This is a genomic window from Phaeobacter sp. CAU 1743, from assembly GCF_039839315.1.
Taxonomy (GTDB): domain Bacteria; phylum Pseudomonadota; class Alphaproteobacteria; order Rhodobacterales; family Rhodobacteraceae; genus Phycobacter; species Phycobacter gallaeciensis_A.
In genome coordinates this window covers 1-57,055 of the sequence record NZ_JBDOQR010000011.1, presented here as the reverse complement: position 1 = coordinate 57,055, position 57,055 = coordinate 1, and the positions used below count along the sequence as shown (strand labels likewise).

Below are 57,055 nucleotides of genomic sequence, written 5' to 3'. Positions count from 1 at the left end.
ACCTCGATCCCCGGCTGATCCATCGGAGCAAGAAGGAAACTGATGCCCTGCTGTTTCTTCGGCGCATCGGGATCGGTGCGCACCAGCATGAAGATGTGCGTGGCATCATGCGCCATCGTCGTCCAGATCTTCTGGCCGTTAATGACGAAATCGTCGCCGTCAATTTCCGCGCGTGTGCGCAGATTGGCAAGATCGGACCCGGCACCGGGCTCGGAATAGCCCTGGCACCAGATGTCCTCGCAGCTCAGAATACGTGGCAGCCAATAGTCTTTCTGGTCCTGGGTGCCGAATTTGATGATCAGGGGCCCGACCATCTGCACGCCCATGTCGCGACCGCGATTGACGCCCCAGCGCTGCTGCTCTTCATAAAAGATCAGCAGCTTAGCAGCGTTTAGGCCCATACCGCCGAATTCAGCGGGCCAGGCTGGCGCAACCCAGCCCTTGGCGTGAAGCTTGCGGTGCCAATGTTCGATCTCGGCGAACTTCGGTCGGTGCGGCAGGTGGCGCAGCTCTTCGGGATATTCCGCCTCGAAGAACGCGCGCACTTCCTTGCGGAAATCCGCATCGCTCATTGCGTTCCAGTCGGTCATTGTGCGGCTCCTTCCTGTTCTCGCGCCTCGAACCAAAGCCGTCTGTGGTAGGCGTCATCGCCCAGCCAAGCGGACAGAACCAGCGCTCGGTTCAGATAAAGCCCGATGTCGAACTCGTCGGTATAACCGACGGCCCCGTGCAGCTGGATGGCGTCGCGCGTGATCTTCTTGGCGGCGGTGACCGCGCGAGCCTTGGCCCGGCTGGCAAGCCGCGCCCGGACTTTTGGATCGGTTTCGCTGTCCATCTGCGCAAGCGCCTCCCGCACTCCGGCCTGCGCGACCTCGCACATCACGTTGAGGTCGACGGCACGGTGCTGGATGACCTGGAATGATCCGATCGGCTTGTCGAACTGCTCCCGCGTCTTGATGTAGTCGAGCGTGATCTCGAAGGCGCGCTCGCTCACGCCGACAAGCTCGGCCGCGGCAAGCGCCGTTGCATCGGCGACAGCCTCGGCCAGTGCAGTGAGAACCGCACCGCTGCTGGCCAATTCCGCGGCCGGAGTTCCCGAAAACGAAAGCTCGCCCAGAGAGCTGCCATCCGCCTGCGTCCGCTTGTCGATGACAAGCCCCTGCGCGTCTGCCTCAGCCAGAACCAGAACCGGACCATCATCCTGTTCGGCCACGACAAGGAACCCGTGCGAACCGATCGCACCGACGACCCAGGCCTTGCCACCGGTCAGCTTTCCGTCCGCGTATCGGCAGGTCGCATCGGCAGGCGCCCCGTCGGGGCCGCGTTCCTGCCAGGCAACCGCCAATGAAATTTCGCCGCCGATGAGCTGTGCCATCTTCGGATGATCCGGACAAAGGCGGCGCAGAAGGCCGAGGCTCAGACCTATCGTCGACACGACCGGTTCCGGGGCAAACACACGGCCGACTTCCTCGGCGATGACACCCCCGGCGGCTAGGCCCATGCCAAGCCCGCCCTGATCTTCGGGCACCGCCACGCCGAAAACACCGGCCTCGGCCAGTTCCCGGACCATCTCCGGATCGAAACCGCCCCCGGCATCACGGAGTTGTCGGGCTCTGTCACTTCCGCCCGCCCGTTCAAACAACGTGCGCACGCTCTCGCGCAACAGGCGAAGGTCTTCTTGTTCGCTGGAAAGGAACTCAGTTTGTGTCATTTTGTTTTCGCTGGATCATCACAGGGGTGTCGGTCGAAAAAACGACCTCGCCCTCGGGGTTTTTGGCGCTGAGCGTATAGTGCAAAACACCTCTGTCGGGCTTGCTTTTTGACGGTGTGACCGAGTTGACCGTCAGTTCGACATCAAGGGGTTCGTTCGGGTGCACAGGCCGCAGCCAGCGCAAATTGTCAAAGCCCATGCCGCCGATATTGGCAACATCGACCATCATCTCGGTCATGACCGGCTTGAACACCTCAAGCATGGTCTGAAAGCCCGAGGCGATCAGGCTGCCATGTATGGCGGTTGCATAGTCTTCATCGGTGTGCAGCCGCTGCGGATCCCATTCCTTGGCAAAGGCCTTTATCGAATCCGCGCTCATCGGAGCGCTGCGAAAGCGATAGACTTGGCCCGGCGAGAAGTCTTCCAGATACCTCAAGAGGCACCCTCCTTTGCGAAACCGTCATCGTATCCGCTCGCATCCTTGGATATCCGGATGCGGTTGAATTCTTCCAGCTTCGGATAGGTTTCCTTGAACGCCATCAGGAACTCACCCATCGGCGCGTCGAAATAGAGACCACGGTCGTTCACATATTCCATGTGCCGGTGATTCTGTTCGTCGAACTCATGAAAGAGCGCGTCGTGATAGCCGTCGAAGACCAGGGGTTTGACCCCGAATCTTTCACACAGTTCCATGTTGAATGCAGGTGTCACCTTGTAGGCCTCATTCCCCAACCACAGCTGAACATAGCCGTGGTAGATAAAGAGATCGGTCCCCATCAACTCCTGCAACTTGGGTGTATTCAGGTGGTTGCGCACATCCGCGAACCCCAGAGCGGCGGGGATACCCACAGCACGCAAACAAGCCGCCAGAAGAATTGCCTTGGGAACGCAAAACGCCGCTTCCGCGCCAGCGATACGGCTGGCACGGTAAGAGTCCTCATCCAGCGCAAAACAATAGGGATCATAGCGAATATCGTCGCGCACCGCTTCGAACAGGCGGATCGCCTTGTCTCGATTGGTTGCGTCCACAGGAAGATCACGCAAAGCCGATGTCACGAAACCCTGCACTTCCACGCTATCGCTTTCCACAAAGCGCGATGGCATGACATAACGCTCAGCTTCAGTCGGCAGGTCATCGTCAGACTTGTCCATTGGCCCCCCCTTTTTCTAACAAATGTTAGATTACCGATTCAAATCCTGCCCGTCAACGGGATTTACTCTGTTTTCGGTTGGTCCACGCCATAACGCGGATTGTCTTCGCCCAGAGTGGCTGCAACTCCGACCGAATTTCCGGAAGAACGGAACTCCGGGGCAATTGGCAGCGGCAAAGCGGGCGCGTCCCGGCCGGAGATTTTTACGGTCCGCCCGAACACGTCACGCGCTTTGAAATGCGGGTCACGCGCCGCCTCGGCGGGCGTCTTCACGACCGAACAGCAGCAATCTGCCGCAGCCAGCAAAGGCTCCCAATGGGTCGAGGGGTGTTCCCTCAGACGACGTGCAACCTCTGCGGCACAGGCATTTGGATCGGACCAGTCATCGCGAAGGGCCACAGGCAAACCAATGACATCGCAGAACGACTGCCAGAACTTTTCTTCCAACGCGCCGACGGCGATCTGACGCCCGTCCGCAGCCGTATAAAGCCGATACCGGGCCAGGCCACCCGTCAGACGGCTGCCACCGCTTTCGATGTTCTGCCCGGCAATCACACCTTCGGCATGGGCCCAATAGGCAAAGGCGAACGCCCCCTCGGCCATTGCGATATCCAGATGCGTCCCCTGCCCGCTTGCCTGCCGCGCAATCAGGGCCAGCAGGATATTCATCACCGCAGGATAGGTTCCGCCTCCGATATCGGCGACCAGCCCGAACGGGGCTGTTGGCTGGTCATCCGGTCCGCGACTGAGCGACAGGATACCCGCATCACCGACGTAGTTGAGATCGTGGCCGGCGGCGCTGGCCTTTGGTCCGGTCTGGCCATAGCCGGTGATCGAACAATAGATGAGACCGGGATTGATCTTTCGCACCGCTTCATAACCAAGCCCCAGCCGGTCCATCACGCCGGGACGAAACTGCTCTACCAGAACATCGGCCTTCTCGATCAAGGGGCGCAGACGTTCCACTGCGCCCCTTGACTTGAGGTCGATGGCCACCGATCGCTTGCCGTGGTTCAACACAGCAAATCCGATGCTCTCTCCGTCGATCTTTGGCTCCGTGTGGCGCGCGTCCTCGCCGGCTCCGGGCCGTTCGAACTTGATCACTTCGGCGCCAGCCTCGGACAGCATGAGCGTCGCCATCGGACCGGGAAGAAGTGTGCTGAAATCCAGCACCAGGATATCCTTGAGCGGTTGAGCCATCTTCACTGCCTCAGGCAAAGCGCGCCGCGCCGTTGTTCAGAACAACCACGTCGCGTGCAGGAATAGACGCTCGAAACCGGGCCTCGCCGTCCTCTTCCCAGATTTCGAACCGCACGGTTTCGCCGGGATAGACCGGAGCCGAGAACCGAACATCCAGACCGACAAGCCGGGCAGAATCATAGTCCAGCAACGTCTTGAGAATCGCCCGGGCGGCCAGACCATAGGTCGCCAAACCGTGCAGGATCGGGCGGTCGAACCCGACCGACCGCGCGACATCGGGGTCGGCATGCAGCGGGTTCATGTCGCCGCTGAGCCGGTAGATCAGCGCCTGGCGCGGAAGCGTCTCGATATCACATATGTGATCGGGCACCCGGTCCGGCAGCACCGCCGGCGTCGGGCCGGGCCTGTTCTCGCCGCCGAATCCGCCGTCGCCCCGGGCGAAGGCCGACATCGCGACGCGTGCCAGCTTGTCGCCGCTGTCCGCGTCGATGATCTCGCGGCTTTGATAGATCACAGCGCCCTTGCCCTCGCCCTTGTCCGAGATGAAGTCGATCTGGCTGCGGCCGACAATCCGGCCATGTGTCGGCAGCGGCTTGTAGATGTCGAGCCACTGTTCTCCGTGCAGCACTTTTTGCCAGTTTACGCCGGTCTTGGGATCGCGCAGCCAGAAGCCGGGATACCCCAAAATGACCGCCATCGAGGGAACCGCCTTCAGACCGTCCTCATAGACAAAGGCCAGTTCTTTCTTGTCTGTCGGATCTTCGCCGAACCCCAGCCCGAGTGCGTAAAGGATGGTATCCCGCTCGGTCAGAGTCTGCTTGATCTCTTCGAAATCCCAATTCGAAAGTGCTTCGAAATCCAGTGGCATGATCTTTCCTCCCTTAGTTGCCGTCAGAGCGTGTTTTGCGATCCAAGTATGGCCGTGACCTGACTGGACAGCACACCGCCGTTGCCATGCGCCAGCGCCAGATCAATATCCTTCAACTGAATGCCCGGCGCGTCGCCACGGATCTGACGAGCAGCCTCGATCACTGTGAAGATACCGTACATCCCGGGGTGCACACAGGACAGGCCTCCGCCATTCGTGTTCACCGGCAAGGCCCCGCCAGGCGCGATGCGCCCGCCCTGGACAAAGGCCCCGCCATCGCCCTTGGCGCAGAACCCCAGATCTTCAAGAAACAGGATGGTATTGATGGTGAAGGCATCATAGAGCTCGACCGCCTGGATATCCGCAGGGGTCACGCCGGCCGTCGCAAAGGCGCGCGCGCCCGAGTCGCGGGCTGCGGTCACGGTGAAATCCTTCATCTGCGAAATCTGCCGGTGCGAGCTTGCCGCAGCACTGCCCAGCACATAGACAGGCGCCTTCGGGAAATCCCGGGCGCGGTCCGCGCGGACCATTACGATCGCGCCGCCGCCGTCGGTGACAAGACAACAGTCGCGCACGGTCAATGGATCGCCCACCATGCGCGCACCCAACACGTCCTCGCGGGTCAGCGGGCCGCGCTCGAACGCTTCGGGGTTGTGCTGCGCCCAGGCCCGCGCAGCAACGGCCACGTCGGCCAGCTGTTCGCGGGTGGTGCCATATTCATGCATGTGCCGCGCCGCCGCCATCGCATAGGCCGAGATCGGATAGCGCGGATTATACGGCGCCTCGTAGGCCGGCGGACGTGAAGCGGTCACGAGTCTGCCCGACGCGGTGCGCTGGTTGGAGCCATAAACAATCAGCGCGACATCACACAGACCGGCGTCCAGCGCCATGGTCGCGGACGTCAGGTAGTTTACGAAAGACGAACCGCCCGACATCGTGCCATCAATGAAACGGGGCTGGATGCCCAGATACTCCGCCGCCATAAGCGCCGGCATGCTGTCTTCCATCATGGTGCAAAACAGCCCGTCGACGTCGGACAGTTTCAGCCCGGCATCGCCAAGCGCCGCAAGCGCAGATTGCGCCATGACATCATAGGCCGTCAGGCCATGGGCTTCTCCGAAACCGGCATGACCGGTACCTACGATGGCGGATTTCCCCCGAAGTTCAGTGGTCATGGCTTATCCCTCCGACGGCTTGAAAAGCACGGCCGGAACACCCTCGGCCTCGCCCACGAAGGCGGTTACCGGCATGTCGATGGCGACCTCACCCGGAGCAATGCCCTCGACCCGGCTCATCATCCGGACACCCTCATCCAGCTCGACGACGCATACGTTGTAATCGCCGCCCCGTTCGGGCTTTCGGCGCACAACTGTTGTGGTGTGGACCCGTCCCTTGCCGCTAGCCTTCTTCCAAGAAATCGCGCTGCCATGACAATGGGGACACAGGACTCTCGGGAAAAAGTGATATCCCCCGCAGTCGTCGCACTTGGGCAGCAGGATCTCTCCCTCTGCCAGCGCGCGTTGGAAAAACTGGTCTGGTCGTTTGGCGTCCTGCACCGGCGTTCTCCTTCAAGCGATCCAGTCTTTGTCTAATCGTATTGATTATGTTTCTAACAATTGTTAGATTTAGTCAACCTTTCAGGATCAATTGAGAGAAACTCATGCCAGGTTCAGATTTAGCCCCCCTTTCCGGCAAACTCGTCGTTGCGCTGGAACAGGCAGTCGCCGCGCCTTTTTGCTCCTCGCGGCTGGCCGATGCCGGCGCGCGTGTGATCAAGATCGAACGCAAGGGAGCCGGCGATTTCGCCCGCGCCTACGATACCGCCGCCAACGGTGAAAGCGCCTATTTCACATGGCTGAACCGAGGCAAAGAATCGGTCGCCTTGGACATTAAAGCCGACGAAGACCGTGAAATCCTGCTCAGGATGCTGGAAAACGCGGATGTGTTTATTCAGAACCTGCTGCCCGGCGCGCTGGCCAAGCTCGGGCTCGATTCCGCAAGTCTGCGAGAGAGGTTTCCGCGTCTGGTGACCTGCGACATCACCGGCTACGGAGAGGACGGCCCGATGCGCAACGCCAAGGCCTATGATCTTCTGGTGCAATGCGAAAGCGGCCTGGCATCGGTGACCGGCACGCCGGATGGACCGGGGCGGGTCGGCGTGTCGGTCTGCGATATCGCCACCGGCATGACAGCCCATGCCGGGATCTGCGAAGCGCTGGTCGGGCGTGATCGAACCGGCAAGGGCAGCGGCCTCTCGGTGGCCATGTTCGACGTCATGGCGGACTGGATGGCGGTTCCGCTTCTTTTTCACGACTATGCCAATCAGCCCACGCCCAGAACCGGGCTTGGTCACTCTGTCATATGCCCCTACGGCGCATTCCACTGCCGAGGCGGTGAACAGGTCGTCATCTCGGTCCAGAACAGCCGCGAATGGAACCGGTTCTGCGTACAGATTCTCGGCGACCCGGCCTTGGCCGATGATCCGCGATTCCATGATAATTCAGCCAGGATCGCGCACAAATCGGAACTCGAAGAGCTTATCAAGACCGTGTTCGGCGCGCACGAACGTGCCGAATTGTTGAAGCTGCTCGATGGCGCGGGCATTGCATCGGCGGCGGTGAACGACGTTGCCGCGCTGTCGGATCACCCGCAACTTGATCGGGCGACCATCGGCACGCCCTCGGGACCTGTCAGCATCGCAATGCCCCCGATACGACGCGGCAGCACCGAAGCCGCGATCGGACCGTCCCCCGCATTGGACGCCGATGGAGCGGCCATTCGCGCGGAATTCGGTTCTCGTTCCTAGAACAGGAAATCAACCCATGACCAATGCAAAGAACACCGCAATCCTGCAAAGCGTCAGGATCATCGACCTGACGTCGATCATCTTCGGTCCTCTGGCCACGCAGATGCTGGGAGATCTGGGAGCGGATGTGATCAAGGTGGAAGCGCCCGAGGGCGATCTTCTGCGCCAGGTTCAGCCATCGCGGCACAGGTTGATGGGCGCTGCGTTTCTAGGGGCCAACCGCAACAAGCGCAGCGTCGTACTCGACCTGAAAACGCAAGCCGATCGCGACCGTCTGCGCAAGTTGCTGGTCGATGCCGATGTGATGATTTCAAGCATCCGGCCCGCGGCGCTTGCCAGATTGTCTTTGGATCCGGAAACCTTACGGAACGAGAACCCGAGCCTGATCACGGTTTCTGCAACCGGATACGGGCAGGACGGGCCTTACGCTTCGAAACCGGCCTTTGATGACATCGTCCAGGCGGTTTCGGGTTTGGCCAGCCTGCCCACCCTTCGCGATCCAGAGGCAAAACCCGATTATTCCCCGACCATTCTTGCCGACAAGCTTGGCGGTGTTACCACGGCTTATGCCGTCATGGCAGCCCTGTTTCATCGGGAACGCACGGGCCAGGCACAGCATGTCGAGGTGCCGATGTTCGAAACGCTGACGGCGTTTCTGCTGGCCGAACACATGGACGGCGCGACATTCGACGAGGTGCCGAGGAATTTCGGATATGCCCGCATGTTGGTGCCGCACCGCCGCCCGCTCCAGACGGCGGACGGGTTCATCACGATCCTGCCCTATACCAACGCCCAATGGGCGCGGTTTTTCAAGACGGTCGGGCGCGACGACATGATCAACCACGTCTGGGTCACCGACATGGACACCCGCAGCCGTAACATCGGCGCCCTTTACGACATGGTTGCTCGGATTGCGCTGACGCGGACAACCGCCGACTGGCTGGCCCTGATGGAGCAGGCCGACATTCCCGCCATGCCGGTGAACACCCTGTCGGATCTGCCGAACGATCCGCACCTTTCCGTAACCGGTTTCTTTCAGAAGGTCGAACACCCCACCGAAGGTACGATCTGGATGACACGCCCGCCCATTCGATTCTCGGCGACACCGGCGCGGCATGACCTGCGCCCCGCCCCCGGACTGGGCGAACACAACGACGAGATCATCGGTCCGGGGGGCGACTAGTCTCCGACCCGGCACCCGACGGATCAAACATCCAGCGAACGTGCGATCAGTTCCTTCATGATCTCGTTGGTGCCGCCATAGATCATCTGGACCCTGCTGTCGGCATAAAGTCGCGCGATGGGGTATTCCATCATGAAACCGTAACCGCCGTGAAGTTGCAGGCATTCATGCATGACCTCGTTCTGCGTCTGGCTGCCCCACCATTTCGCCATCGAAGCCGTGGCCGCATCAAGTTCGCCCGCTTCAAGACGCGCGATCCCGTCATTTACGAAAGAACGTAGCAATTCGGCCTTGGTTTTGCATTCCGCCAGTTTGAAGCGTGTATTCTGGAAGTCCATGATCCGGCTTCCAAATGCCTTGCGGTCCTGAACATATTTCACCGTTTCATCGATCGCAAAATCAATAAAACCGAGGGCGGTAATGCCGATCATCAGCCGCTCCCAAGGCAGCTGCTTCATCAGCTGGTAGAACCCCTGCCCCTCTTCCGGACCAAGCAGGTTCGCCGTGGGCACGCGCACATCCTCGAAGAACAGCTCAGCAGTATCCGAACCTTTCATACCCAGTTTCTTCAGGTTCCGTCCCCGGCGAAAGCCCTCGGTGCCCTCGGTTTCCAGAACGATCAATGAAACGCCCTTAGCGCCGGCGTTGCGATCGGTCTTTGCCACGATAACAACGAGATCCGCCGTGTGCCCGTTTGTGATAAAGATCTTCGAACCGTTGATCTTGTAGTGGTTGCCATCCTTTTCCGCATAGGTTTGTACGTTCTGGAGGTCAGAGCCCGTTCCAGGCTCGGTCATGGCAATCGCCGCAACGCTGTCGCCGCTGACCAGTTTCGGCAACCACTTTTTCTTCTGTTCCTCACTGCCATATGCGTTGAGATAATGGATTACGATGGACTGAATCCCATAGCCCCAACCCGTATCACCGGTGCGCCCCTGCTCGTAGACGGTAATCGCGTCGAACCCGATGCCGCCACCGAACCCACCATATTCTTCGGCAATCGAGCCACCCATGACACCCTGCTGACCGACTGTTTTCCAGAAGTCGCGGTCAACAATTCCCTGCTCCGCCCATTTTTCAATCTTCGGAGCCATCTCTGCATCGAAAAGCCTGCGTGTACTATCGGCGAACATCTTGTGTTCATCCACTGCCCAGCTAGGGGAGTTCTTGATCAGAGACATGAATTTTTCCTATCGATTCAAGCTTGTGTTGAGCCAAAATCTAACAAGTGTTTTGCTTCTTGACAATGAACCGGAGCCGTTCTGACGAGGCGTCACAAGGCTTAGGACCGCGCGCATCCTAGTCCGTCCGATCCGCTCGCCGCCCATTCGGCTCGTACAAAAAGGCCCGACAAATCAGGCGGGCCTTTTTATAATTTTTGCAATGACTTACAACTTTTCGGTCAGTTCGGGCACGGCTTCGAACAGGTCGGCGACCAGGCCGTAATCGGCGACCTGGAAGATCGGTGCCTCTTCGTCCTTGTTGATGGCGACGATGATCTTGCTGTCCTTCATGCCCGCAAGGTGCTGGATCGCGCCCGAAATGCCGACGGCGATGTAAAGGTCGGGGGCGACCACCTTGCCGGTCTGGCCCACCTGCCAGTCGTTCGGGGCAAAGCCCGAGTCGACGGCGGCGCGGGATGCGCCAACGGCGGCGCCCAGCTTGTCGGCCAGTTTCTCGATCAGCGCGAAATCGTCTTCCGAGCCGACGCCACGGCCACCCGACACGACCACGCCGGCCGAGGTCAGTTCGGGCCGGTCGCTTTCGGCAACCTTGTCCTCGACCCATTGCGACAGGCCCGACGCCTGCGCGCCGTCCACCGTTTCGACCGAGGCCGAGTTGCCGGTGCCCGCCGCGTCGAAATTGGCGGTGCGGAACGAGATCACCTTTTTCGCATCCGACGATTTCACGGTCTGGATCGCGTTGCCTGCATAGATCGGGCGCTCGAACGTGTCGGCGTCGACGACGGCCGAAACATCGGTCAGCATCATCACGTCCAGCAGCGCGGCCACGCGCGGCAGCACGTTCTTGGCGTCGGTGGTGGCGGGCGCGACGATGTGGTCGTAGTCACCGGCCAGGCCCACGATCAGGTCGGCGGTCGATTCCGCCAGGCGATGACCCAGCGCGGGGTCTTCGGCGACCAGCACCTTGGCCACGCCGTCGATGGTGGCGGCCTCTTTCGCGGCATCGGCGGCCGAGGCGCCGGCACACAGCACGGTCACGTCACCCAGGTCCTTGGCAGCGGCCACGGCCTTGGCCGTCGCGTCCATCGACAGTTCGCCATTGTTGACTTCGGCAAGAAGAAGAACAGCCATCACACCGCCCCCTTTTCCTTGAGTTTCGACACGAGCTCGTCGACCGAACCCACCATTTCACCGGCGGCGCGTTCGGCCGGCTCGGACGTCTTGACCACGGTCAGGCGCGGGGTGACGTCGACGCCGTAATCGGCGGCGGTCTTTTCATCCAGCGGCTTTTTCTTGGCCTTCATGATGTTGGGCAGCGAGGCATAGCGCGGCTCGTTCAGGCGCAGGTCGACGGTGACGACCGTGGGCATCTTTACCTTGATGGTCTGCAGGCCGCCATCGACCTCGCGGGTCACCACGGCGTCGTCGCCTTCGATGTTCAGCTCGCTGGCAAAGGTCGCCTGGCTCCAGCCCATCAGCGCCGACAGCATCTGGCCGGTTGCGTTCATGTCGTTGTCGATGGCCTGCTTGCCGCAGATCACCAGGCCGGGCTCTTCCTCTTCGACGACCTTGGCCAGGATCTTGGCCACCGCCAGCGGCTCGATGTCCTGGTGCACGTCATCGGCGGCAACCACCAGGATGGCGCGGTCGGCGCCCATGGCCAGCGCGGTGCGCAGGGTTTCCTGCGCCTGCTTGACGCCGATCGAGACGGCGACGACCTCTTCGGCAGCGCCCTTTTCCTTCAGGCGGATCGCCTCTTCGACGGCGATCTCGTCGAACGGGTTCATCGACATCTTGACGTTGGCGAGATCGACACCGCTGCCATCCGCCTTGACGCGGACCTTCACGTTGTAGTCGATCACGCGTTTCACCGGCACGAGTACCTTCATTGGCGTGGTCTCCTTGAGTTTTGCGATAAGGTTTCAACCGAGCTAACGGTCTTTGAATTCTGGAGCTCTTTTTTCCGAAAACGCTTTCATCGCCTCGGGAAAGTCATGCGCGCACAGCAAAACGCTTTGGGCATCGCGCTCGATATCCAGCGCCTCGAGATAGCTGCACTCGGCTGCGGCGCGCATCACACGCTTGGCGGTCTGAACGCCAAACATCGGGTGCGTTGCAATCTCGCGGGCAATTTCCAACGCCCGTACCTCGACCTGGTTGGCCGGCACGCATTCTTCGACAACGCGCAGGTCCCTAGCGGTGCGCCCGTCGATTTCACGGCCCGTGAGCACCAGCATCCGCGCCACCCCCGCACCGGCACGCTGTTGAAGCAGCCAGCTAGATCCCGTGTCAGGACAGCCGCCGACGCGCGCAAAAACTTCGCACAGCCGGGCATCTTCGGCAGCAACGACAATGTCCGCCGACAAGGCCAGGCTTAGACCCGCGCCAAAAGCCACGCCGCATACCGCGGAAATCAAGGGTTTACAAAACAGATAGGCCGCGCGTCCGCCATCGTGCACGCGGTCCACCATTTCCGATGTCGCCCTTGCGCCTTTCGCGATCTCAGACTGAAACCCGACAAGATCGCCGCCGCTGCTGAAATGATCGCCACCGGTCATAACAACGACACGGATCGTATCGTCCCGTTCGGCTTCGCGCAGGAGCGCCACCAGTTCTTCGACGAACCCGATGCTGTAAGGGTTGCGTTTTGTCGGCTGAAGAAACCGCAGGATTCCGACAGGGCCTTCCCTGTCCAGACGAATAAGTTCAGTCATTCAAGCCTCCATCAGGTCCCAGTCCAGACGGGTGCTCGTTTTTCAGCGAAGGCCTTGGGGCCTTCAATCGCGTCGTTGCTGGCGTAAACCACTTCGTGCAGGCGCTTGCCCTCTTCCAGACCACCGGCACAGCCCAGATCCATGGTTGCGCGAACACTGCCTTTCGCGGCAACAACCGACAGCGGGGCCGCGCTGGCAATGCGTTTGGCAAGGTCGAAGGCCCGTGCGCGGACAGCATCGGGGGTGTCTTCGATATAGTTGGTGAACCCGTATTCGTGCAGGCGCTCGATCGGCATCAGGTCGCCGGTCAGAACGATCTCCATAAGGATGGGCTGTGGCAGCATGGACAATGCCGGCGATGCCCAGGGCGATCCACGACCGATCTTTACTTCGGTGATACCGACCTTGGTCCCCTTGAGACCGACCCGCAGATCGCAATTCAAGGTCAGCATCATGCCGCCCGCCATCAAAGACCCGGTCATCGCCGCGATGATCGGTTTCTTGCAGGCGCGCATGGTTTCGTGAAACGGATCGCGCATCTTGGACAGGATATCGACACCCTCGTCCCGCGCGATCTGGGTGGCTTCCTTCAGATCCAGCCCGGCACAGAACACGCCGCAATCGGCCGAGGTCAGTATTGCCGCGCGAATGCTGTCATCCGCCTCGATCTTCTCCCAGGCATCCGTCAGCCCGTTCGTTGCGGCCACGGAAAGTGCGTTCTTGCGTTCGGGCCGGTTGATACAGACGGTTGCGATGCCGTCTTCGATCTTCACATCAATGGGGCTCATAGCATTAACTTCGTTATTCATGGACTGTATTTGTGCGAAAAATCCCCGCGGCATGGGTGCCGCGGGGATGCTTGTGTTCATTCGACTGAGAACGACTCGGAGCTTTCCTTGATCACTTCCCAAACGATATCGAGGTAATCGGCGCTCCAGTCGGTAAGCGGAACCCAGGTCTCGCCATCCCACTGTTCGACCCGGGTCTTGCCACCGCCGCCATGGTCTTCCGCGGTCACCGTGACCGGCGCCATGAGACCGTTGCCGTCGAAGTTCTCGATCGCTTCATAGCCCGCTTTCATGCTCTCTGGCGTCAACGGCCATCCGTTCTCCTCGATCGCGATACGGGCAGCTTCGAAACCGACCGAATAGATCGCAAGACCGGTGTTGTAGTAGACATCGTGCACCAAGCTCTCGGGGCCGCTGCCTTCGCCATTGGCATAGTAGGTGTCCAGCATCGTCTTGACGAGCGGGACTTCCTGGCCGCCGGCCACGTTGGTCCCGCGCAGGATGCCTTTCGCCTCTTCCGCGCCGATATTGGCGATATCGACTTCGTTCAGCCAGTTCACCGACAGATAGCGGTCGATCGGGAAACGGTTGCGGCGCATTTCCTTCGAGGCGACCACATGTCCGCCCGCCAGTAGCCAGCTGATCACATAGTCGGGCTTGTCGCGGCGGATTTTGCTCCATGCGCCGGCTTGATCCGACCCGGGAAGCGGCACGGGATAAAGCTCCAGTTCGAACCCTTCCTTCTCGGAAAGCGTTTTCAGGATCTCGATCGGTTCCTGGCCAAAGGGGTAGTCCAGATAGATGAACCCGATCTTCGCATCGCTCAGATCACCGCCCATCTGCTCCTTGATGAATGCAACGTCGTTCGCCGCCTGCTGCCAATAGGTCGGGCCGACCGGGAAAACCCATTCGAACACCTCGCCATCCACGGCGTCACCCCGACCGACGAACGATTGCATCAGGATGTTACCGTCTCTCATTGCACGGGGCAGAACCGCATTCGTGACCGGCGTCGAGAGCATGTTGAAAATGAATACACCTTCACGCTTGAGCTGCTCGTAGCATTCCACGCCGCGCTGCGGTTCGTTGCCGTGATCGCGCACGATGATTTCCACCGGATGCCCTTCGATACCACCGTTTTCGTTGGTATACATCGCGAGGTCCTGAGCGGCCTGGGCCACCTGAGGCGAAATGAAGGTGTAGGACTTGCTGAGGTCGAAGCAGAGTCCGAAGCGGATCGGCTCCTTGTCCTGCGCTGAGGCCACAGTCGCGCTTGTTGCCAGCGCAGCAGCAAGGACCACTGCCTTAATTTGCTGTGTGACTTTCATGTTCTCTCTCCCGTTGGTTTGGTTTGGGGCGGTGATACTGTCTTATAAACGCCGCTGCCGCCCCGCGTAGCGTCGCCCTTCCTGCTATTGGTCATTCACTGCTCGTATTTTGAGGAACTTTCTTTCACCACGTCCCACACGACGTCCGTGTACTCAGAGATCCAGTCGGTTTGCGGCACCCAAGTCTCCCCGTCCCACATCTCGATCCGGGTCTTACCGCCGCCGCCATGATCTTCGGCCGTCACCGTAATGGGGGCCATCAGCCCGTTCGCGTCGTATCCCTCAAGAGATTCCAGTCCGGCTTTGTAGGACTCCGCGGTTATCGGAAGGCCTTCCTGTTCTGCCGCCCTGCGCGCGGCTTCGAACATGATTGAATACATCGCCAGACCGGTGTTGTAGAAAACGTCCTGCGTCTTCTCGATCGGGCCGGACCCCTCGCCCTTGTCATAAAGCTCGGCCATGATTTCCTGATACAGGGCAATATCCTGACCGCCCACGACATTGGTACCGCGCTTGATACCCTTGGCGGCCTCTTTACCGATGTTGGCGATATCGACTTCGTTCAACCAGTTGACCGAGATGTACTTGTCCATCGGAATGCGATTGCGCTGCATCTCCTTCGACGCGACCACATGCGCACCGCCCAACATCCAGACGATTACATGATCGGGCTTGTCGCGGCGCACCTTGGACCACACTCCGGCCTGGTCGCTGCCAGGCAGTGGCACAGGGTAAAGCTCAAGCTCGAAACCCTCTTTTTCGGACAAGGTTTCCAGGATCTCGATCGGCTCCTGTCCGAAAGGATAATCGAAATACACAAACCCCACCTTCACGTCCGACAAGTCGCCATCATGCAATTGCTTTATGTAGGCAACATCATTGGCCGCCTGTCCCCAATAGGTCGGTCCGACCGGATAGACCCATTCGAAAACGGTGCCGTCGACGGCATCGCCTCGGCCGACAAGCGACTGCATCAGGATACGCTCGTCTTCCATGGCCCGCGGCAGGATAGCCAGAGAGACCGGAGTGGACAGGGTATCGAAGACAAAGACGCCCTCGCGGCTGAGCTTGGAGTAGCACTCGATTCCGCGCTGCGGTTCGTTCCCGTGGTCACGCACGATGACTTCGACCGGTTCCCCACCGATGCCGCCCTTCATGTTGATGAGCTTGGCAAGGTCCATCGCGGCCTGCGAAACCTGCGGCGTGGCAAAGGTATAGGCTTTGCTGAGATCGTAGCAGATGCCGATCTTGAATGGCTCGGCCAGCGTCTGGGTGCCAAACATTGCTCCGCCGAACATTGATAATACGGCCAACGCTTTGGTAAGTTTCTTCATTTGTTCCTCCCTGAACAACTTCTGATTAGTACCTCAACTCAACCAACGTTTGCGTCGGCTGTAGTGCTTGACGTTGTGAAAGTCGGTCTCTCCGCCGCCTAGATAGAACTCCTGAATGTCGGAGTTAGATTTGAGCGCCTCGGCGGTGCCGTGCATAACAACGCGGCCGTTCTCGATAAGGTACCCTTGCGAAACGATTTCCAGAGCCGCCAGGGCGTTCTGTTCCACCAGCAGGACGGACAGGCCCTCATCCTTATTGATCTTTTGCAAGATGCCGAAGATCTCCTCGACCAGGAACGGAGCAAGCCCGAGACTTGGTTCATCAAGCATCAACAGCTTCGGCTGGGTCACGAGGGCCCGCCCAATGGCAAGCATCTGTTGCTCACCACCCGACAAATAGCCTGCTTGCGAACTTTTGCGTTCGGCAAGCCGCGGAAAATATCCGTAGATCTTGTCCTTTTCCGCATTCAGCGTTGATCGGGACATTCCGCGCGGCGCGGCGGCGGTCAGGTTCTCGTCGGGGGTCAGATGTTCGAAGACCCGCCGCCCTTCGATGACATGACAGATGCCCATCTCGACGCGTTCTTGCGCGAGCGCTTCGGTAATGTCCACTCCCTGGAACGTTATCTCACCTCGGCTGATGCGTCCGCGCTCAGCCTTCAAAAGACCGCTGATCGCTTTCAACGTGGTGCTTTTTCCCGCTCCGTTCGATCCCAAGAGTGCGATCATCTCGCCCTTTGGGACTTGGACCGAAACACCTTTGATCGCCAGTATTACATTGTCGTACAGTACTTCGACGCTGTTCATGGATAGAATGTTCTGGGCTTCAACTTTTTCTTGCATCGGCATTCCCCTATTTCTTGAACTGATCGAAGGGCCAGACCATCAGATAGTCTCTGATGTTGCCGTAGAGTTTTCCCAAACCGAGTGGTTCGATCAGAAGGATAATGACGATCAGTGCGCCATAGACTGCGTTCGGGATGTGAGCGAGTGTTTCAACATCGATCTGCATGCCAAGCCCGTCACTCAGCGTGACGACGAGACCGTTCACGATACCCGGAACAAGAAGGATCAGGGCAACACCGAAATAGGAACCGATAATGCTGCCAAGGCCGCCAACAATCACCATCGCAAGAACCTGGATCGAAACGGCAACCGAAAATTGCTCGGGTGCGGCGAGAAAGAAAAAGGTGGCAACAAGCAACGCACCGCTGACGCCTGCGATGAACGACGAAGTCGCGAACGCGAGGATTTTGTAGTAGAAACTGTTCACACCCAGGATCGCGGCCGCAAAGTCTTTTTCCCGGACAGCGACCAAGGCGCGACCGAGTCCAGTACGCTTGAGATTAAGCATGAAGATCGTCACCAACACACACCAGCCGAAGGCGACATAGTAGAAGCCAGTATCAGTGGTAATCTCTTGCCCGAGCAGAGCCAATGTCGGTGACTGGAGCGACGCGTGTGAACCCCCCGAGATCGCCGGAGAGTGGGTCAGAACCCAGTCCATCACGAATTGCATCGCAAGAGTGGTAAGGGCGAGATACAGTCCCTTGACCCGCAAAGCGGCAAAAGCAAACAGGCTGCCGATCACGGATGACGTCAATCCGCCGATGATCAGGGCGAATTCCCACGGCACCCCGAAACGCGCGGCATGGATCGACGAATACGCTCCGACGGCCATGACCGCAGCATAACCCAAGTGAAGTTGGCCTGCCCAACCTGTCACCAGATTCAATCCAAGCGCGGCGGCCGTCCAGATCAGCCAGGGAAGCATGTAGCTGTTCAGATAAAGCGACGGGATGATGAATGGCGCGGCAAGACCGATCAGAAAGATGAATGCTGTCAGATTTCTGTCGGCAGGCACCTTGAAGATACGGCTGTCCGAAACGTAGTTGGCGTGATGGACGCCGGAAAGTCTGTAAAACATCCCTTACACCCTTTCGATGTCGTGACGACCGAACAGCCCGTGCGGACGGATCATGACGGTAAGAATGAGCACGGCGGCGACGATAAGCTCACGGCTTCCGCCTCCGACAAGCGGATCGAGGAAATCAGAAACAACGTTTTCGACGACGCCCAGGATGATGCCTGCGATCACGGCGCCAAGGATACTGTCGAGACCACCGAGAACGGCAACTGTCAGACCTTTGAGAAGCAACAGCGACAGCGCCTGATCGACACCCTGAATCTCGCCCCAGATAACGCCCGCAGCGACGGCAACAACGGATGCCAGCGCCCAGGACAGGCCAACTCCGCGTTCAACCGAGATACCTACCGACCACGAAGCCATGTAATCATCCGCGATCGCCCGCAACTTGATCCCGGTCCGGGTTCGGAAAAACAGCATGAATGCGACAAACAAGGCGAGCGCAACACCGGCACCAACCAGATGGATGCGGCTGATGAAGATGTCGTCAAAAAACAGTGGATCATAGCTGACGCCCAATTCCATCGAACGTGACGTCCCGCCCCAAATCGCAAGCGTTGTACCCCGCAGGAAAATGTCGAGGCCGAGTGTCAGCATCAAGATCATGACAACCGGCCGACCTGCGAGACGGCGCAGAGCAACACGCTCAATGCCGAACCCAAGGCCGAACATGACAACCGCAGCCAGAGGGATGGCCAGCCACAAGGGTAAACCCACGTCGCGTGCCAGCGCCAGGACCACATAGGCCCCTACCATGGTCAACCCGCCCTGAGCCAGATTGGGCACCGAAGATGCCTTGTAAATCAGCACAAGGCCGATGGCGAATAGCGAGTACAGCAGACCCGTCAAGGCTCCGTTGATCGCAAGCTCTGATAGAAAGACCCAGTCCATTTATACCTCCCTGATGGGAAGGCTTCTTTCGACCTTCCCTACTTCCCCGGTCTCGTAAGTCACCTGCGCGCTTACATGGACCTCTTTTGAACCGTCGTAGAGCGCCGCGATCACGTCGGCATAGCGTTCCTGAACGACCTTCCTCCGCAGTTTTCGGGTTCGCGTGATTTCACCATCGTCCGGGTCGAATTCTTTCGGCAGACTTACAAAGCGTTGCAGGCGCAATGGTTCGGTGACGGCCTTGTTGACCCGTTGGAAGGCCTCGCGAAGCAACGTCGCGACCTCTTCACGCTGAGAAAGATCGGCATAAGACACATAGGGCACGCCGTTCACCTCTGCCCAGTGGCCAACGGCTTCGAAATCCACGCAGACCATAGCCGTCAATTCGTCAAGCCCGGCGCCGATTACGGCAGCATCCTTAATATAAGGGCTGAATTTCAACCGGTTCTCGATGTAGTTTGGCACAAACCGCTCGCCTCCGGCCGTATGCATGACCTCGGAGACGCGCCCCAGAACAACCAGGTGTCCATCTTCCTCCAAATACCCGGCATCACCTGTATGCAGCCACCCGCCCTCAAGGGCTTCGGCGGTCGCTTCGGGTTTGTTGAAGTACCCTTCGAATACGCTGTCCGAGCGTACCAAGATCTCCCCGTCCTCGGCGATGGTCACCTCGACGCCGGGCGCGGGTTTGCCAACCGTATGAAGGCGCACTTCACCCGGAGACTGAATTGCATTGATCGCGCTGTTTTCGGTTTGGCCGTAGAGTTGGCGCAATTTGATTCCCAAGGCTCGGTAGAAAACAAAGGTGTCTTCGCCGATTGCTTCACCGCCGGTGAACGCGTTCTTGAGTCGGCTCATTCCGAACTGGTCCTTGACCGGACCGAAAATGATTGCCTCGCCCAAAAGTCGGCCCAAAGGCTCAAGAACACCGCCGCTTTTGCCATTCAGCTTGCGCGTTTCCGCCGCGATGGCCCGATCCATGAAAAAATGGTACAGCCGTTTCTTTAAAGGGGTCGAATTTTCGATACCCACCTGGATTGTCGTCAGCATCTGGTCCCAGCTTCTCGGAGCCGCCAGATAGAAGGTCGGAGCGATCTCGCGCATGTCGCGCACGACCGTTTCCTGGCGCTCAGGCACATTCACGGTGAAACGCCAAAGGAGTGCCGCGGCAACGGTTATGGCGTAGTCTCCCACCCAGGCCATCGGCAAGTACGCGAGGATCTCCTCATTTTCGTCGAAGGCACCCGCCGCATGTCCATTCCGAGCAGCAGCAAGAACGTTCTTCTGACTCAGTACGATGCCCTTCGGCGCGCCCGTCGTTCCGGAGGAGTGCAGAAAAATGGCCGGATCTTCCGGCTTCGCACGACTAAGCAGTTCCTCACGCAGGCCCGGGGTTTCGTTCAGATCGTGCTGACCAACTTCGATCAGGTGATCCCAGGACAACAACCCTTCAACCTCGTAGAAGCCAAGACCGCGCGCTTCATCATAAATGATGTGGTCGATGCCCTCGGCGCCCGCGTCCTTCAGTTCCAGGATCTTGTCAACCTGTTCCTGATCTTCCGCAATGGCCGCGACGATCTCGACTTCGCCAAGAAAGTGCCTTAGTTCCTCAAGAGTTGCGCCCGGATAAGCGGGCATGGCGTAGGCACCAAGCAACGAAACAGCCAGCATGCCGCCATAGAGCCGCGCACGGTTATCGCCCAGAACAAGCACTGCTTTGCCAGGCTTCACGCCGATTTTTTCAAGCCCAGCCGCACAGGCCACCACCTCTTGGGCGTATTCCGCCCAGGTGGTTTCTTTCCATATCCCACGCTCTTTTTCGCGACGGGCGATATCCTTTCCGTGGAGCGACGCGTTCTTCGCCAGAAGTGCACCAATCGTTTCGCCGCCTGAAGACCGGTTCTTCGTCAAATCAGTCATGCGACCCTCCGATATATGCCTCGATGACCCGCGGGTCCTTCACAACCTCCTTGGGGATGCCACTGGCGATCATTTCACCGTAGTTCAGTGCCAGCATCCGATCACAAATGCCGGTGATGACATCCATATGGTGTTCGATCAGCAGAACGCTGACGCCGCGTTCGGCACGGGCATCCAGAATGAAACGGGACATATACCCTTTCTCTTCCTGGTTCATGCCGGCCATCGGTTCATCGAGAATCAGCATCTGTGGCTCGGCCACCAATGCCCGCGCCAGCTCGACCCGCTTTTTCAACCCGATCGGAAGACCATCGACCAACTCATGCCGAATGCTCTCGAGCTGTAGAAACTCGATCACCTCCTCGACGATTTTACGGTTCTCGATTTCTTCACGCTGTGCTGCCCACCAATATAGCGCCGTACGCAAAACGCCTGGGCTCATGTGGATGTGCCGCCCGAGCAGGATGTTGTCCAGAACGCTCATCCCGTTGAACAGGGCAAGATTTTGGAACGTTCTGGCAACGCCGAGCTTGGCAACCTTGTGAGGCGCCGTACCCGTAATGTCGTTTCCTGCCAGCCGGACCCTGCCCTCGTTTGGCGGGTAAAATCCGGTAATTGCGTTTGTTAGCGTTGTCTTGCCGCTGCCATTCGGACCGACAAGTCCAAAGATTTCCCCTTGTCGAATAACGAGGTCAACACCGGTGACAGCGACGATGCCGCCGAACCGTCGTTCGACCCCGCTGCACTCCAGTATCGCCCCATCATCGGCTCCGATTGCTGTGTTAATCCTTGTCGTCATCTAGATATCATTGTCCCCCTAAGGTTCACGGCCAACATCAGGTAATCCGGAAGTAGTCCGGCCGCCCCGTTGGCCATGGATCCCCCCACAATTGCTGCCCACCGTCGATGTTCAGAACTTCTCCGGTTACGAATTTCCCTGAATTCGCCGCCATATAGACAACCCCTTCAGCGACATCCCATTCGTCCCCGGCGTGCCGCATCGGGTTGGAGTCCTGAAAGGTCGCAGAACCCTCCGGAGGGTAGTTCCCGAAACCGTTGCTTTCGCAGCAACCCGGCGCCACGCAGTTCACTCGGATACCGTGCGGGGCCCACTCCACCGCAACCGACTTGGACAGGTAAACTACCCCTGCCCGGGCCGCACAGGTATGCGCGATGCCGGGCATGCCGCGCCAGATATCGGCCACGATGTTGACGATGGAGCCCGATTGCTTGTTGGCAACCCAGTGGCGCGCCGTGGATTGCATCATCCACCACGTGCCGTTCAGGTTGGTGTCTATGACCGCATTCCAGCCCTTTGGACTAAACTCCAACGCTGCTTGCGGAAACTGACCCCCAGCATTGTTCACCAATACGTCAATCGCCCCGAACTCCTGGTTCGTCTTGGCGACAAAATCCTCGACCTGCTCAGGCTCCCGGATGGTCATAGGCACAGCGAAAACTTCGCCCCCGAAACTTTCAAGAAACTCCTTGGCCAAAGCCAGTTTCTCTTCGTTGCGTCCATTGATCGCCAGATTGGCCCCGAGCCTTGCGAACAAGGTCGCAATTGCCAGCCCCAATCCGCCTCCGGCCCCGGTCACCACAACGACTTTGCCGGTGAATAAACCGCTTGCGTAAACGGTTGCACGTTTTGATAGGTCCTCCCTCGAAGACCCAAACTGCGTCTTATTCATGACGCCTCCTCCCATTCCCCATTAGGGGCAGCTGCCAGTAATCTAACGGGCGTTAGAAAATTGGTCAAGACAACTTTTCCCACCAGCCCCGCCCGTTATCTCCGATCAGTAAGACTTTGGAAGTCCAAGGGCTTTTTCTGCTATGAACGACAGAAGCATCTGCGGTGTCACCGGTACGATGCGGAACAGCAGAGCTTCACGTACCAGTCGCTCCACGTGATATTCCTTAGCATATCCGAATCCGCCAAACGTAATTTGCGCGGCTTCGGTCGCCTCGACCGCGGCGTCGGCGGCCAAAAGCTTGGCGGCGTTCGCCTCGACGCCGCAGGGTTCTCCCGCATCGTAGAGGGCTGCAGCGTGCATCACCATGAGATTGGCAGATTCCACTCGCGCCCAGGCTTTGGCGAGTGGATGCTGAACACCCTGATTTTGGCCGATCGGGCGGTCAAAAATCACACGTTCGTTTGCATAATGCGCCGCTCGCGCCAGTGCGTTGCGCGCAATACCGATGCATTCACCGGCCACCAGGATGCGTTCGGGATTCAACCCGTGCAAAATTTGCCTAAAGCCTTTGCCCTCCTCCCCGATCAGGTCCTCAGCCGGAATCGGCAATCCATCGATGAAGACTTCGTTCGAATCGACAGCCTTTCGACCCATCTTTTCGATCTCTCGCACGTCAACGAAATTTCGGTCGAGATCTGTATAGAACAGGCTCAGCCCTTCGGTCGGGCTGCTCACATCCTCAAGCCGCGTTGTTCTGGCCAGAAGCAACATCTTGTCTGCCACCTGCGCGGTAGAAATCCAGACTTTTTGTCCGTGCACGACATATCTGTCCCCCCGCCGCACCGCCATGGTCTTCAGCTTTGTGGTATCCAGCCCCGTCGTCGGTTCGGTCACGGCGAAACAGGCCTTTTCATCGCCTGCTATTAGAGGGCCAAGCATACGCGCGCGCTGCTCATCGGTCCCAAACTTCACCACCGGGTTGAGCCCGAAAATGTTCATGTGGATGGCCGAGGCTCCGCTTGCGCCGGCCCCCGACTCGGCGATTGCCTGCATCATTATGGTCGCCTCGGTGATCCCCAGACCAGCGCCGCCGACAGCTTCTGGCATGGCGATACCCAGCCAGGCGCCATCGGCCATTGCCCTGTGCAGTTCATGGGGAAAACCACCGTTGCGATCCCGATCCAGCCAATAGTCGTCGTCGAACCTTGCGCAAATCCGCAGAACCTGGTCGCGAATCTCTTGTTGGTCGGCGGTCAATCGAAATGTCATAGCGCGCGCCCTCTTTCCAATCTTACGAGCCCAGCCTCACATAGGGCAGCGATCCGCTCATCGTCAAAACCAAGATCACGCAGAATGCTTTGGCTGTCTGCGCCAGGCGGTCGTCCCAGCCAACGAAGCTGACCGGGCGTCGCGCTGAGATGAGGGACCGGACCAATGACCTGAGTCTGTTCGCCAGCGACCGACACGATATCCCCGCGATGGCGTATCTGCTCGTTCGTCGCGATTTCCTCGACACTCAACACACGCGAGGCAACGGCATCATGGCGGGCGAATACCGCCTCCACTTCCTTAGCCGTGTGCTGCGTGACGAAATCATTGATCGCGTCAAAGACCACCGTCATGTGCTGCGACATCTCGCCGAGTGTCGCAAACCGCGGATCATCGGCAAGGGCGTCCCCGCCGACTGCCCGCAACAGTCGGTGCGCGGTTTCCGCGCTCCCTGCGGAAACGGTCAGCCACACCCCATCGGACGTTCGGAACATCCCCCCCGGAGCAAAGTCCATCGGCTGGCGCAGCCCATTGCGCCGCGGCGAGAGGTTCGCGCCCGTCAATGCGGGAACAGGATAGTCCATCAACCGAAGCAACGCCTCGAACACCGCAAGATCGACGACCTGACCGCGTGCAATGCCCTTTTCGCGAGCAAATAGCGCGATCATGATTCCCAAAGCGCCCATCAGCCCTGTCGTGCTGTCGGCCGCCGGAAAGCCGGGGTGCATCGGCGGCCCGTCGGGAAAACCGGTCAGATGCGCTAATCCACTCATGGCCTCCGCAGCACGCCCAAACGCTGGCACGTCGCGCATCGGACCGTCCTGTCCGTAACCTGAAACCCGCAAGACAACCAAGTCCGGGTTCCAATCGTGCAAGACGTCTGGCCCAACACCGGCACGTTCCAGCACACCCGGTCGGAAATTTTCGATCAGCACGTCGGCATCTTCGACCAACTTTCGCAGGATGTCCCGGCCCTCGTCGGACTTCCAGTCCAGGCCTAGTGTTTTCTTGTTACGGCCCAAAGTCTTCCACCAGACGCCCACCCCATCCTCTGCCTTGGGTCCAAGGTCGCGCATCATATCCGTCCGGTTGGGGGCTTCGATCTTGATGACATCTGCACCAAAATCCGAGAGTAAAGCTGCCGCAAGTGGTCCGGCAATTACGTGACCAAGTTCTATAATCTTCAGTTGATCAAGGGGTCCAGACATCTGCACTTTCGACTTTGCTAATTTTCTAATGGTTGTTCGATTCCTAGCAAAGGCGAAGTCGGACCTCAAGATTCAAAGGTAATCACTTCCCCAAAAACGTAACCGCCCGGTTGTTACCGCGGATCAGTTTATCGGCGTCCAGTTCCATGAAAGCAGTTCGTTGAGCGGGTTGGTCATGTGATTGTGGATGCGGTCGAGGATTTCGGCCAGCCAGGCTTGCCGATCGTGGCCGTTCATCTTGGCTGTCTCGACAAGGGAGATCGCCCGGGACAGCGTTTCGCCACCGCTGTCGGAGCCTGCAAAAAGTCAGTTTTTTCGCCCGATGCTGATCGGGCGCATGACGCGCTCGGCGGTGGTGTCGTCGATGCCGACGCGGCCATCTCCAAGGAAGAGCTCGAATGACGGCCAGCAGCTGAGACCATAGCGGAAGGCCTTCGCGAGACCGTCCTTGCCGGGAATGCGTAGCAGTTGGGCCTCGGTCCATGCCTTGAAGGCCTAGACCATGGAGCGGGAGTGCGCCTGGCGTGCTGCCAGCCGCAGTTTCGCTGTCTTTTTTGCCCACCCGAACTATGGCCTGCCGTGCGTTCTTTCAGGCCTGTGGGACGAAGCGCTCGTCTTTGGCGGCACCGAAGTGGCTCCGACATTCGGCGGTTTTCTCGAAGGCGCGCTTGAGGCGACGGAACATGCCTACACCGTCCTTAAGACGGGTCGAGGGCGCTCAGAGAAACGCTTATAACTGCATCTGCGTTCAGGCTGTCGCTGGGGAACCTGAAGGAGCGTTTTCTTGTTTAGGCGGCTTGATCAAGAAGAACAGCGCATACAATACCGGCACCGCGACCAGTGTCAGGATCGAGGCGAACGCGAGGCCACCCATGATTGTGACAGCCATCGATGCGAAGAAGGCGTCTGATATGAGCGGAGTCATACCGAAAATCGTTGTGCCCGCAGCCAGCACGACGGGCCTCAAACGGCTGACCGAGCCATCGATTACCGCCTGATAGTCCTCGACACCTTCGGCGCGTTGCTGATCGATTTCTTCCACCAGCACAATGGCATTCTTCATCAGCATCCCGGAAAGGGACAAGAAGCCGAGAAGCGCCGTGAACGTGAACGGTAGCCCAGTGAACAGCAGACCAAGAACCATCCCCGTGACCGACATCGGAACCACGAGCCACAGGATCAGTGGCTGGCGCACTTTGTTGAACATCAGGATCGAAATTGTCAGCATTACCAGAAAGCCCAAGGGAAGCTGTTTGCCGAGACTTGCCTGCGCTTCTCCCGCGCTTTCGAACTCGCCACCCCATTCCATCGTGTAGCCTTCGGGAAGCCGAATGGCTTCGATATCAGAGCGGACACTGCGAAAGGCCTCATCTGCTGTCAGGTCGCCGCCTGCACCGCCGAGGACCGTTATCGTACGCTCACGGTCGCGGCGGTGGATAAGGGCCTCGACGAGGCGGGGCTCAAAGCCGGAGACGAGGTTGGCCATCGGCACATAGCCATTTGCACCCGGCGACCAGACGGAGAGATCGCGCAAACGATCCAGCCCGTCGCGCTCGACCTCGGGAAGCCGCAGATACATAGGGATTTCGGCATCGCCTTCGCGCAGGGTGCCGACCCGCAGGCCCGAGGTCCCGTATTGCACGGTGTCGGAAATCGATCCGCGAGTCGCACCGGCCAACCGCATGCGAGCCTCGTCGACGATGGGTTCGACGAGAATTTCGCGCTGTCGCCAGTCTGTGCGCGGGTTTGTGATCGTGCCGGCCTCGTCGAAGATCGCAAGCGCGTTATCCGATAGCTGCCGGAGGACTACCGGATCGGGTCCCGAAAAGCGAACGGCGACATCGGCCCCGGCAGGCGGACCGAAGACGATCTCCTCGACGCGGATAAGAGCATTGGGGAATTGCGCCGGCAGTTCGCGATTGAGACGCGCCGCAACATCGGGGATGAGTGTGGCATCGGTCGCACGCACGATCAGCTGACCGTAGCTCGCATCGGCCTGCTCAGGGTTGTAGGTCAGCATGAAGCGGCTGGCCCCTCGCCCGACAAGCGTTGTAACGTCCGTCACTATCTCCTCGCCTAAGATGATCGCCTCGAGCCGGGCCATTTCTTCATTCGTGGCTCGAATGTCCGTGCCCTGTGGCATCTGGAATTCGACGTAGAATATCGGGGTGTTCGACGCCGGAAAGAAAGCCTGCTTGACTTGGCCGAAGGCCATGACCGACCAGACCGTGATTCCGACGACCGTCAGGACTACGAGCACGCGGGCGCGCAGCGCCATCCAGAGGAAACCGCGATAAGCCGAATAGACTAAGCCGCGATAGGGGTCCTTGGAGGTGTCTCTTGGCGCCTTCAGAAGGAGCTTCCCAAGATAGGGTGTAACGGTTACGGCGAGGATCCAGCTCATCAGCAACGAAATCGCGATAACCGCGAAAAGCGAGAACAGGAATTCTCCGGTGGCGTCTGGCGATAGCCCAATGCCCGAAAACGCCATGATCCCGATCACGGTGGCCCCAAGCAGGGGAAACCCTGTCGCGGTCTCTGTATCGGCGGCGGCGTCTTCGGCGGACTTGCCCCGCGCCATGCCAATCAGCATGCCTTCGGCGATCACGATGGCATTGTCGACCAGCATGCCCATGGCGATGATCAAAGCCCCGAGACTGATCCGTTCCATCTCGATGCCGAAGACAGACATGAAAAACAGTGTGGAAAAAACCGTGAGGCCCAGCGTGGCACCCACGACCAAACCCGCGCGCCAACCCATGGTCAGCATCAGCGCCCCGATGACGATGGCCACGGATTGACCGAGGCCGACGAGGAAGCTCGAGACCGCTTCGTCGACGACCTTATGCTGTTCATAGATCGGTACGATCTCGACGCCGTCCGGCAATTCGGTCTTCAGCTGGTCCAGCCGTGCCTCGACCGATCTGCCGACCTCGACAACGTTGCGGTCCACGAGCGCCGAGACCCCGAGGGTGAAGGCCCGCGTGCCATTGTGACGCACGATCTGGCTCGGCCGCTCTGTCTCCTCTCGGACCACGCGAGCGATGTCGTAGAGCGCAATCTGCCCGACCTCTCCGGGGGCGCCGAGCCGCAGCGCCTCTATGCCCTCGACGCTGACATAACCCGGCGGAACGGACACGCCCAGCCGAGACAGCCCTTCGCTGATCTCGCCGTTGGAGAAAACCTGGTTTTCGTCGGCGATGATACCGAGGATCTGGTCCGGTGGCAGGCCCAGTTCGGTCAGGCGCGCCGAAGGGATCGAAATGATGATCTCCTCTTCAGCCAGCCCCTGAACCTCGATCTTGGCCACCCCGTCGACGGTGACAAGGTCGCGCCGCAGTTTAGTCGCGAGGTCTCGCTGTTCCGAGGCGCTCAACCCATCGGCCGTCACAGCGTAGAACATGCCGTAGACGTCGCCGAAATCGTCATTGATGATCGGAGACTGCGCACCGGAGGGAAGCTCTCCTTCGATGTCGCGGATACGGCGGCGCATCTCGTCCCAGACCTGCGGAATCTCGTCGGGCCCATAGGTCATCTCGATCTCGACCGTGATCTGGGCCATGCCCGGCATGGATTTCGATTCCACCCGGTCGAGCTGCTTCATCTGTTGGAGTGCGCTTTCCACGACATCGGTGACTTCCTCTTCCACCTCCATCGCCGTCGCGCCCGGATAGGGCACGAAAACGAGCGCCGTCTTGAGCGTGAAACTCGGGTCTTCGAGGCGTCCGACCGTGTTCAGCCCCCACAAACCGCCGAGAAGGCAAAAGATAATTGCCAGCCAAACGGCGACCGGACGTCGGATGCTTGCGCGGGAAATACTCATTGTCATGGTTTCGGTTTTCCGGTCCAGGATCGTTCAGAGGCCGCGAACCGCGACTGTTTCGTTTTCCTTCAGGCGCCACCACCCGCCGGACACAACCAGTTCGTCTCCGGAGAGCCCCTCAAGCACGACGATTTCGTCGTCGTTCGGCAGCCCCAGGCGGATCGTCTTACGGGACACCCGGCCGGTCCCCTCGTCATACAGCCAGATGGACGGCTCGCTCCGGCTCGTCGTGTCGATCGCCGAGACCGGGACGACTACCAACCGCGATTGCGCACCCTCCGCGGCGGCGGCTACGCGCACATTCGCCGTCATTCCGGGCAGCAATCTCGGGTCGATGGCGCCCTCGATTGCAAACTCGACGTCATAGGTTTGGGCTGTGGGGTCTGCATCGGTCACGAATTTCCGCAGATACAGAGTTGCGTCATATCCCGGCACGGCGGGGAAAGAGGCGGTTACCCTGAATGCATCGGGCTGGGCCCGTGCCATCGCGGCGAGTTCCTCGGGCAGCGAAATCCGCACCCGCATTTCACTGATGTCCTGCAACCTGGCAATCGGAGCCGCAGGGGTGACGTTCGAAAACTCCTCCAGAAAGATGCGCGCGACAATGGCGTCGAAGGGCGCGGTGATCGTGGCTTGAGCCAAGCGTCGCTCCGCTTCACGCAGGGCGACTTCTGCCTGAGCAAGCTGCGCGCGGTTCGTTTCAAGTCGGGCGTCGGTCGCCACCCCCCTCTCGGTCAGACTCAACGCACGATCGTATTCGGATTTTGCGAGGTCGAAAGAGGCCTGCGCCCGATCCACGGCCAATTCGAAATCGACTGGGTCGAGCGCGGCAATTAAATCGCCTTTCTCGACCCGAGTCCCAGCATCTACCGCGAGGTCGGAAAGCTGACCCGAAACCTGAAAGGCAATATCCACGGTCCGGGCGGGCTCCACGCGGCCTGCCAGGCTGCGCGCCCTATCGCTATCGCGAAGCTCGGCACGCGATACTTCGACCGTGACCGGTTGGGCCATGTCTTGCTCGGCGCTCCCTTGCGCATCGGCACCGGAAACCTCATCCGTAGTCTGCGCGAAGACCTTGGATGCGATGTCCGGGTTGAATTGCACGAGAAGGACAATGGCGAGAAGAAGGGCGACCAATCCAGCGGCACCTCCTCGGAAGTATCTGGTTCTATTCAAGCTCATTTATCATGTCCTTCAATCTGTCGATGGCGGCGTCTTGCTGATCGTCGTCACCATCCGCGAGGCGAAGAAGCCTCTGGAAACGAAGACCCTGGATCGCCAAAAAAAGAACCATCGCCGCAGTGTCGTCCTGCGCGTCCGAACGGATGCGCTCGACATCACGGGACAGCTCTCTTCTCAGCGGGTCCAGAAGATTCGGATCCGACGCCGAAACCGCGAGAATAGCCATCGAAAGGTCATCATCGGTGCTTACGGCTTGCAGAACTGTCTCGAGATGACCGCGCAGGGTGCGGGAACTGTGCCCTTCCGGGACCGACGCCAGACGTTCGCGGTGCTCCGCGAGCATTTCGTCGAGCAGCCCGGCCAGAAGCGCTTTCTTGGTGGGGAAGTTGTACAACACCCCACCCTTGCTGAGGCCGGATTCCCGAGCGACGGCGTCGATCGTGATCTTTCCCGCGCCTTCTCGCAGCGCAATCGCCCGCGCAGCGCCGAGAATCTTCGGCGAGGCGTTCTTCGGTTGCTTTTCCACTTGTGCAGTCACCCTGTACCGTCCGGTCGGTTAAGTCATTGGGCGAGCTAATGCGCTGCCCCGTATTTGGCAAGCGAGCTCAATCTGAAAATTTGTCTCTGTGGCCGCTACCGTAAAGTCGCAGGAATGCAGCGACCGCTTCGCGCGCATGTTGCTCGCGGTGGACAGCTCGTTTCACTGCGAGAAGGCGCGGCATAAGTAGCCCCGAAACGCAAAGGTGTATGAAGTGATCGGACGCGCGCCGGACGTCATCGACATCGAGCGCGCCTTCGCGCGTAAGGCGCTCCAGAATCCGACCGACGAGTTCGCGGGCAGGTTTCGGGCCTGCGCGAAAATAAACCTCACCCACTTCGGGCAGTGCCTCGGAGGCGCCAACGCACGTTCGCAGGAGACGGATGTAGGTGTCGTCCAAGGTGAGGTCGACCATGCGAAGGGCGAGTTCTTCCAACTGGGCGCGCGGCTCCAAAGACGCGATCAAGGGCCGGAGGATTTCGTCCGCAAGCCGACCGCATTCGGATTCAACCACGCTCAGGAACAGTTGCTCCTTGGTCGGGTAATACGAATACATGGTTGCCTTCGACACTTTTCCTTCAGCGGCAATTGCATCGACCGTGGCTCCTTCGTAACCGCATCGGAAGAAAACCTCGCGCGCACCAATCATGACGTCGGCCATTTTTCTCACGGGCATCTCGTTCTCTCTATCCCAGGCAGGACTAGGCGGTTACAAGCTTTACTGTACCGTCTAGTGAGTATAGTAGATAGAAGTTGATTTAGCAGCAAAGCGTAAAGCTGTGCGGATCTACCCCACCAAGCGCCGCTTGGCGGCTTTTTCTAGCGCCGTTTTCAATTCGTCATGAGCTTCGGGTCTGATTCTGCCTGAGTTGTTCTCGGGCGCGGGATTATCCCGCGAACAGGAGGGGTACCGTCATTCTGCCGCGCTTGCGGTCCCGACAAAGGCACCCTCGGCCTCCCAGCGGCGTGCGATCGAGCCAAGCTTGTCCAGCACGCCGCGCAGTTCCGCGCCGCGCTCAGTCAGCCCGTAGGTGACAGCGGGTGGGATGGTCATGGCCTGCTCGCGCCATACAACGCCAGCATGTTCCAGCATTCTCAGCCTCTCGGTCAGGACCCGGGTGGAAATGCCGGGCACCAAACGCTTGAGCGCGCCGAAACGCTGCGGTCCCTGCTCGGACAGAACCCAGAGTATATAGATCGTCCAAGGGCCTGTGATGACACGCAGAAGCGCCTCCATCGGGCATGAGGGGGGCTGGACGCTCTTCATCGTGGATTATCCTCGCGGTTAAAGTAATCTAGTTACTTTTAAGTGCCTACTTTCACGAACGATGCAAGACACCTAAAGGTACTTAGAGCGGAAACTGCGGCTGAACAAGCCCTTGCAAACAGGGAGTGCGGTGATGAGTGACAACGTGGCAAAGTATGTCTACTGGATCGCGACCGGCCTTGTGGCGCTGGTCTATCTGGGTGCGGCGACTTTCTACATCTCATCCCACGATATGGTCGCGGGCATGTATCGCGAGGTGTTGAGCTATCCCACATACATCATCTGGCCGCTCGCGATTTTGAAGATTGTCGGCGCGGTGGTGATTCTCTGGCGCCCTTCGGCGATGCTGGCGGACTGGGCTTACGCGGCGATGTTCTGGCATCTGGTGTTGGCGTTCGGGGCGCATGTGGGCGCGGGCGATCCAGGCTGGCCACCGGCTCTTGCGACCTGGGTGCTCCTGATCGCCTCGTGGATGACAGCCAATCGCGTGCGTGCGGTAAAGTCGGCATATGCGCCGACGTTTCCGACAGAGACGAATTAATCCGATGCGGAGTTGCCACGGCGCTGGCCATCCACCCTCGGGCTTGGGGTTCAAAAGGACGACAGAATGACCGAAAGGCAGCCGACAGTGTTTGTTCCCCATGGAGGCGGCCCTTGCTTCTTCATGGACTGGAACCCGCCTGACACCTGGGACAGGCACCGCAGATTCCTTGAGGCTTTGCCTGCGAGCCTGCCGGCAAAGCCCAAGGCGCTTCTCGTGATCTCAGGCCATTGGGAGGAACGGGTGTTTACCGTGCAGACCAACTCCGCGCCGCCGCTGCTGTTCGACTATCAGGGGTTTCCCCCCCATACTTATCAGCTGACCTGGCCCGCGCTAGGCGATCCTACGCTGGCGGCCCGTGCAAGCGAGCTATTGAATGGCGCGGGTTTTGAAACCCGGGCCGACGCTACGCGTGGCTTCGATCATGGGGTGTTTGTTCCGCTAAAGGTGGCTTTGCCTGAGGCCGACATACCTACCGTCCAACTGAGCCTGCGCGACGATCTCGACGCTGAGGCGCATCTTGCTGCTGGTCGCGCGTTGGCGCCCTTGCGAGACGAAGGTGTTCTGATCATCGGGTCCGGCAACACCTATCACAACATGGGCAAGATGATGCGGGCGATGAGGGGCGGACCCGATGGCCCGGTGAACGGCGGCGACTTCGACCGATGGCTCACGGGTGCGGTGACCCATGAAGACCCCGGGGCGCGCCGCGCCATGCTGGCTGCTTGGGATCGGGCACCCGGCGCACGCGACGCCAATCCGCGCGAGGAACATCTAATTCCATTGCACGTCGTGGCCGGCGCCGCGCTTGCGGATCGGGGGGAAAAGACCCTCGAGGATCACGTATTGGGCGCGGTCGAAAGCGCGTTCAGATTTGGATAGGACCAGATATGTGCTTCGAACTTCCCTTGCGGCAGGGTCCGCGCCCCGAAACCACCGAGTGCGCCCCGCATGAGCAAGTGTCGCAGAACTCCTCGGCCGAGATTCACGCATTGTTCAAGCAGAAGGCCTTCGCCCTGCCCTTCGTCGAGCGTTGCCGATCGGGTATTTCGGTCCCCGGCGCCGAGGCATTAGTCCTGCCGCGGCCGCATGCCTGCGGCCCGCGCGAAGCCTTCATGATCGGACGCGAATTTGCGCATGTGCATCCCGCCTATGACGGTTCGTCGCACATGATGCTGCCGCTGGCGGCGGTTGAGGAACTCATCGCGAAGGGATGGGGCGAACAGCACCCGATGGCCTCGGCCGGATACATCCCGGCCAATGCGATCATGGCCTTTGCTCCACGCGATGAGGCAGAGGTCGATGTGATGATCAAAATCCTGACCACAAGCTGGGGTTTCGCGCGCGGCAAGCTGGCGAATCCCGCCCCCACCCAAATCCACGATTGATCGCAAGCGCGCTTGCAGAAACATCAAGATAAGAGAGATACCATGTCCAACATCCAGAACGGCCCCTTCATCGTGACCGGCGCGTCCGGACAACTTGGCCGGCAGGTGGTCGACCTGCTGGTTCAGGCAGGTGCCGGGCCGGTCATCGCGATCTCGCGCACTCCCGACAAGCTTGCCGATCTGGCGGGAAAAAGAGTCGAGGCGCGCGAGGGCGATTTCAACGACCCGGCTTCTCTTGAAGCAGCCTTCGCGGGCGGCAAGCGTCTCCTCATCATCTCCACCGACGATCTGGAGCCGGGCAAGCGGCTCGCAGCTCATTCCAATGCGATTGCTGCGGCCAAGACGGTAGGTATCGACCACATCGTCTATACCTCCTTCGCAGGCCCAGTCGCGGAAAGTCCAATCGGATTCGCTCAAGACCACGAAGGGACCGAGAAGCTGATCACGGAAAGTGGGGCGGATCATACGATCCTGCGCAACAATATGTACACCGACTTTCTGTTGATGGGCGGCCAGCAGAGCGTCGCCATGGGCACGCATTTCTCCGCCGCAGCAGATGGCAAGACCGGATATGTGACACGCGCGGATTGCGCCCGTGCCGCAGCCGCGGCGCTAATGAAAGCTACGGGAAGGGAGACCCTCGATATCACCGGGCCGGAGACGGTCAGCCAGGCCGAGGTCGCGGCGATCTTGTCCGAAATTGCGGGTAAGGAAATCCCCTATGTCGCCCTGCCCGCCGAGGATCTGGTGCAGGCGATGATCGCAAATGGACTGCCGGAGTTCATGGCGAGGGTCTTTGCCTCCTTCGACGAAGCAATCGCGCAGGGCTATCTCGATGTGGCCAGCGGCGATCTCGAATCGCTCACCGGCAAGCCCGGACAGTCGGTGGCCGATTTCCTGGCCGCTAACCGCGCGGCGCTTCTTCAGGCGCCGCAGGAACAATAATGCTGGAAAATGTCATGAGGCTTTACAACGCGAACTTCTCACCGAATGCGCTGCGTGTACGGGCGGTGGCGCACGAACTGGGCGTGGAACTCGAAATCGTCGAGGTCGACATCCGTGCCGGGGACAACCGCGCGGCGGAATTTCTTGCCCGCAATTCAAATGCAAAGGTGCCTGTTTTGGAGGACGGGAATTTCGTGCTCTGGGAGTCCCGGGCGATCTGTGCCTATCTGGCCGGGATCCGGCCCGAGGCAGGGCTCTATCCTGATGGCCTCAAGACGCGGGCCCTCGTCGATCAGTGGGCCTGGTGGCAAGCCATCCACCTAGGCCCGGCGATGCAGAAGTTGTCCTTTGAGCTGTTCCTCAAAGAGAAATTCGGCATGGGCGATCCTGATCCTACTGTGGTCGAAGCGGAACGGAAAGCCACCGATCAGTTCCTTGCCGTTCTGGAAACCGGACTCGACGATAAGGATTGGATTGCAGGCGCACTCAGCCTTGCCGACTTCTATCTGGCGACCACATTCATGTATCGCGACCAAGCGGGGATTTCGCTGGACGAATTCCCCAGAATCGCGGGCTGGATCGGCCGGCTTGAAGCGCGTGACAGCTGGCAGAAGGCCGTAGCACCGCTTCTTGCGCTCTTCGCCTGACATCGCGCTCGCCGCGATGATTGAACGATCTGCATCACGTCCGGCGATCGGCGCGCTATCAGATTTAGACATGAGCAGGAAGCGTCGCATGACAGAAATTAGCCGCAGACAGCCGCGACAACCAACCTGACAAGAGTTCCTCCGGAAGCAATGCGGCGGTTTTGGGATGTAGATGCTGTGTCTCATCCCGATCTTTAGAGTTTTCGCGCGGAGTGTATTCATCAGGTCCGATAACTCAGCATCCGTCGCGCCAATTGAGCACGTGCCGTTCGTCCAAGACAAAGACTGATCTCACGGCCTCCGCGAGCGGGATGCCGAGCACAGTGTAACCGTGCAGGACAGCTATGCGGGTGTCACTGTTCCCTTAATTCTTGGACGCTGATGTATGTGACCGTTCAGAACCGCGGGGTCATGCTGCCCTGAGCAAGGGTGGTGTAGGACTTATGAAGCTCGCAATGTTGCCCGCAATAGGCTGCTTCGGGGCTTCATATTTCGTTCGTTCACTCAAACCGCTGTCGTTCCCAGGAACAAGAAAAAACCAGACCGCCGGAGCGGTCTGGCCGTTGGCTTAGGCGGCGTCTTTGGGGCCCCAAGGGATGACAGCCTGCAGGGACAGATCTTCCTGGTTCGCGGCCTTGCCGAGGTTCGCGTTGAAGCCGTGGTCGCGGATGGTCAGCGTGTAGTAGTCGGCGCCGGTCTCCTTGTTCTGCTTCTTCCAGATGCCGCCGCACTCGACCAGCTTGCCGCGCGGGGAGCGGCCGAGGACGCGGTGCGTGGGGGCCATCGGGTTGGTGCTCGCGACGGGTTCGACCGTGACGTCGAGGTCGAAGGTCAGGGTCGAGATGGAGCCTGTGCCCTTGGCGGTTTCGATGTCGGCGCTGGTGAATTTGATGCAGTTCGTGGTCATTGCTCTTCTCCTTGTTTGCGTTGCAATGATGGTCACCTTGCAGCTGGCCAAGGCCCGGCCACACCGAAGGCGAAGCGCAGCGGAGAGGGGCAGGCGACGGTCTTTTTGTTTCGCGCGGAATGACCCGCAGGGTCAGGGGAAAAAGATCGGCGGCAACCTTTGTGGACGGGACGACAGCTGCGACCAGCATGTCATGCAGAGCAACACATCGGGAGAAGTGCGGTGGCCGCGAAGGACACCCAGGTGAACAGCCGATGAAACTGCCGGGGGCGGTGTCCTTTCTGCCCTCTCACCCCGAGCCGCAGCCGGACGGGTTCGCGCTTTGCCGAGCCTTGCCTAACGTGGCGCGACCGCTTGCCCGTGGTAAGTTGGTCGAGTGAGGTGCCATCTGGCTGAGCGATTTCAAGCAGACCGCCGTGGCATCTGCACCGGGCGCGGGTCATCCCGATTTCGGACCAACCCTCTTCGGCATCCCAATAGTTTGCGATTTTTTACATCGCGTCCAACACCGACCCTCTGCCAGCTTTGGCCAGAGCGATCCGGCGGTTGTCGAAACTCCTTTGCGGTCAATGATGGCAGAACAGCATGTCCGGCAAAGCGAGGACTAACACCGGCTGACACGGGAAAAACGAGACTATTGAAGCGACCCGCCCCGCCCCAGCGACCGTTACCGAATGGCCGAGATGAAGCGTTGCCACGACCATGCGACGGCTGGTCGGGCTGGCTCCGGAGGAGACGGCACGGCCAGCGGTACGTCGCAGGGAGAGGCAGCGTTTCAGCTCGGGGAGGGCGGCTGCATGCAGCCGACCGAGTAGGGCGCGGTCCTGACCAAAGGGCAGGATGATTTATGGACAACAAGCACCCACGAATTCCGTTCGCCGATTTGATGAAACTAACCCCGACTCGGAATGTAACAGATACGACCTTTGGCCTTCTTCAGCCATCCGAGTTGTCGTGCGCGTAGCTGCCATATCGCGTAGGACGCCCGTAATGCGGGCCAATGAGCCGAAAGGTCTCGATTGGCGACTCGTGATCGATGGTGTTCTCTGGAAGAGGCTATTCCGCACAGGCATCGGGAAGGATTCCTGCAACCGAGAGCAGTAGGAAGCTGCCATGAACCCGCTCATATTGCCACTGACCTACTCTCACCACGTTAATTAAACCCGCTTATCTTAGCCTACCCACTATTTAAGCGAAGCCCGTATTGCTTAAATAAAAGAGGGGCATCATAGTGAGCTATGACCGATTCAGACCCCAACCAACGCCTTGGCCGCTTTGTCGAAACCCCCGTTGCAGGAGAGACGGTCCGCGCCTTCGTACCACCTCCCCTGCCTCCAGTCCCAACAATCGACGTACTGGGGCTTCTCGACCGACTCAGCCTCGCGGAGCGCGCCTTAGGGCGGCTGGATGGCATCACGATGCTTCTGCCGCGCCAGGAACTGTTCCTCTATATGTATGTCCGCAAGGAGGCCGTACTTTCCTCACAGATCGAAGGAACGCAATCGACGCTGACAGACCTGCTGCGTTTCGAGACCGAAGCACAGGCGGGCCAGCCAATCGATGACATCCGCGAGGTCTCGAACTACGTCGATGCCATGATGTACGGGTTGGAGCGCCTCGAAGACTTGCCACTGTCCCTGAGGCTAATCCGCGAGATGCATGCGCGTTTGCTGCAAAGCGGACGTGGCGGCACCAAGGACCCCGGGGAGTTTAGGCGCTCCCAGAACTGGATCGGAGGGACACGTCCCGGTAATGCGCTGTACGTTCCACCCCCCGTCACGGAACTGGACAATTGCCTCGGCGCGTTTGAACGCTTCATGCACGACGACCAGTCCCGCCTTCCTGCTCTCATCAAGGCAGGACTGCTGCACGTCCAGTTTGAAACCATCCACCCTTTTCTCGACGGCAATGGCCGCATCGGCAGGTTGCTGGTAACATTGTACCTCTGCGTCAATGGGGTGCTGCAAAAGCCTCTCCTCTATCTGAGCTTGTTTCTTAAGACGCATCGCGCTGATTACTATCGCCTGCTCCAGGAGGTTCGTGAGCATGGTCAGTGGGAGGCTTGGCTTGACTTCTTCCTCGCTGGCGTGGCGGATACGGCAAACCAGGCATTTGATGCCGCCACGCGGATTGTTGACCTGTTTAAGGAGGATCGCGAGCGCATTTCAGCGCAAAGCGATCGCGCCGGTTCGTCACTGCGTATCCATGAACTGTTCCAGCAGCACCCCTTCCTGACCGCGAACCAACTGGTCGAGTACACCGGTCTGTCGGCTCCGACGGTGAACGCGGCCCTCGCCGACCTCCAACGCTTCGGAATTCTTGAGGAGATTACTGGGAGGAAGCGGGGGCGTGTTTTCAGCTATCGCGCCTATCTGACCATCCTCAGCGAGGGTACCGATCCGCTACCCACCACTGCCTAGAGAAAGGTGCGATGACAATTGCCATTCGACCATGAATGTCAATCGTGGCTGGGTTGCTCCCCTACAAGTTCGGGCAATGGCTCGGCGTGCCCATGACTCTCAAACTCGTTCCAATAGATCATGGCGAACTCTGCCACGGCTGGGCGTGGTCCATCGATGATGAGGACGCACTCGCCGAACAGGTTGCACGTATAGTTCTCGGCCAATATCGCCACGTCGCCAAGATCCTGAGCGGTGCGGGGGTGCCGGGACCTGCTGCCAATGCCGAGCAGGCGACTGCAGCGATCAAACAACTGACGTTGGCGGAGGGTGACGATCCTTGGCACCGTGATGGCTGGCTGTTCCAGGCGATATCGTGGATCGCCGCGCACCAGCAGCCTGCCGCTTCGCTCACCCGGATGCCTCATATTCGCAAGGCCGATGTCGCGTTTCCCTTAAATCTGAGACGAGACGCTTTCGGCATTGAGTTTTGCCTTTAATTGCGAGATTCGGCTGTCATGGGGCCTTTGCTTCTCGCGTGCCTTTGCGCGATGTGATCGACCGCGGCTAGCAATCGATGCTCCTTCTCGAAGGCGCGCAAGAGAGCAACCTTGGCAAAGTCGTCTATGGCGGAGCTGACGATGGCTGCCTTAGCCAAGGATGAGATCGCGCGGCGGCGATTGCGGCAAGGCACAACAGCCTCACTTCCGGTCTGTGGCTCTGAAGAGCGAACAAGGGCTCCCCGTGGCAGCCCTTAAGTGACATGGCAAAGGTGACTGCGCGCATTGCGCGCCGAAGTTGCCTGGGGCCTTGCGATCGCGCGGCGCATTCAAGCATCCCTGCCCCGCGGCGCGCTCGGTATATCAGTTTGTCGGATATTGGTTCGTCACCGGCTTTGCCGAGGGTCTGCACAAGTCTCGTCCCGCAAACCCGACAGTCGAATGCCCAGGCCCGCCTCCAATGCCTGAGCGAAAGGCCCTCTCGGGAGCATTGCAGACAATGCTGGAATGGCATCTGGGCCGTCAGCGATGCTTCTCGTGGCGTCATTGCCGGAAAGGTCAAAGATCGCACGACATCTGGGGCGACCCGTGCGGCATTGGCAATCTTCTCTGCCGCAGCCGCGTCGATGCTGAAGTCCAAGGCGGTGCCATGCGTGGTATCGATTTCGATATGAGCCAGCAGTTCCGCGTCATTACAGTAGTTGGCCGCAGCCAACCGAGACAACCAACCTGACAACAACTCGTCTGGAAGCGGTGCGACAGTCTTTGGCAGCGGTCGCAGCGTCACACGCCGGTCTTCTCGAGCCGCCGATGGGCGTTCGCATGGCGCGACCAAACCGGCGTCCATTTTGCGATTGCGTCATCGGTGATGCATTCCTCACCGGTGACAATGGCCTCGATGGAAAGATCCTTGACTAGGGCGAAAATGCGCGAGGTCACCCCACCGGTCAGTGCAAGTATCTGCTTGAGCGACTTGACCTTCAGATTGGATTTTTTGTTGAGGGGCATTGCCGCGATGAGTGTCTGGATCATATCCGAGAACTCGGCATCATCGCGCCAGTTTGGCAGGTGATGTTCGTCCAGCCGCCTGGCAAGTTGGATATCACCACGGATGGCATCGACAGCCTCGCTGACCCCGAGGCAGACCAGCGACACTTCGAGTTCATTGCTGAGATACCGCAGAACATTGAGAAAGCGTCGCTGTTCGCGGTGGGTCCCGGCCAAAAGGTTGTGAACCTCGTCGATCATGATCATCCGCAGGCCAAGGTCACGCAGTAGCGCGATGACACGGACTTCGAGGGAAGCCACATTTTGAGCGCGGGCGCTCAGTGCCGTCGCCGGGGCGCCAACGGCGGCCAGGATATGCAGGTAAAACCGCCGTTCATCAGGTGCGGGCGGCGCTTGCAACAGCAGAAGCGGTGTGCGGGTGATGCCTGATGCCGGATCGTATTCTGGTGCGTACTTGCGCGACAGGTTTCGGGCAATCATCGTCTTTCCAATCCCGGAGGCGCCATGCACAAGAAGCCCAGGCATACGGGTTTGTCGTGGCGCTTCGATCATGCCCTGCAAGCGGTCCAACACCTGTTCCGCCCGTGGAAAGCCGATCCAGATATCCGATTGAATGAGGGCGATCCGGCCGTCTTCTTCAGTTGTCCCTGCCCTCAATTCACCATCTCTCCACCTTGAACAATGGGCGCGATGTATCACCCGTATCGATCGCGCGCAGCCCTTCGGTTGACGAGACGGCCGAGTTGGCGCTCTCCAATGTCCCTTTTCTTTCACGGGATCGGCGTTCGGCCTTCGTCAGGCCCCGGCTTTCAGTCTCGATCTGGCGTTGCTGGCGGATCAGCTCAGCCAGAACCAGCTCATTGGACCCGGACTTGCCAAGGGCCCGAGCCCTCCTCATGGCTTCGCGATATTCCCAGAGTGGCACGGGCGGAATTTCCAGATTTCTGTACCGCGCCTCAACAAATCGGCCATCGTCCAGTTCGACCCAGATCATTGAGATATCACGAGGATCGTAGCGAACGACCACCTTTCCATCCCCGCGCCCGATGTGGCCTGCAAGGGCATCGGACCAGTACCGTATCTGGAACAGATGGATGCCGTCACGCCTGATCTTGCGCAGTTCGCTCGGCAGGAAACTCACCTGAAAGGCTTCGATATCAAATGGGATATCGCCCGTCATTTGTTCTGAGAGCGCCTCCCATTTGGCAACGGGCGTGCAGCCAAGACTTGAATGAATGCTGTTGTTGTAACGGCAGATTTCCAAAGCAAACCAACGATCGAATTCGCTCAACGTCATCGTGGCCATGCCTTCGGCATCATAGTCGCCCTTGGTCGTGACCGAGGATTGCGTTGTGCCCGGCAGGAGGTGAACCGCCCCCATCATCGTCCCGATCAAACGTTCGATGTGACCTCCGAAGTGAGGACTTCCCGGCGGTCGATAGACCAGATCGATCCCCCATTCCGCACAGGCCGACCGAAAGGCCCGCGACCGGAAATCGCGGCCATTGTCGACATGGACACTCTGCGGTTTGCCTTGTGCGGGCCAAGGAATATTGCACGCCAATTCCGTCAGAAGTTGCGCCTTGGGGGCAACCGCCTGTGTCAGGCAAAGCGCCACAGACAGACGCGAAGGAGCCTCAAGAGAAGTGTAGTATCCGGTTACCATCCGCGTTGCGATGTCGATCGACAGCGTGACCCAAGGCCGGCCAATTGCTTGGCGCTCAAAACTGTCGACAAGAATAATGTCTGCGGGCGTATGGTCGATTTGCACGATTTCCAGAGGATGATTTGCCTTGTTTTCACCCGTGACCGGCGCAAACTTCTGGCGGGCCGCCTTTGCGCCCTCTCGTGCCTTCGCAACTTTGCGGGCATTCATTGCATCCAGACGACGCTGAACCGTCCGCCGCGTCGGTGGCTGCAGGCCCTGTTGCCAGCACGCGCTGCGGATTTCTGTCACGACGCGCGACAGGCTCGAACGCTCCCGGCGCAAAAAATAACGGCGAAGGTGCTCTTCGATCACCGCTTCGACTTTGCTGGATATCAAGATCGTCCCGGTCGGGCGGCCCCGTTTCCGCGGCGTCAGAGCGCTGGTGCGCCCACCCTCTTCCGCCAACCGCTTTACCCAACGCCAGACCGTCGCCCTGCTGACACCAAGCTCCCAAACGGCGTCATTGATGCCACTTTCCAGACTGCCAGTCCCTTTGAGAAAGGCCTGAACAAGGGGACGCAGCACCGCGGCCCTGCGCGCTTCTTCAGCACCAACGGCAACGTAGTCTTCGCCATCATCATCCATCGATATTTGCCGCAAATGTCTGTGAACCCTGTCTCAGGTTTAAGAGCAAAAATATCGGAATTAAAGGCAAAATCTCATATTTAAGGGCAAAGCACAGCTGTTGATTTCGTTGGATTTCTCATCTCACAATTAAGGGCTACGCGACACCACCCTTTGGCGACATCGATTGTCGCAATTGCTTTGCCGTTTCATTAAAAAGTTCTTACAGGATTCCAGCAGGATGAAGCGTAATCCGACGTGGTATTTTACGTTTCGATTTCAATTTTTAGCTCGCGTTTCAATAAGCGAGAACATGGGGCAGAAGATGGGGTTTAGAAACCGTGGAGGGGCGGGTTCATGACGCTGCGCGAAAACGAAGCGTCTGACGAGGCTTGGGCGAAGGCAACGCGTATCGGGCGAGAACTGGATCGCATTCTGGACGGGCAAGAGCCTATGCGCACCGCAGTTGCTCGGGCCGCATCCGAATTGCGTCTCTCGACGCGCCAAGTCTACAACCACCTGCGCCGATATCGTACCGAACGTCGGGTGTCTTCGCTGTTGCCAAAGACAGGTGGAGCTAGGCGCGCAAGGATCAGCCCGGCTGTTGAGGAAATCATTTCGGCAACACTTCGGGAGATCTGGCTTCAGCCCGAGCAACCGGACCTTGCGCCGATTGTCGATGAAATCCGCAGCCGTTGTGTCAGCGATGGTCTTGATCCGCCCGCCTATGTCACCGTTTCCAAGCGTATCCCACGACTGTTCACGCCCGAGGAGATTGCACGACGGCGACATTCAGGAGGGAAAAGCCTGCGGCGTCTGAAACCCCGCCCAGGCTATATTCGGGCCAAACACGCACTCGATGTAGTCCAGATAGACCACACCCCCGCTGACATCCAGTTTGTGGAAGTCATCGATGGTCAGGGCATCTATGTCGGACGCCCCTATCTCACTATCGCAGCCGATGTTGCAACAAGCGCGATTATTGGCTTCTGCCTGACCCTAGAGAAGCCCTCACGCCTGTCGGTCGCCCTCTGTCTTGCACAGGCGATGTGCCGCAAGGAGGACTGGCTGGCAGCGCGCGACATCAATCATTCCTGGCCGATGTTTGGCCGCCCGAAGAAGGTCGTCGTGGATTCCGCCATGGAATTCAGAAGCACCAGTTTCATCCGGGGATGTGCTGATTACGGCATTGCAATTGAAAGCCGGAACAAGGGGACCGTCCATCGTGGCGGGGTTGTCGAACGGCTTCTCGGCAAGGTGAATACGATGTTACGCTCCCTGCCTGGCAAGACCGGGCGTTCCATCGCGGATCGGGGTGAATATCTGTCCGAAGACCGTGCGAGGCTCAGCTTTGCAGACCTCGAACGCTGTATCGCGTTGGCGATCATCGATCACAATCTTAGCCAGAATGAACGCAAGCTGACGGTCCCGACCATTGAATGGAAACGAAAATGCCGTCAGCCGGATGGCCCGGAAGACAGCCCTTTCGACGTATTGCTCAGCTTTCTCCCGAACAAGACACGCAGGATTTCACCTCAAGGTGTCAGCCTGTTTGCCAACGACTATTTCGATCCATGGTTGGGCCCGTTGGTCGCCCGCCGTGATCGATTGGATGCTCTCGATGTTCGTTATGATCCTCGGGACATTAGCCACATCTACATCAAGGATCCCGATACAGGAGTCTGGCGCCCTGTGGCGCGTCGGGATGGACTGCTTGAAGGGGTCACCCTCTGGCAGCACAGGGCCGAGAGAAACCGAGCGCGCGAAACCGGTCGGCGCCCGATCGAGGAGAAGACCGCGATCCGCCGCGAAATCGCGGCGACCGTAGATGCCTCGGCATCGAAGAAGCAAAGGCTGAAGGAAGTCGCTCGGGCCAGGCATGCGGCTCATGCGCCGAAACCCTACCAGAGCCTGACTCCTGCCCCGACACCAATCCGGGAAACGCCCGACCCCGAACGTCCGCGCCGCGTCTATCCGGTGGAGGATTGGTAAAATGACGGATCGCCTCCTGGACTCCGCCGCATCACTTCTCGATGCCGGTGACGCGTGCCGCATCGCCCATATCCGGTCGGCCCGTTGGATCAGCCATCCGGTTGCATGTCGCGCCCATAACGCCATGCGTCTGCTACTCGATCGGCCAGTAACCTTGCGTCCCAGAGGGCTCTTGCTGACAGGCCCCTATCACAATGGCAAGACGATGATCGTCGAACGCTTTGCGATTGAACATTTGCGGCAGTCAGAACGTCAAAGGATCTGGATGATCCAGACCCGAGAAGGTGCCGGACTGTCTCACTTCTATGCCAGCATTCTTGCCGGGCTGCGCGCGCCTCAGGCATCTGGTTGGCGGAGCCTGTCGCGCGCGGGCGAGCAGGTGGATCATTTGCTGGACAGCTTGAAACCCCGCCTGCTCATCTTCGATGAGTTTCACAGCGCCCTTCGAGGGCGCCGACAGGACGTGAAAGCTATCTTTTCGTTCCTGCGCCGTATCGCTCGTGTCCACGACATTTCGCCCGTACTGGTTGGCGAGGTTGCGGTCTATGACGCGGTACACGACACCGAGGAAATGGGATCGCGGTTCGATACGATCCCTATTCCCAGATGGGCGTATGACGAGGATTTCGCGACGCTCCTCGATAGTCTTGAGACCAGCATGCCTCTCGCCCGAGCCTCGGACCTGTCGCGACCATCACTGGCTGAGATCATCCATGAATTGTCAGAGGGCTTGATCGGAGAGGTCGTCGATATCGTGAGCAACGCGGCTATCACGGCGATAAGGAACGGCGAGGAACACATCTCTGAAGCGACCATCGCCTCGCTTGGTTACACGTCCCTGTCAAAACGCCGAAATGCTCCTTTGCGCCGCGAAATGATGTGACCCAGTCTGCGTCCGAGATCACAGTCACACCTGCGCGCGACTACGGCAATGAGGTGGGGCAAGGCTGGCCCGTCGTTGTTGCACCGGCACCCGGAGAGCTTCTGTCGAGCTGGCTGCATCGGCTGGCCATGGCCAATGGAATTCCTCCTCAATATTTTGGGCGGGTTCTGGATGTCGCAGGTGCAGATTGGTCTGCGAAGCTTGACCGAAATCTTCCCGGACGGGTCCTCAATTTGCTGGTCGAGCGAACCCGGTTGCCCGCCGAGGAGATTGATGGCCTGGCTTTGCACCGCGACCCGCTGGCCCGGTTGCGAGTGCGGCTGATCACAGGATCAGGAGATGCCCGCACATCGACCGCTCGGGTCAATCGCCTGCAATATTGCCCGGCATGCCTGAAAGAGGATCGCGCACCGTTCTTCCGGCGCGGCTGGAGCCTGGCGACGCGCGTTTCCTGCTTTCGGCATGGATGCCGCTTGCGCGATCACTGCCCTGCCTGCGGCGGCGGCATTGCGCCTGCTCGACAGAACCGGCTTCTGCCGCAACATTTCTGCGTCTGGTGTGATGCTGATCTCCGAAAACCCACCCTGCCCGCCGAGTATGATGTGCAGCGTCTCGAACGGCTCATCGACGATTTGCTTCGAATGCATGTTGCGGGACATGGACGGCATGGAAAGACATCCCTGCCCGCCATGCTTGGGGCGGCTTGTTTCACGTTCAATGGCCAGCCGACGTCAATTTCGCGCTTGCCGCACCGGGTCCGCTACGTATTGTTCCGCCAGTTGGCCGATGGAATGACGCACCTCCAAAAACATTCCGTGCATCCTGCAATTGATCTCTGGACCCGCATTGCACGGGCTGCGCCCAAGCATTCCGACTTGGTGGCGTCATTGAGTGCAGAGATCACGTCACAGATCACACCGGGAACAAAGACGCGCTCCAGACATCCTGATTCGGCGGACTTACAACAGGTCATCGTTCGCCTTCATTCAAACCGCCGCACATCATTGGCAACGGCTATGACTGCGAATTGATGACCCCTGCATCCTCCATCTGCTCCCGATCGGGCAGGTCCTGCAGCGACTCCAGATCGAACGCGACCAGGAACTGCTCCGTCGTCACATAGGTATAGGGTGCCCCGCGCCGCGGCGACCGTGGCCCGGTGACGATCAATCCACGCGCATGCAATCTTCCGATCAGATCTCGGCTGATCTCTTTGCCGAAGATGTCTTTCAGGCCGTCCCGTGTGATCGGCTGGTGGTAGGCGATGGCGGCCAGGACAGCGACATCGTACTCGCGCAGATCGAGGTCCTGTTCACCTATATCAGCGGCGGTCCGGATCGCCGGGGCGTAGGCGGGCCTCGTCCTCAGCATCCAACCGCCGGCGACCTTCGTCACTTCGAATGATCGGCCGTCAAGGTCAGCGGCCAGGTCCTCTATCAGAAGCTCAACCGAAGCTCCTTGCCCTACCACCCGAGCCAGGTCCTCGCGCGGCACCGGCGATGCGCTGGCGAAGAGAACGGCTTCAATCCGCCGCATCCATTCGCGCCAGCGCAATTCGGCTGGCAGATCGTTCAGTTCCCGATCGAAGTCAGTTTCGGCGTGATCCTTGGCCATCGCTCAGATCCCGTAGAGCCGGAACGTGTCGCGGCCGGTCAGCTCGCGCACCGCGCCGAGATCGACCAACCGGTCACAGAGCCGCCGTGCGGACCGGTCCGGTAGTGGGAGGGCCGCAGGCGCGACGGCATCTTGGGCCAGGAACATCTCGACGGCGGCCTCCGCGCCTTTGGCACGCAGCTTAGGCGCGACCGCTTTGAGATGCGCTGCCCGCCGCGCGAGGTCAGTTGAGAGACGCACGGCATCGACCGCCGATGAGACGAGCGCACGATGACAAGCCGAGCGTAGGTCTTCGCCTCGCTTGCGCATGTCGGAGCGTTTCAGGCCCGCGGCCAGAAGCGGCACGACATGATCCCAACCAAGCGCCTGAGCGAGGGTCGCGTCAGCAAGGACGAGCGCGGGTACCTCGGCACGGGGGGCATCGTTTAGTACCGCCTCCAGCACCATTGCCGCGCGACTGACCGGTGCTCCCTGCCCGGCGTCGAGCCAACTCGCGATCTGATCACCCTGAAGTTCTGGCAGCGCCCGGACCAGAGCTTTCACGGTCACCGGCCTTTCCGTGGCAAGACGCCACGCCAGATATGTTTCGCCTGCCGGGCCGGGAAGGTCGCCGGGGCGCAGCATATGAACCACGTCACGCAGTTCCCCTGCCCGCTCCAGACGACCCGAAAACGCAACACAAGCCTCCGCCGCGCACAGCGCGAGCCTGTCCCGCAGCAAAGGCTGGTGGACAGGCTGGTATCCTAACACAAGATGCAGGTGGCTCAGTGCTGCGCCCGACAAAAACGCCACATCTTCAAGGGTTTCGGCGCGTGCCGAGGTGACCCAGGACGGCATCCGGGGTAAGCTATCAGGGTCGCTGTCGAAGGTTGGGCGGGCATATGTCATGCCACAACACTATCTTGCGGCGGCGCTTTTGGCTACCATATAGTGTAGAAACCGCCCCTCTTTGCTGAACCGTTATATGTCCAATAATCTTGCATTATCGGGCGTAAAAATGATATGCTCGAAAACATGAGCAGTCCTACGAATAACAGCACCAAAATCGAGGATTCCGACGCGTCTGGCGCAGAGATTTCGAGCTCAGCGTCCTATGACTCGTTGAACGGTGACGAACACGACAAGAGAACCTCTCGGGACCGAGCCTCAATCGCCCTGCCCGCCAATGTGGCCGGCTCCGGCGCACTCGACCGGCTGATCGATACCGCCCGTGGCTACGCCGAGGCCTCGACAGCCGGGAACACGAACAAGGCCTATGCGGCCGACTGGAAACACTTCAGCCGCTGGTGCCGGTTGAAAGGCATGGAACCTCTGCCCCCCGCGCCCGAGATGATTGGACTTTATGTGGCTGATCTGGCTGCACCAACCGGGAAGGCCCCTACCCTTTCGGTCTCCACGATCGAGCGCCGTCTCTCGGGGCTTGCCTGGAACTACAGACAGCGCGGGTTCACTCTTGATCGCAAGGACCGGCATATCGCCACCGTTCTGGCCGGGATCAAACGCAAGCATGCGCGCCCGCCGGTCCAGAAGGAAGCGATCCTGCCTGAGGACATCCAGGCCATGGTGGCCACCCTTTCCTACGATCTCCGCGGGCTCCGAGACCGGGCGATCTTGCTTTTGGGCTATGCAGGTGGCCTGCGCCGGTCGGAGGTGGTCTGCCTCGATGTGCATAAGGACGATACACCGGACTCCGGCGGCTGGGTCGAAGTCTTCGACGGCGGCGCCCTGCTCACCCTCAATGCCAAGACCGGATGGCGCGAGGTTGAGGTCGGGCGTGGCTCAAGCGGCCAGACCTGTCCCGTCCACGCGCTTGAGCAATGGCTACACTTTGCGAAGATCGACTTTGGGCCGGTCTTCGTGCGCACCTCGCGGGACGGCAAGCGTGCCCTCGAGTCCCGCCTTTCCGACAAGCACATAGCGCGACTGATCAAGGCAACCGTTATGAAGAGTGGCATCAGATCCGATTTGCCGGAAGCCAAACGGTTGGCAATGTTCTCGGGGCATTCCTTGCGTGCCGGGCTCGCCTCGTCGGCAGAGGTTGATGAGCGCTATGTTCAAAAGCAACTCGGACATGCGTCGGCCGAGATGACCCGGCGCTATCAGCGCAGGCGCGACAGGTTCCGGGTGAACCTGACCAAAGCCGCAGGGCTGTGAAGCTCAGGATTCTTGACCCATTGGTGAAGCGCTAAGGTGAAATTCCAGCGCTTCAGTTTCAGCTTACTGCTTCAATTGAAATCGGGAACTAAACGCGACACTGGCACGCGTGCTCGAACGCGTCCAGAGCGGCGATACGCTGGTCGTTGTGCGGATCGACCGGCTTGCGCGATCTCTGTCGCACTTGCTGGAGGTGATCGAACGTCTAGAGGCCAAGGGAGCTTTCTTCCGCTCCCTGCAGGACCCCATCGACACCGCTTCCCCGCAGGGCAAGTTCACATTGCAGGTTCTGGGCGCCGCGGCCGAGTTCGAGCGCGCGCTGATACGTGAGCGCACAAAGGCCGGGCTTGCCTCTGCGCGCGCCAAAGGGCGCGTTGGCGGCAATCCTGGGCTACGCGCCAAGGATCCCGCTGCGCTGCGCAAGATGCGGCTGGCGCGACAAGACGGCTACATGGAGCGCTTACACGAGACCGCGCAGGATTGGGTGCCCCATGTGCGCCGTTTGCGCCCCGATATGGCTTGGGAAGACGTCCTGCGGATCATCAATGGCCCCTTGCCCCATGATCGGCGCTGGACGCAAAGCCGCCTGCTCCGCGCCGTGAAAGCATATGTGCGGGACGGGTTCCTGCCCGCTGAAGTGTTTGGGCGCGCTCGACGTCGCGAGACCGACGATCGCTTGCCTGCGATTGTCGCCGCAATCAAAGGTGCTGACCCCGAGATCACCTTGCAGGCAATCTGCGACCGACTGGAATCCATGCGTGAGCGCACCCCTCGCGGTCGCACCAGCTGGCAGCCATCTTCCGTAAGGATGCTGTTGGAACGGGCCGAGCGACTCGGGCTCGTCTAATCGGCTATTCGGTGCCAATCGCTTAACCCTTCAGTAGCGACGATTCGTCGGCAGACCCTGCCGCGATACCTAGGGGTAGGCTGCAGTGAAGCCACAACATATTCGACAAGGCGCTAGAGCGAACTGAGATTTATCCTGATCTACTAGATACTTAGACCACCTTCTCACGCCAGAATGCACGCCCAGCTTCAGTTCGCGCCCTCCGCCTTCAAAAAAATTGTTGTCTGGCGATAAGTTGCGTGTCATGAGTGCTGTAGTCGCAAAAAAGCGAAAATCGCGCACTTTAGCGACGAAACACAATCGACCCACCAAGAGGTCACGAGGGCAGCATGAACAGCAAGGCAGATTTCCCCAGCGCAAAATCCATTGCAGCTTCCATTTCTGCCAACGCCGCGCGTCTGTCGGATGCTCTCAACCATCATATGCGCAACAGCTTTCAACCTGAAAGCAGAAAGACGCTGCGGAAGTTTCACCCTGCAGAGGTCTCTGAGCTGACTGGCATCAGCATGTCGAACTTGAGAACGCGCCACCAGGAAGGTGATTTTCCCGAAGTCGAAACCGACTCTCGCGGCAGGCGTCTCTATTCCGCTGAAGAGATCGATCAAATCCGCAGGGTGATGGCGCGGACCGGTCGTAACGGAGAAGCTTACTTGCCAGGCCGACGGGATGGCGATGGACTTCAGATCATATCCATCGTGAATTTCAAAGGTGGGTCCAGCAAGACGACGACAGCAATTCATCTAGCCCAACGCTACGCCCTTAGAGGGTATCGCGTCCTAGCCGTAGACATGGACCCCCAAGCCAGCCTAACGACTATGTTCGGATACCGTCCAGAAATCGAGTTTGCTGAAAGCGGCACGGTGTACGACGCCCTGAAATATGAAGATCCGGTTCCCCTGAGCCAAGTCGTGCGCAAGACTTACTTCCACAATCTCGACCTCGCGCCAGCCGGATTGTTGCTGTCTGAGTATGAAACCGAGACGGCTTACGCGCTTCAACACAAGGTCGATCCTCCGTTCACTCAGAGGTTGGCCATTGCGCTCGATGAGATCGAAGCCAACTACGATCTGGTGATCATCGATTGCCCACCGCAGTTGGGCTTCACGACGATGACGGCATTGCTCGCGTCAACCGGCCTCCTGATTACCGTGGTGCCGAGTATGCTGGACGTCGCCTCCATGGCGCAATTCCTTGAGATGGCGGGAGAAACCGTCAGGACTTTGGAGGAAGCAACAGGACCGATCGACTGGTCGTTCCTCAAGTACCTCGTCGCGAGGTTCGAACCGACCGATGTTCCACAATCGCAGATGGCTGGGTTCCTAAGGTCGATTTTGCTCGACCAGGTTCTCACCACGCCCATGCTGAAATCCACTGCCATTTCGGACGCCGGGATGACGCAGCAGACGATCTACGAACTAGAGCCAAGCCAGGTCGTCAAGAAGACATTGGACAGGATACTCGAAAGCGTAAACGGCGTCGCAGACGAGTTCGAAAAGACGATTCAACAGGCTTGGGGGAGGACGGTCGAGTAATGGCGCGTAGAAACCTTTTCCAGCCCCCTCCCCCACCGGACACCACCGAGGACGTGGCAACGGCTGACCTTAAACCTCGTTTCCCCAACACCGGCGCGATGAGCGGTGTGAAATCGACCCTGAAGGATCTATCCAGCAACGCCGTACGGGAAATTCCGGTCGATCTCATCGAGGAAGACGGGCCGAAAGACCGTCTTTCATTCTCCGATGCCGACGTCGCGTCTCTTGCCGCGAGCATCAAGGAACATGGGCAGCAGGTGCCGATCATGGTCCGTCCGCTTGCGGACAAACCGGGTCGGTACAAGATCGTTTATGGTCGTCGCCGACTGCGGGCCCTGCAATCGATCGGAGTATCGGCCAGAGCCTTGGTCCGCACTCTTTCGGACGAGGAGGCGATCCTTGCCCAAGGCCAGGAAAACTCACACAGACTGGACCCTAGTTTCATTGAAAAGGCCCTGTTCGCCGCGCAGCTGAGCGACAATGGCTACGAACAGCCAGTGATCCTCGACGCACTTGCCATCGACAAGCCTATGTTGTCGCGAATGACCAAGGTCGCGCGCACGATACCAGAGACTGTGATCCAGTTGATCGGCTCAGCGCATGGCGTTGGACGCCGCCGCTGGGAAGACCTAGCAGACAAGGCGAAGGACAGCAATGCTGACCTAGTTCGGATAGCCTCCGATTTGGGCTTGGATCAGATCCCTACTTCGGACGACCGTTTTGCGCGCGTCAGCGACGCCGTTGCGGGACTTCGCAAAACCGCAAAGTCCACTAAGTCCGCAGCGCATATGGTTGTCTCAAGCGACGGCAAGACACTTGCAGAGGTCAAGGATAGCCCGCGCGCTTTGACGGTGAAAATGTCCAAGGTCGATACCCCAGAGTTCGCTCAATGGATGCGAGACAACGCGGAAGTTGAGTTGAAACGTCTCTATGAGGCGTGGAAGTCGGGCCAGCAATCCGGCTGACAGACAAGCGAGCAGAGCAACAAAAAGGAGCACGAAAAACAGCCAGAAAAGAAAGAGCCCCCCAAGGTCATCCCCGGAGAGCCCAATCTGTTCTTAGCACCCTCAGATGTACCAGCTTCTCCGTAGCAGTCAATAACAACCGAATCGGTTGAACAATGATCTGTTGCCTTTTCTCAAGAAATCGGGGGATCTGGGCCTTTCCCGACCGGTTGTCGTGAAAAATTCATGGCATTTACTCAAGCATCCGCCTCCGTTGGAGAGCGGACAGAGATACTGTTGTCCGCGGACAACGGCCGCCCCGAACGTCACATCATCATCGACACACTGCGCCAGGCGGCTCCGTTGATGGGTCTAAAAGCATCAGTCATTGCGACGCTCGACGCGATGCTCTCGTGCCTTCCGCCGAAAAGGCAGCACAACACCGTCTTCGCATCGAATGCCACACTTGCGTTCCGGCGAAATGGGATTTCCGACCGAACGATAAGGCGCCACGCAGCCATTCTCCAAGAACTCGGGCTGCTTGTTCGCCGTGATAGCTCAAATCGAAAAAGGTTCAGCAAACGAAATGTAACCGAAGGCACCGCCATTCGATTCGGGTTCGACCTCACACCCTTGTTTCAACGCTTCCCAAAGATCGCAGAGCTTGCGGCCCAGGCCCTTCGCGAAAACGACCAGATCGCCTACCTCAAAGCGAAGATACGAGCCGCAGCAAACGACATCCTGCAAGCCGAACCCGACGACGTTCATGCGTTAATCGCTATACGCACTCTTCGCAGAAAGCTTTCACTGGATGAATGCTGCAGCCTCTTGGCTGGCCTAGACGTCGAGGCCATGGAAGTCGAACAACCTTGTGAAGCGGTCGTCGCCGGAGAGGAAAAAATGTCCGGCAATGACGGCCAAAATGTCCGCCACCATCATAACTCAAACAAAGAATATATTGATAAAAGAGACCAACACACACCGAAAACTCGACCCTCACATCCAAGGGCAATGCCCATTACCGTTCCCGAAATCCTTAGCGCCTGCCCTGAAGCAGCCCAATTTTCACTCAAACCAGTGAAGACTATGTCAGACGTGGTTTCACACGCACGAACTCTCGCACCAATGCTCGGGATTGACTCAAGAAACTACCAAGATGCTCAAGAACACTTGGGCATAGAAGGGGCAGCGCTTACCGTCTGGGCCATCATGCAATTCCACGACAAAGTCCAAAAGGTCGGTGCCTATTTTCGATCGATAACGTCTGGAAGAAACAGCGCTGATTTCGTTCCAGAGCAGCTTGTCAGGCGTCTCTGTCGGGCACAACCACAGCCGATTTAATCGGACAGTGCTCTACTGCTTCCGCCAACTAATTGTCCGCGGACAACTACGGTCGAGGGAGAGAGGGGTTGTGAAAGGGATGACGGGAAGTGAGATCGGAAGAGTGGCTTCCGGCGCCCGTCGTGGAGAAGATCTGATGGCGAAATCTGCCCAGAAAGTCACCCTGTCCCCGTCCCGGGACATTCCCTTCGACAAGCTCGTCCTGAGCCAGGCCAACGTCCGGCGCATCAAGGCCGGCATCTCGGTCGAGGAAATGGCCGAAGACATCGCCCGCCGGGGGCTGCTGCAGAGCCTGAATGTCCGGCCCGTTCTGGCGGATGATGGGTCCGAGACCGGCAAGTTCGAAATCCCCGCTGGCGGCCGACGCTTCCAGGCCCTGTCGCTCCTGGTGAAGCAGAAACGCTTGGCCAAGACGACGCCCATTCCCTGCATCGTGCGGGACGCCAATTCCACCATCCTCGCCGAAGATGACTCGCTCGCTGAGAACATGCAGCGCGCTGCCTTGCATCCGCTCGATCAGTTCCGCGCCTTCGTGGCGCTTCGGGAGAAGGGTCAGGGCGATGAAGAGATCGCAGCCGCCTTCTTCGTCACGCCGCAGGTGGTCAAACAGCGCCTGAAACTCGCCGCCGTGGCCCCTGCCCTGCTCGAGCTCTATGCCGAGGACGAGATGACGCTGGAGCAGCTTATGGCTTTCACGATCAATCCGGATCATGAGCGCCAGGTTCAGGTCTGGGAGGCGATCAAGTCGTCCTGGAACAAGGAGCCCTATCAGATCCGGCGGATGCTGACGGAAACCTCGGTACGGGCTTCTGACCGGCGTGCCGCCTTTGTCGGCGTCGAGGCGTACGAGGCTGCTGGCGGCACCATGTTGCATGACCTCTTCCAGGGCGATGACGGCGGCTGGTTGGAAGACCCTGCCCTGCTCGATCGTCTGGTCAGCGAAAAGCTCCAGGCTGAAGCCGAAGCGATCGCGACCGAGGGCTGGAAGTGGATCGAGGTCTCTCTCGACTTGCCCTATGGCTACAGCCACGGTTTGCGGCGGCTGAGCGGAGACCCGGCGCCGATGACGGATGACGAAGGCGCGGCCCATGCCAAGCTGCTTGCCGAGTACCGGGCGCTCGAGGAGGAATACGAGGGCCAGGATGAATTCCCCGAAGAGATCGACGATCGTCTTGGCGCGTTGGAAGTCGCGATGGAGAAGCTCGAGGCTCGGCCGCTGATCTTCGACGGTGAGGAGATCGCGCGGGCAGGGGCTTTCGTGACGCTTGATCGCTATGGCGAACTTGCTGTCTATCGGGGCTTTGTGCGGCCCGAGGATGAGCCTCAGGAAGATGCCGACGTCCACAGCGGTGAACAGGCGGCAGACGGGCAGGGCGCTGAGCTTTCAGCGGGGAGCCATGTGGATGGTGTTGGCCATGGCACGGTGATCACCTCTGCTGGTCAGGCGCTTGGCGCCAACGTGCCCGACGACGAGGATGATGGTGCGTTGAAGCCCTTGCCTGAGCGACTGGTCATGGAGTTGACGGCGCACCGGACATTGGCACTGCGCGAAGCGGTCGGTCGCTCCCCTGACGTCGCGTTGACGCTGCTGCTCCTGAAGCTCGTCAATGACACCTTCCGGACGTCCAGTTCGGCCGGAAGCTGCCTCGAGGCCTCGGTACGTCACGTCTACATGTCCGCGCAGGCGAGCGATCTGAAGGATAGCGTGGTGGCCAAGCTGGTGGACGATCGCCACGTGGAGTGGGAGTCCGACTTGCCGCTCGGCGACGATGCCGCTCTCTGGGATTACCTGGCGTCCCTCGATCAGGTGAGCCGGCTGTCCCTGCTCGCGCATTGCCTCAGCTTCGGGATCAACGCGCTCCATGAAAAGGTGAACCCCTATGGTGCCGGTATCTCCGCCAGCGGTTTGACCAAGCGGATGACCCAGTCGGACTTGGTCGCACAGGCGGTCGAACTCGATATGGTCGAGGCGGGTTGGCAGCCGACGGCCGATACCTACCTGAACCGTGTGCCCAAGGCCCGGATCCTCGAGGCCGTGCGCGAGGCGAAAGGGGAGGGGACGGCGCAACTCCTCGATCACCTGAAGAAGGGCGAGATGGCGACCGAAGCCGAGCGTCTGCTGAAAGGCAGCGGTTGGTTGCCAGAGGTTCTTCGCCGTCACGACCTGGTAGCACTCGACGGTGCGGAAGGGCAGGGGGCGCCTGAGCCCGTTTCCGACGCCAGTCAGTCCGAGGATGTCGATCTTCCCGCCTTCCTCACCGCTGACCTGCCGGGTGATGATGCGTCGATGATGGCTGCCGAGTGATCCGCGCCATCCGAGGGCGGGGAAACCCGCCCTCAATCACATAAAATACAACAATATCAATAAGATGAATGCAAAATGACGCATTCAGGATGAGGAATCATGTCTGCAACCACCATTCTCGAAACCGCGCCCCTGGGCGCGCTCATTCGCTACACCGATAGCACAACGAAACCGCCCGCCCGGTTCACAAAGAAGCTCGCGGCCTGGGAGCGCTCGAACGGCGTCGGCCGTCTCGTCAAGAAGGAGCCGCCGCGACCCTATCCGACCTGGACGGCGCCGGCGTCGTTCACGCTGCACGAGGGGAACTTCTCTTCCGACGGGGTCATTCTTGTCACCATCATGCGGACTCATTCGGCTGAAAGTGCGTTGACATTCGAAGTGGCTGAGGAGCCGAAGCCCGGACAGGTGCGCGTCGTGCTGGATTTCGGCGGTTGCACGGAGCTGCTGCATCTGGCCGAGTCCGTCACGGCTGCCGAGCTCTGGATCGCCAGGGAAGGCTATCGCAACGCGCGGCTCGAAATCGTTGGCAAAGAGGACGGCGATAGGGCAGGGGGCGCGGAGCTTGCCGCCTGAGCCTATGTAGAATCAAAGGGGTCCGCCCAAGCCCGGGCCTCTCACCCATCACGACCCTGTCCCGCGAGATCGCGGGGCACCATAGGATCCAATCCAACACGGAATGAGGTCTTCCTTGAAAAGCCTGCCCGGGAGGCTGGCAGCGATAGCTGTAAATGCCGTTTCAAAAATCCCCAAAAGTGGCGAAGTAAAATTCCCCACTTTTCGGTCTCGGTGATCAGCCGGTTTTTGCGATCATTTTCTCCTTTTTCGGTGGGCGCCCGCGGCGCTTTGGAGC

Annotated in this window: 54 protein-coding genes and 2 pseudogenes (1 of these 56 cut by a window edge); 20 read left to right on the top strand and 36 right to left on the bottom strand. The window is 59.4% G+C overall.

The features are described from left to right. The 8 genes from AAFO90_RS06610 to AAFO90_RS06575 all read right to left on the bottom strand — a co-directional run. A protein-coding gene (locus tag AAFO90_RS06610; protein WP_027264322.1) for an acyl-CoA dehydrogenase family protein crosses the window boundary here: on the bottom strand, window positions 1–590 show its 5' portion. It extends 562 nt beyond the left edge of the window; 590 of the gene's 1,152 nt are visible here — the first part of the coding sequence; it begins with the start codon at window positions 588–590; the stop codon falls past the left edge of the window. Next, window positions 587–1,711 carry an acyl-CoA dehydrogenase family protein gene (locus AAFO90_RS06605; RefSeq protein WP_027264321.1) on the bottom strand — a complete coding sequence of 375 codons (1,125 nt, stop codon included), beginning with the start codon at window positions 1,709–1,711 and terminating at the stop codon, window positions 587–589. Before AAFO90_RS06605 ends, AAFO90_RS06610 begins: the two co-directional genes overlap by 4 nt. Beyond that, the gene (locus tag AAFO90_RS06600; RefSeq protein WP_027264320.1) at window positions 1,698–2,147 is read right to left on the bottom strand and encodes a MaoC family dehydratase; all 450 of its coding nucleotides are present in this window, start codon (window positions 2,145–2,147) and stop codon (window positions 1,698–1,700) included. The genes AAFO90_RS06605 and AAFO90_RS06600 overlap by 14 nt, the downstream gene beginning before the upstream one ends. After that, complete coding sequence (locus AAFO90_RS06595) at window positions 2,144–2,863, bottom strand: transglutaminase family protein (protein ID WP_027264319.1); 720 nt, start codon at window positions 2,861–2,863, stop codon at window positions 2,144–2,146. Before AAFO90_RS06595 ends, AAFO90_RS06600 begins: the two co-directional genes overlap by 4 nt. A 62-nt stretch (window positions 2,864–2,925) precedes the next feature. Further along, entirely contained in the window at window positions 2,926–4,062 is a 1,137-nt protein-coding gene (locus AAFO90_RS06590; RefSeq protein ID WP_027264318.1) for a CaiB/BaiF CoA-transferase family protein, read from the bottom strand. Between the two features lie 10 nt (window positions 4,063–4,072). After that, complete coding sequence (locus tag AAFO90_RS06585; protein ID WP_027264317.1) at window positions 4,073–4,930, bottom strand: MaoC/PaaZ C-terminal domain-containing protein; 858 nt, start codon at window positions 4,928–4,930, stop codon at window positions 4,073–4,075. A 23-nt stretch (window positions 4,931–4,953) separates the two neighbouring features. Beyond that, on the bottom strand, window positions 4,954–6,105 hold the full coding sequence (locus AAFO90_RS06580) for a thiolase (RefSeq protein ID WP_027264316.1): 1,152 nt from the start codon (window positions 6,103–6,105) through the stop codon (window positions 4,954–4,956). 3 nt (window positions 6,106–6,108) lie between these two features. Further along, on the bottom strand, window positions 6,109–6,486 hold the full coding sequence (locus tag AAFO90_RS06575) for an OB-fold domain-containing protein (RefSeq protein ID WP_027264315.1): 378 nt from the start codon (window positions 6,484–6,486) through the stop codon (window positions 6,109–6,111). Window positions 6,487–6,590: 104 nt separating this feature from the next. Here AAFO90_RS06575 and AAFO90_RS06570 point away from each other — a divergent pair, with 104 nt between their 5' ends. Next, on the top strand, window positions 6,591–7,736 hold the full coding sequence (locus AAFO90_RS06570) for a CaiB/BaiF CoA-transferase family protein (protein WP_027264314.1): 1,146 nt from the start codon (window positions 6,591–6,593) through the stop codon (window positions 7,734–7,736). 16 nt (window positions 7,737–7,752) lie between these two features. Continuing rightward, a complete protein-coding gene (locus tag AAFO90_RS06565; protein ID WP_027264313.1) occupies window positions 7,753–8,919 on the top strand; it encodes a CoA transferase in 1,167 nt (388 codons plus the stop codon). A gap of 23 nt (window positions 8,920–8,942) precedes the next feature. On the opposite strand, the gene AAFO90_RS06560 is transcribed toward AAFO90_RS06565, so the two are convergent. From AAFO90_RS06560 to AAFO90_RS06485, 16 genes and pseudogenes are all read right to left on the bottom strand, one after another. Further along, window positions 8,943–10,100 (bottom strand): acyl-CoA dehydrogenase family protein, encoded by a 1,158-nt coding sequence (locus AAFO90_RS06560; protein WP_027264312.1) that lies wholly within the window; start codon window positions 10,098–10,100, stop codon window positions 8,943–8,945. A 207-nt stretch (window positions 10,101–10,307) separates the two neighbouring features. Further along, complete coding sequence (locus tag AAFO90_RS06555; protein WP_027264311.1) at window positions 10,308–11,234, bottom strand: FAD-binding protein; 927 nt, start codon at window positions 11,232–11,234, stop codon at window positions 10,308–10,310. Further along, the gene (locus tag AAFO90_RS06550; protein WP_027264310.1) at window positions 11,234–11,992 is read right to left on the bottom strand and encodes an electron transfer flavoprotein subunit beta/FixA family protein; all 759 of its coding nucleotides are present in this window, start codon (window positions 11,990–11,992) and stop codon (window positions 11,234–11,236) included. Before AAFO90_RS06550 ends, AAFO90_RS06555 begins: the two co-directional genes overlap by 1 nt. A gap of 42 nt (window positions 11,993–12,034) precedes the next feature. Continuing rightward, window positions 12,035–12,817, bottom strand: a complete 783-nt coding sequence (locus AAFO90_RS06545) for an enoyl-CoA hydratase/isomerase family protein (RefSeq protein WP_027264309.1) — start codon at window positions 12,815–12,817, stop codon at window positions 12,035–12,037. A gap of 11 nt (window positions 12,818–12,828) precedes the next feature. Beyond that, window positions 12,829–13,605, bottom strand: coding sequence for an enoyl-CoA hydratase-related protein (locus AAFO90_RS06540; RefSeq protein ID WP_027264308.1), 777 nt, complete (start codon window positions 13,603–13,605; stop codon window positions 12,829–12,831). A 77-nt stretch (window positions 13,606–13,682) separates the two neighbouring features. Next, the gene (locus AAFO90_RS06535; protein WP_027264307.1) at window positions 13,683–14,933 is read right to left on the bottom strand and encodes an ABC transporter substrate-binding protein; all 1,251 of its coding nucleotides are present in this window, start codon (window positions 14,931–14,933) and stop codon (window positions 13,683–13,685) included. Window positions 14,934–15,028: 95 nt separating this feature from the next. Then, window positions 15,029–16,231, bottom strand: a complete 1,203-nt coding sequence (locus AAFO90_RS06530) for an ABC transporter substrate-binding protein (protein WP_071974355.1) — start codon at window positions 16,229–16,231, stop codon at window positions 15,029–15,031. A gap of 69 nt (window positions 16,232–16,300) precedes the next feature. Continuing rightward, window positions 16,301–17,110: an ABC transporter ATP-binding protein gene (locus AAFO90_RS06525; protein WP_050685932.1), complete on the bottom strand. Its 810-nt coding sequence runs from the start codon at window positions 17,108–17,110 to the stop codon at window positions 16,301–16,303. Window positions 17,111–17,120: 10 nt separating this feature from the next. After that, a complete protein-coding gene (locus AAFO90_RS06520; RefSeq protein ID WP_028095207.1) occupies window positions 17,121–18,194 on the bottom strand; it encodes a branched-chain amino acid ABC transporter permease in 1,074 nt (357 codons plus the stop codon). Window positions 18,195–18,197: 3 nt separating this feature from the next. Then, a complete protein-coding gene (locus AAFO90_RS06515) occupies window positions 18,198–19,085 on the bottom strand; it encodes a branched-chain amino acid ABC transporter permease (protein WP_050685832.1) in 888 nt (295 codons plus the stop codon). Continuing rightward, entirely contained in the window at window positions 19,086–21,005 is a 1,920-nt protein-coding gene (locus AAFO90_RS06510) for an AMP-binding protein (RefSeq protein WP_050685830.1), read from the bottom strand. It lies immediately after the preceding gene. Next, window positions 20,998–21,804, bottom strand: coding sequence for an ABC transporter ATP-binding protein (locus tag AAFO90_RS06505; RefSeq protein ID WP_136340174.1), 807 nt, complete (start codon window positions 21,802–21,804; stop codon window positions 20,998–21,000). Before AAFO90_RS06505 ends, AAFO90_RS06510 begins: the two co-directional genes overlap by 8 nt. Window positions 21,805–21,841: 37 nt before the next feature. Continuing rightward, a complete protein-coding gene (locus tag AAFO90_RS06500; protein WP_028284935.1) occupies window positions 21,842–22,696 on the bottom strand; it encodes an SDR family oxidoreductase in 855 nt (284 codons plus the stop codon). Between the two features lie 105 nt (window positions 22,697–22,801). Beyond that, window positions 22,802–23,968 carry an acyl-CoA dehydrogenase family protein gene (locus tag AAFO90_RS06495; protein ID WP_172975950.1) on the bottom strand — a complete coding sequence of 389 codons (1,167 nt, stop codon included), beginning with the start codon at window positions 23,966–23,968 and terminating at the stop codon, window positions 22,802–22,804. Further along, the gene (locus AAFO90_RS06490) at window positions 23,965–25,245 is read right to left on the bottom strand and encodes a CoA transferase (RefSeq protein ID WP_347508888.1); all 1,281 of its coding nucleotides are present in this window, start codon (window positions 25,243–25,245) and stop codon (window positions 23,965–23,967) included. The genes AAFO90_RS06495 and AAFO90_RS06490 overlap by 4 nt, the downstream gene beginning before the upstream one ends. A gap of 54 nt (window positions 25,246–25,299) precedes the next feature. Further along, window positions 25,300–25,722 (bottom strand): annotated as a pseudogene (locus AAFO90_RS06485) (transposase); the annotation flags it as partial. Between AAFO90_RS06485 and AAFO90_RS06480 the strand changes: the two are divergent. After that, window positions 25,679–25,912, top strand: coding sequence for a hypothetical protein (locus tag AAFO90_RS06480; protein ID WP_336246031.1), 234 nt, complete (start codon window positions 25,679–25,681; stop codon window positions 25,910–25,912). The pseudogene AAFO90_RS06485 and the gene AAFO90_RS06480 overlap by 44 nt on opposite strands. A 12-nt stretch (window positions 25,913–25,924) precedes the next feature. Here the strand turns inward: AAFO90_RS06480 and AAFO90_RS06475 are convergent, their stop codons facing one another. The 5 genes from AAFO90_RS06475 to AAFO90_RS06455 all read right to left on the bottom strand — a co-directional run bounded on the left by AAFO90_RS06475 (window position 25,925) and on the right by AAFO90_RS06455 (window position 31,986). Then, window positions 25,925–29,005, bottom strand: coding sequence for an efflux RND transporter permease subunit (locus AAFO90_RS06475; RefSeq protein WP_152467182.1), 3,081 nt, complete (start codon window positions 29,003–29,005; stop codon window positions 25,925–25,927). Between the two features lie 27 nt (window positions 29,006–29,032). Next, window positions 29,033–30,136, bottom strand: coding sequence for an efflux RND transporter periplasmic adaptor subunit (locus AAFO90_RS06470; RefSeq protein WP_234163371.1), 1,104 nt, complete (start codon window positions 30,134–30,136; stop codon window positions 29,033–29,035). Between the two features lie 31 nt (window positions 30,137–30,167). Continuing rightward, the gene (locus AAFO90_RS06465) at window positions 30,168–30,719 is read right to left on the bottom strand and encodes a TetR/AcrR family transcriptional regulator (RefSeq protein WP_234163372.1); all 552 of its coding nucleotides are present in this window, start codon (window positions 30,717–30,719) and stop codon (window positions 30,168–30,170) included. 67 nt (window positions 30,720–30,786) lie between these two features. After that, the gene (locus AAFO90_RS06460) at window positions 30,787–31,395 is read right to left on the bottom strand and encodes a TetR/AcrR family transcriptional regulator (protein WP_136340169.1); all 609 of its coding nucleotides are present in this window, start codon (window positions 31,393–31,395) and stop codon (window positions 30,787–30,789) included. 237 nt (window positions 31,396–31,632) lie between these two features. Next, on the bottom strand, window positions 31,633–31,986 hold the full coding sequence (locus AAFO90_RS06455) for a helix-turn-helix domain-containing protein (protein ID WP_229737775.1): 354 nt from the start codon (window positions 31,984–31,986) through the stop codon (window positions 31,633–31,635). A gap of 133 nt (window positions 31,987–32,119) precedes the next feature. On the opposite strand from AAFO90_RS06455, the gene AAFO90_RS06450 reads away from it, so the two are divergent. The 5 genes from AAFO90_RS06450 (at window position 32,120) to AAFO90_RS06430 (ending at window position 35,507) form a co-directional block, all read left to right on the top strand. Next, a complete protein-coding gene (locus AAFO90_RS06450) occupies window positions 32,120–32,527 on the top strand; it encodes a DoxX family protein (RefSeq protein WP_043753122.1) in 408 nt (135 codons plus the stop codon). Window positions 32,528–32,593: 66 nt separating this feature from the next. Beyond that, window positions 32,594–33,409, top strand: coding sequence for a class III extradiol ring-cleavage dioxygenase (locus AAFO90_RS06445; RefSeq protein WP_136340168.1), 816 nt, complete (start codon window positions 32,594–32,596; stop codon window positions 33,407–33,409). 8 nt (window positions 33,410–33,417) lie between these two features. Beyond that, window positions 33,418–33,915 carry a luciferase family protein gene (locus tag AAFO90_RS06440; protein WP_036051542.1) on the top strand — a complete coding sequence of 166 codons (498 nt, stop codon included), beginning with the start codon at window positions 33,418–33,420 and terminating at the stop codon, window positions 33,913–33,915. A 42-nt stretch (window positions 33,916–33,957) separates the two neighbouring features. Beyond that, window positions 33,958–34,860: an SDR family oxidoreductase gene (locus AAFO90_RS06435; RefSeq protein WP_152467180.1), complete on the top strand. Its 903-nt coding sequence runs from the start codon at window positions 33,958–33,960 to the stop codon at window positions 34,858–34,860. Next, window positions 34,860–35,507, top strand: a complete 648-nt coding sequence (locus tag AAFO90_RS06430) for a glutathione S-transferase family protein (RefSeq protein WP_051372683.1) — start codon at window positions 34,860–34,862, stop codon at window positions 35,505–35,507. Before AAFO90_RS06435 ends, AAFO90_RS06430 begins: the two co-directional genes overlap by 1 nt. Before the next feature lie 568 nt (window positions 35,508–36,075). Here AAFO90_RS06430 and AAFO90_RS06425 read toward each other — a convergent pair. Further along, window positions 36,076–36,414 (bottom strand): DUF736 family protein, encoded by a 339-nt coding sequence (locus tag AAFO90_RS06425; RefSeq protein ID WP_347508887.1) that lies wholly within the window; start codon window positions 36,412–36,414, stop codon window positions 36,076–36,078. Between the two features lie 1,238 nt (window positions 36,415–37,652). On the opposite strand from AAFO90_RS06425, the gene AAFO90_RS06420 reads away from it, so the two are divergent. Continuing rightward, window positions 37,653–38,834 carry a Fic family protein gene (locus AAFO90_RS06420; RefSeq protein WP_152467152.1) on the top strand — a complete coding sequence of 394 codons (1,182 nt, stop codon included), beginning with the start codon at window positions 37,653–37,655 and terminating at the stop codon, window positions 38,832–38,834. 44 nt (window positions 38,835–38,878) lie between these two features. After that, window positions 38,879–39,313: a hypothetical protein gene (locus AAFO90_RS06415; RefSeq protein ID WP_254702672.1), complete on the top strand. Its 435-nt coding sequence runs from the start codon at window positions 38,879–38,881 to the stop codon at window positions 39,311–39,313. 124 nt (window positions 39,314–39,437) lie between these two features. On the opposite strand, the gene AAFO90_RS06410 is transcribed toward AAFO90_RS06415, so the two are convergent. Genes AAFO90_RS06410 through AAFO90_RS06400 form a run of 3 tightly spaced genes read right to left on the bottom strand, consistent with a single transcriptional unit; the run spans window position 39,438 to window position 42,614 of the window. Next, on the bottom strand, window positions 39,438–40,160 hold the full coding sequence (locus AAFO90_RS06410) for a TniQ family protein (RefSeq protein ID WP_238368764.1): 723 nt from the start codon (window positions 40,158–40,160) through the stop codon (window positions 39,438–39,440). Beyond that, complete coding sequence (locus tag AAFO90_RS06405; protein WP_152467199.1) at window positions 40,097–40,978, bottom strand: TniB family NTP-binding protein; 882 nt, start codon at window positions 40,976–40,978, stop codon at window positions 40,097–40,099. The genes AAFO90_RS06410 and AAFO90_RS06405 overlap by 64 nt, the downstream gene beginning before the upstream one ends. Before the next feature lies 1 nt (window position 40,979). Beyond that, window positions 40,980–42,614, bottom strand: a complete 1,635-nt coding sequence (locus tag AAFO90_RS06400; RefSeq protein WP_152467153.1) for a Mu transposase C-terminal domain-containing protein — start codon at window positions 42,612–42,614, stop codon at window positions 40,980–40,982. Window positions 42,615–42,950: 336 nt separating this feature from the next. Between AAFO90_RS06400 and AAFO90_RS06395 the strand changes: the two genes are divergently transcribed. Genes AAFO90_RS06395 through AAFO90_RS06385 form a run of 3 tightly spaced genes read left to right on the top strand, consistent with a single transcriptional unit; the run spans window position 42,951 to window position 46,499 of the window. Beyond that, on the top strand, window positions 42,951–44,585 hold the full coding sequence (locus AAFO90_RS06395) for a Mu transposase C-terminal domain-containing protein (protein WP_228866801.1): 1,635 nt from the start codon (window positions 42,951–42,953) through the stop codon (window positions 44,583–44,585). A 1-nt stretch (window position 44,586) separates the two neighbouring features. Continuing rightward, a complete protein-coding gene (locus AAFO90_RS06390; protein WP_228866802.1) occupies window positions 44,587–45,468 on the top strand; it encodes a TniB family NTP-binding protein in 882 nt (293 codons plus the stop codon). Beyond that, window positions 45,465–46,499, top strand: coding sequence for a TniQ family protein (locus AAFO90_RS06385; RefSeq protein WP_228866803.1), 1,035 nt, complete (start codon window positions 45,465–45,467; stop codon window positions 46,497–46,499). Before AAFO90_RS06390 ends, AAFO90_RS06385 begins: the two co-directional genes overlap by 4 nt. On the opposite strand, the gene AAFO90_RS06380 is transcribed toward AAFO90_RS06385, so the two are convergent. Then, window positions 46,483–47,082, bottom strand: coding sequence for an SMC-Scp complex subunit ScpB (locus tag AAFO90_RS06380; protein ID WP_284482184.1), 600 nt, complete (start codon window positions 47,080–47,082; stop codon window positions 46,483–46,485). The two genes, AAFO90_RS06385 and AAFO90_RS06380, sit on opposite strands and share 17 nt — an antisense overlap. A 3-nt stretch (window positions 47,083–47,085) precedes the next feature. Beyond that, window positions 47,086–47,970, bottom strand: coding sequence for a DUF1403 family protein (locus AAFO90_RS06375; protein WP_284482183.1), 885 nt, complete (start codon window positions 47,968–47,970; stop codon window positions 47,086–47,088). 126 nt (window positions 47,971–48,096) lie between these two features. Here AAFO90_RS06375 and AAFO90_RS06370 point away from each other — a divergent pair, with 126 nt between their 5' ends. The 7 genes and pseudogenes from AAFO90_RS06370 to AAFO90_RS06340 all read left to right on the top strand — a co-directional run bounded on the left by AAFO90_RS06370 (window position 48,097) and on the right by AAFO90_RS06340 (window position 56,778). Next, the gene (locus AAFO90_RS06370) at window positions 48,097–49,236 is read left to right on the top strand and encodes a tyrosine-type recombinase/integrase (protein WP_284482182.1); all 1,140 of its coding nucleotides are present in this window, start codon (window positions 48,097–48,099) and stop codon (window positions 49,234–49,236) included. 100 nt (window positions 49,237–49,336) lie between these two features. Next, a pseudogene (locus AAFO90_RS06365) lies at window positions 49,337–50,083 on the top strand (recombinase family protein); the annotation flags it as partial. A gap of 329 nt (window positions 50,084–50,412) precedes the next feature. Then, a complete protein-coding gene (gene repA, locus AAFO90_RS06360) occupies window positions 50,413–51,615 on the top strand; it encodes a plasmid partitioning protein RepA (protein WP_347508886.1) in 1,203 nt (400 codons plus the stop codon). Then, complete coding sequence (gene repB, locus AAFO90_RS06355; protein WP_347508885.1) at window positions 51,615–52,580, top strand: plasmid partitioning protein RepB; 966 nt, start codon at window positions 51,615–51,617, stop codon at window positions 52,578–52,580. Before repA ends, repB begins: the two co-directional genes overlap by 1 nt. A 225-nt stretch (window positions 52,581–52,805) precedes the next feature. Then, complete coding sequence (gene repC / locus AAFO90_RS06350) at window positions 52,806–53,900, top strand: plasmid replication protein RepC (RefSeq protein WP_347508884.1); 1,095 nt, start codon at window positions 52,806–52,808, stop codon at window positions 53,898–53,900. Window positions 53,901–54,036: 136 nt separating this feature from the next. Further along, complete coding sequence (locus AAFO90_RS06345; RefSeq protein ID WP_347508890.1) at window positions 54,037–56,205, top strand: ParB N-terminal domain-containing protein; 2,169 nt, start codon at window positions 54,037–54,039, stop codon at window positions 56,203–56,205. A gap of 99 nt (window positions 56,206–56,304) precedes the next feature. After that, window positions 56,305–56,778: a hypothetical protein gene (locus AAFO90_RS06340; protein ID WP_347508883.1), complete on the top strand. Its 474-nt coding sequence runs from the start codon at window positions 56,305–56,307 to the stop codon at window positions 56,776–56,778. Window positions 56,779–56,819: 41 nt separating this feature from the next. Here the strand turns inward: AAFO90_RS06340 and AAFO90_RS06335 are convergent. Then, window positions 56,820–57,055 (bottom strand): hypothetical protein (locus AAFO90_RS06335; protein ID WP_347508881.1); only part of this gene is annotated, 236 nt, incomplete at its 5' end.

Excerpts from the sequence above, each read along its gene's own strand:
- AAFO90_RS06440 (WP_036051542.1), top strand. The coding sequence starts at position 33,418 with ATGTGCTTCGAACTTCCCTTGCGGCAGGGTCCGCGCCCCGAAACCACC.
- repB (WP_347508885.1), top strand. The coding sequence starts at position 51,615 with ATGGCGCGTAGAAACCTTTTCCAGCCCCCTCCCCCACCGGACACCACC.
- AAFO90_RS06560 (WP_027264312.1), bottom strand. The coding sequence starts at position 10,100 with ATGTCTCTGATCAAGAACTCCCCTAGCTGGGCAGTGGATGAACACAAG.
- AAFO90_RS06480 (WP_336246031.1), top strand. The coding sequence starts at position 25,679 with ATGGAGCGGGAGTGCGCCTGGCGTGCTGCCAGCCGCAGTTTCGCTGTC.
- AAFO90_RS06500 (WP_028284935.1), bottom strand. The coding sequence starts at position 22,696 with ATGAATAAGACGCAGTTTGGGTCTTCGAGGGAGGACCTATCAAAACGT.
- AAFO90_RS06520 (WP_028095207.1), bottom strand. The coding sequence starts at position 18,194 with ATGTTTTACAGACTTTCCGGCGTCCATCACGCCAACTACGTTTCGGAC.
- AAFO90_RS06425 (WP_347508887.1), bottom strand. The coding sequence starts at position 36,414 with ATGACCACGAACTGCATCAAATTCACCAGCGCCGACATCGAAACCGCC.
- AAFO90_RS06495 (WP_172975950.1), bottom strand. The coding sequence starts at position 23,968 with ATGACATTTCGATTGACCGCCGACCAACAAGAGATTCGCGACCAGGTT.
- AAFO90_RS06375 (WP_284482183.1), bottom strand. The coding sequence starts at position 47,970 with ATGACATATGCCCGCCCAACCTTCGACAGCGACCCTGATAGCTTACCC.
- AAFO90_RS06450 (WP_043753122.1), top strand. The coding sequence starts at position 32,120 with ATGAGTGACAACGTGGCAAAGTATGTCTACTGGATCGCGACCGGCCTT.
- AAFO90_RS06430 (WP_051372683.1), top strand. The coding sequence starts at position 34,860 with ATGCTGGAAAATGTCATGAGGCTTTACAACGCGAACTTCTCACCGAAT.
- AAFO90_RS06510 (WP_050685830.1), bottom strand. The coding sequence starts at position 21,005 with ATGACTGATTTGACGAAGAACCGGTCTTCAGGCGGCGAAACGATTGGT.
- AAFO90_RS06540 (WP_027264308.1), bottom strand. The coding sequence starts at position 13,605 with ATGAGCCCCATTGATGTGAAGATCGAAGACGGCATCGCAACCGTCTGT.
- repA (WP_347508886.1), top strand. The coding sequence starts at position 50,413 with ATGAACAGCAAGGCAGATTTCCCCAGCGCAAAATCCATTGCAGCTTCC.
- AAFO90_RS06545 (WP_027264309.1), bottom strand. The coding sequence starts at position 12,817 with ATGACTGAACTTATTCGTCTGGACAGGGAAGGCCCTGTCGGAATCCTG.
- AAFO90_RS06535 (WP_027264307.1), bottom strand. The coding sequence starts at position 14,933 with ATGAAAGTCACACAGCAAATTAAGGCAGTGGTCCTTGCTGCTGCGCTG.
- AAFO90_RS06445 (WP_136340168.1), top strand. The coding sequence starts at position 32,594 with ATGACCGAAAGGCAGCCGACAGTGTTTGTTCCCCATGGAGGCGGCCCT.
- AAFO90_RS06530 (WP_071974355.1), bottom strand. The coding sequence starts at position 16,231 with ATGTTCGGCGGAGCAATGTTTGGCACCCAGACGCTGGCCGAGCCATTC.
- AAFO90_RS06460 (WP_136340169.1), bottom strand. The coding sequence starts at position 31,395 with ATGCCCGTGAGAAAAATGGCCGACGTCATGATTGGTGCGCGCGAGGTT.
- AAFO90_RS06455 (WP_229737775.1), bottom strand. The coding sequence starts at position 31,986 with ATGAAGAGCGTCCAGCCCCCCTCATGCCCGATGGAGGCGCTTCTGCGT.
- AAFO90_RS06550 (WP_027264310.1), bottom strand. The coding sequence starts at position 11,992 with ATGAAGGTACTCGTGCCGGTGAAACGCGTGATCGACTACAACGTGAAG.
- AAFO90_RS06605 (WP_027264321.1), bottom strand. The coding sequence starts at position 1,711 with ATGACACAAACTGAGTTCCTTTCCAGCGAACAAGAAGACCTTCGCCTG.
- AAFO90_RS06525 (WP_050685932.1), bottom strand. The coding sequence starts at position 17,110 with ATGCAAGAAAAAGTTGAAGCCCAGAACATTCTATCCATGAACAGCGTC.
- AAFO90_RS06565 (WP_027264313.1), top strand. The coding sequence starts at position 7,753 with ATGACCAATGCAAAGAACACCGCAATCCTGCAAAGCGTCAGGATCATC.
- AAFO90_RS06395 (WP_228866801.1), top strand. The coding sequence starts at position 42,951 with ATGACGCTGCGCGAAAACGAAGCGTCTGACGAGGCTTGGGCGAAGGCA.
- AAFO90_RS06370 (WP_284482182.1), top strand. The coding sequence starts at position 48,097 with ATGAGCAGTCCTACGAATAACAGCACCAAAATCGAGGATTCCGACGCG.
- AAFO90_RS06345 (WP_347508890.1), top strand. The coding sequence starts at position 54,037 with ATGGCGAAATCTGCCCAGAAAGTCACCCTGTCCCCGTCCCGGGACATT.
- AAFO90_RS06435 (WP_152467180.1), top strand. The coding sequence starts at position 33,958 with ATGTCCAACATCCAGAACGGCCCCTTCATCGTGACCGGCGCGTCCGGA.
- AAFO90_RS06420 (WP_152467152.1), top strand. The coding sequence starts at position 37,653 with ATGACCGATTCAGACCCCAACCAACGCCTTGGCCGCTTTGTCGAAACC.
- AAFO90_RS06585 (WP_027264317.1), bottom strand. The coding sequence starts at position 4,930 with ATGCCACTGGATTTCGAAGCACTTTCGAATTGGGATTTCGAAGAGATC.
- AAFO90_RS06580 (WP_027264316.1), bottom strand. The coding sequence starts at position 6,105 with ATGACCACTGAACTTCGGGGGAAATCCGCCATCGTAGGTACCGGTCAT.
- AAFO90_RS06570 (WP_027264314.1), top strand. The coding sequence starts at position 6,591 with ATGCCAGGTTCAGATTTAGCCCCCCTTTCCGGCAAACTCGTCGTTGCG.
- AAFO90_RS06555 (WP_027264311.1), bottom strand. The coding sequence starts at position 11,234 with ATGGCTGTTCTTCTTCTTGCCGAAGTCAACAATGGCGAACTGTCGATG.
- AAFO90_RS06340 (WP_347508883.1), top strand. The coding sequence starts at position 56,305 with ATGTCTGCAACCACCATTCTCGAAACCGCGCCCCTGGGCGCGCTCATT.
- AAFO90_RS06590 (WP_027264318.1), bottom strand. The coding sequence starts at position 4,062 with ATGGCTCAACCGCTCAAGGATATCCTGGTGCTGGATTTCAGCACACTT.
- AAFO90_RS06380 (WP_284482184.1), bottom strand. The coding sequence starts at position 47,082 with ATGGCCAAGGATCACGCCGAAACTGACTTCGATCGGGAACTGAACGAT.
- AAFO90_RS06390 (WP_228866802.1), top strand. The coding sequence starts at position 44,587 with ATGACGGATCGCCTCCTGGACTCCGCCGCATCACTTCTCGATGCCGGT.
- AAFO90_RS06400 (WP_152467153.1), bottom strand. The coding sequence starts at position 42,614 with ATGGATGATGATGGCGAAGACTACGTTGCCGTTGGTGCTGAAGAAGCG.
- AAFO90_RS06410 (WP_238368764.1), bottom strand. The coding sequence starts at position 40,160 with ATGGACGCCGGTTTGGTCGCGCCATGCGAACGCCCATCGGCGGCTCGA.
- AAFO90_RS06475 (WP_152467182.1), bottom strand. The coding sequence starts at position 29,005 with ATGACAATGAGTATTTCCCGCGCAAGCATCCGACGTCCGGTCGCCGTT.
- repC (WP_347508884.1), top strand. The coding sequence starts at position 52,806 with ATGGCATTTACTCAAGCATCCGCCTCCGTTGGAGAGCGGACAGAGATA.
- AAFO90_RS06505 (WP_136340174.1), bottom strand. The coding sequence starts at position 21,804 with ATGACGACAAGGATTAACACAGCAATCGGAGCCGATGATGGGGCGATA.
- AAFO90_RS06515 (WP_050685832.1), bottom strand. The coding sequence starts at position 19,085 with ATGGACTGGGTCTTTCTATCAGAGCTTGCGATCAACGGAGCCTTGACG.
- AAFO90_RS06595 (WP_027264319.1), bottom strand. The coding sequence starts at position 2,863 with ATGGACAAGTCTGACGATGACCTGCCGACTGAAGCTGAGCGTTATGTC.